Below are 48,896 nucleotides of genomic sequence, written 5' to 3' on the forward strand. Positions count from 1 at the left end.
TGGCTGAGGTTTTGGCGCTGCGGCGACCATTGAATCCATCAGTGCATCGATATCGTCTGGGTCGGTTAACTCAGCATGACTATCAGCTACTGTATCTTCTTCTGGCTGAGGTTTTGGCGCTGCGGCGGCCATTGAATCCATCAGTGCATCAATATCGTCTGGGTCAGTTAACTCAGCATGACTATCAGCTACTGTATCTTCTTCTGGCTGAGGTTTTGGCGCTGCGGCGGCCATTGAATCCATCAGTGCATCGATATCGTCTGGGTCGGTTAACTCAGCCGAAGCTCCTTCATCAGGCTCCGGCGCTGCTAAGGCCATTGAATCCATCAGCGCATCAATATCATCTGGGTCGGTTAACTCTGTTGTAGCTTCTTCATGTAGAGATTCAATGCCCTCTAAAGTACTATCTTCGTCTTCGTCGCCAATATCATTTAATAAATCATTCAGTAAATCTTGATCTAATTCGCCGCCTTCTAGAACTTCTCCAGGCTGCTCTTCTTTACTTTCACTCTTATTGTTGCTCTGGCTTGTATCAGCTTGAACTTCGTCATCTTCGTCATCAAGGCCTGAAAGTAAAGAGTCTAAGTCACTTTGATCTAACTCGCCCCCCTCTAACTCATCACTATCAAGTGATATGTCTTCTAAATCATCGAGATCATCAAGTCCGTCCAAGTCGTCTAGATCATCATCTAAATGGATCACGTCATCGTCATCATCTAATGAACCTAATTCATCATCAGCGTCGTCGGCAAATAATGAATCATCTAAATTAAGCTCGTCTTCACCTAAGTCCATAGACAACTCATCATCTAACGATAACTCATCATCTAGCGATAACTCATCATCAAGTGAAAGCTCATTATCTAAAGCACCAAGAGATTGTTCTACTGCTGGTTTTGCTTTTTCTTCTACGACGGCTTTTGATTTTTTAGGCTTAGTCGCGGTTTTAGTTTCGCCACCTTTTTTACGACGCAAGAACCAAAAGACAAGACTCAATGCAAAGGCTGCTGGTAATGTTGACATTAATATCTGAAACCAAAGCTGTGATGTTACGCCTTCGCTTTCAAGTTCTGCTTTTTGCTTTTCTAGTAATAACTCTTGCTCTCTGGCTTCTGCTTTTTGCAATAATGCTTGTTGCAGCGCTATAACATCATTAAGTTGAAGCTTTATTTCTTTGCCTTTTGCGACTTCATTTTGCATAACATCGAGTTGTTCATTGAAATTACTTAAGCGAGAATTTAAGTTTTCATTTTCTTTGAGTATTGCTTGTAAGCCATCAATTGAATCTAAGACGTCATTTTGAATTGTTTCTAAACGGACGGTTTGCTTAGAATTTATTTCTTCAAGCTGCGCATTAATTTCTTTTTTAGTTGCATCTAAATCTTTCTTTTTAATAGCGAGTTCAGCAGGAGGAACAATTTTTTTCTTAACGGTTTTAGCTACTTTCTTTTGCCATGTTTTATCGTCGGTTGTTGATTTACTTTTTGCCGCAAGAGGATTTATGGCACGCATTTCATCAACAGACGGCAATTTTAAGTACTGGCCATTGTTAAGATGGTTTAAGTTATTTTCTTTAAATGCTTGCGGGTTTTTTTGATATAACGCCTGCATCACTTGATAAACAGACAAAGTAGGGTCTGGACGAACTTTTAAAGCAATATTCCATAGGGTATCTTTTGAGGTAATAGGCCCGTATTGATCGTACGGAAACATATCCGTCGCCTTGGGGCCTCGAATACGAATACCGCCTTCTTCAAAGGCGAACAAAGAAACACTATACGTGGTAATGCTTATAAATATTACCTGCCACAGGCACAGGCGTAATAATCGATGCATCAAGTTTTCCTAATTATTTTTATTTACTGCCAATTGTTTGGCACTTCAAGCCTAGAGAAAGTAAAGCAAATTTTATTCCAACCCTACAGCTGCTATTTATATCATAGCAAGTTAATACAAATTTTTTTAGTAATAATGGAACAAAAAAACTCGTCGTTAACTATAACGACGAGTTTTGATTTTTCTTTAATAAATCTTAAGGTTAACTCAAATTTAACGCTAACTCATTTATGAAAGAGATGTTATGAAAGGTAGTCTTTAACCAATAGTTCAGCAATTTGTACACTATTTGTTGCCGCACCTTTACGTACATTGTCAGCAACAACCCACATATTGATCCCACAACTATGACTAATATCTTCACGAATACGACCAACATAAGTGGCATCTTTTCCGCTTGCATCGCCTATCTGTGTTGGAAAGTCTTCATCATTACGACAAACAACAATACCTTCAGCTTGCTCAAGTAAATCCTTAACTTCTTCTGCTGAAATCGGTGATCCCGTTTCAATATGCAAAGCTTCACCGTGACCAAAGAATACTGGCACACGAACCGCTGTTGGATTAACAAGAACGTTTTCATCGCCTAGGATTTTTTTCGTTTCCCAAACCATTTTCATTTCTTCTTTGGTATAACCATTATCCATAAAAACATCAATTTGCGGGATAACATTAAAAGCGATTTGACGAGGAAAATGTTTAGTCTCAACAGGTTTTCCACTTAACAAATCGGCCGTTTGCTTAGCTAATTCGTCCATTGCTGCTTTACCACCACCAGAAACTGATTGGTAAGTAGAGACATTAATACGGTTAATACCCACAGCGTCATAAATAGGCTTTAGCGCGACCATCATTTGAATAGTTGAACAATTAGGGTTAGCAATAATATTACGGTTTCTGTAATCAGCTAATGCACTTGGGTTAACTTCAGGAACGATTAGCGGAATATCTGCGTCGTATCTAAACTCAGAGGTATTATCTATAACGATACACCCTGCTTCACCAGCAATAGGAGCAAACTTAGCTGAAATTGAGCCACCCGCCGAGAAAAAGCCAATTTGCGCTTGACTAAAATCAAAATGGTCAGCATCTAGCACTTCAATACTTTGGCCATTAAAGTCAATAAATTCACCGGCTGAACGAGCACTCGCCAGCGGGTATAATTTATTAATTGGAAAATCACGTTCTTCTAATATTTCAATGATGGTTTTACCCACCAAACCTGTAGCGCCTAATACGCAGACATCAAATTTCTGTGCCATGTCACTCTCTCTTTGCTTTGAAGATTAGTACTTTATATACATTAAATAAATTACTTTTTAAGAAAACCAAGACGATGTGGCACATCACTCTTGGCTTGATTTGTCATGCTTACTTTAACCGCAGAAAACTCCCTGCGAGCCGGATAAGTTTTGCGAATGTGGTCAAAGCCATGACTTAAAATTGTTTCTCTGAAAATTCCGTCATCACGGCGTACATCGTAAACCATTTTCACGAGCTGGTTTAGTAGTATTTGCTCGAACGGTTGATTAATTTCAACTTCGGTTATTGATGACGGTGGTAAAAAGTCACTTAAGTGCTTTTCTATCGGTATGTTCAGTTGTTGACATAATGCCTGATAGAGCATTTCTGTACCACGTGCTTTTCCTTCTAAGCTATAACCGGCAATGTGCGCCGAAGATATTTCAGTGTAGGTAATAAGTTCATGCAATATATTGGGCTCATTTTCCCAAACATCTAAAACAACTTTCAAACCATGCCCTTGCTTTTTTAGCGCCAGTAACGCTTTATTATCGATAACTTCACCGCGACAGGCATTAATAAGAATTTGCTTTTCGTGCAATTGCTTTAAGCGTTTTTCATTGAGTAAGTGAAAAGTTGGCTGTGCGCCGCTTTCAACGATGGGAACATGCAATGAAATGACATCACACGCTAAAACATCATCGAGTGATGAATAATAGCGTTGGTCTTTAGTATTATTTTTTTGCTTTGCGGCGAGGAGTGGATCGCAAATTAAATACTTAATCCCCAGTGCCGATAATTTTTCACTTAAACGAGTGCCCGTATTACCACCACCAACAATACCTACGGTTAACGAGAACAAATCAATTAAGTAACGTTCAGCTAAGACAACCAAAGCACTGATCACATATTCAGCAACAGAAATAGCGTTACAGCCTGGGGCTGCCGTAAAGGTAATGCCCCGTTTACTTAAATAGGTTTGATCAATGTGGTCAACACCAATTGTTGCCGTACCAACAAACTGACAAGTTGAATTGCTGGCTAATAGCGCTTGGTTAACTTTAGTGATCGAGCGCACGAATAAAACATCAGCACTTTTCACCTGTTGAGCGGTTAACTCACGACCAACAAAGGCGTGTAATTGACCTAAGTCGCCAAAAAACTCTTGAGCAAAGGGCATGTTTTCATCGTAAAAAATATTCATGGTTAAGAGACTTAAGGCAATGATTGAACTAATGAGCGCTATTATATCTTAAATGTAAAAAAGCCACTATAAAGTGGCTTTTAAATAACAAATTAATACTAAATCATTTATTGGTAACGGAGCAAAAAACGTGGTTCATCACATTCAATGCGTATTCCTAATACCTTTAAGCATTAAATGATAAGGTATCGGTGTTTGTCATTATTTATATTTTTTCATCACTAAAGTCGCATTAGTGCCACCAAAGCCAAAGCTGTTAGACATAATCAAGTTAAGTTCAACATCACGCTTTTCAGTAACAATATCTAAGCCTTGCGCTTTTTCATCTAAATTATCAACATTGATAGACGGAGCAACAAAACTGTTTTCCATCATCAGTAATGAATAAATAGCTTCATGAACACCCGCCGCGCCGAGTGCGTGACCCGTCATTGCTTTGGTTGCGCTAATTGCTGGTGAATCTTCACCAAACAATTCTTGAATTGCGCCAAGCTCTTTAACATCGCCAACAGGTGTAGAAGTACCGTGAGTATTTAAATAATCAACTTTACCTTCAACTCCTTGCATAGCTTGTTGCATACAACGTACTGCGCCTTCACCACTTGGAGCGACCATATCGTAACCGTCAGAAGTTGCGCCATAGCCAACAATTTCAGCATAGATATGTGCACCACGAGCCAAAGCGTGCTCAAGTTCTTCAACAACAACCATACCGCCGCCGCCTGAAATAACAAAACCGTCACGGTCCGCGTCATAAGTACGTGAAGCAAGCTCTGGCGTATCATTACGACCCGCAGATAATGCGCCCATACCGTCAAACATCATCGCTAAAGACCAATGAACTTCTTCACCACCGCCAGCAAAAACAATATCTTGCTTGCCCAGTTGAATAAGCTCCATAGCATTACCAATACAATGTGCACTCGTTGCACATGCAGAGCTGATTGAATAGTTGACACCTTTAATTTTAAAAGGTGTTGCTAAACAAGCTGAAACGGTACTGCCCATAGTTTTAGGTACAGCATAAGGACCAACACGGCGAATACCGCGATTACGGAGCGTATCCGTGGTAATAACAATATTTTCTGAAGACGCACCACCTGAGCCAGCAACAATACCGGTACGAACATTTGATACTTGTTCTTCAGTTAGTTTGGCATCATTAATGGCTTGTTCCATAGCGATGTAAGCATAACCTGCTGCATCACCCATAAAACGAAATGCTTTACGGTCAATATGATCTTTAGGCTCAATCGTGGGCTTACCCCAAACATGACTTTTTAAACCAGCTTCTGCAAAGCTTTCAGATTTACTAATACCTGAACGGCCTGCTTTAAGAGATGATAAAACTTCTTCCGCATTGTTACCGATACTCGATACAATGCCTAATCCGGTGATCACTACACGTTTCATTTGAATAACCATTTAAAAATTGAAAAATCAGGCATATCATACAGAAATTTGCCCACAAACTGGTCTGCTCAGTGTACACGTGTACACTGGTTTTTACAATTTTATGACAGACACATTTAATTCACGTTAAAATACTATCTTTAGCGCTTGAAAACCAATGGATTTAATAAAAACTTGTGATTAAACAACAAAAAAATTTAAATACGCCGCTTGAAAGAAAAGGCTATCAAATTAGGCCCATTATTAAGCAACCTGAAAGTGTCGCCATTATTGGTGGTGGCATTGCTGCTGCCTGTGTTGCTTATGCATTGACTCAAAAAAATATAAAAGTGACACTTTATTGTAAAGATAAAGAGATTGCTCAAGGCGCTTCAAGTAATCATGTTGGTGCATTGTTTCCCTTAATTCATCAACAAGTTGATGAGATTAGCTTGTTTTATCAACAGGCATTTTGGCACGCACTAAAATGTTATAAAAACTTACACAGCAGAGGTTTTGCTTTTAGCCATGATTGGTGTGGCCTACTTGAAATTTCCTATAAAACGGCTTTAGAAAAAAGACAAAACATTTTCGAGCAAACCAGCCCTTGGCCAAAAGAATTAATTACCAGTGTAAATGCAGAGCAAGCATCGCTATTAGCCGGTATTAAACTTGAACATGGTGGGTTGTTTATGCCTAGCGCGGGCTGGATAGCGCCCGGTGAATTAGTTCAACAGCTATTTAGTGCCGCGCAGCAAACTCAGCAGTTGTCGATAAAAAATCAAGTAAACATTACTGCACTTAACCAGCAAGACGACAAAAGTTGGCAGCTAACGACGAGCAAAGGCATAATAAATGAAAAAGTCGTTGTTTTTTGTGGTGGTGCTGAATCGATTAAACTCAATATTATTGATGAATTACCACTGAGTTCGGTGCGTGGTCAAATAACAAATATGGCAACGAACGAGCAGATTAAAAACCTATCTACAGTTATTTGCCACAAAGGTTATCTAACCCCTGCACACCAGCAACAGCATTGCATCGGCGCGACATTTGAAAAGGATAGTTTCGATATTGTGGCAACAAATGCTGGCGATCAATATAATTTAACCATGTTAGAAAAGTGCCTACCTAAATTAATATCATGGCGCGAACAAGACGTTACCTCTAGTAAAGCTCGTTTGCGCTGTATGACACCGGATCACTTACCCGTTGTCGGCGCTATGCCTGATATAGCAAAGCATAAAAGTAGCTATGCCCATTTAGCAAAAGATAAAAATTGGCGTTATCATCAACCTGCACCTGTGATTAAAAATCTATACCTACTTACCGGCTTGGGTGCTAGGGGATTATGTACGGCGCCGCTATTAGCCGATATTTTAACTGCTGATTTAACAGGTGGCGAATATCCTGTTGGTAAACAAGAACTTTTTAACTTATCACCCAACAGGTTTGTGATTCGCGATATTATTCGTCGTAAATATTTATAGTATTTAATATCGGCTGTTATTGCTAAACCGATACAAATGATTGTTTAAGATCTAGCCAATAGTCTTGTACTATTTTTCTATCTTGCGGGCTTAATTCGGTACGGGCTGCTTGCAGTTTTTCATCGATACTTACCGCAAGACCTTGAGAGAGTACTTGCGACTCATCACCAAATTCAATAACAGATAAACTAATAAAGCCACGTAAGTAGCTACTGGCAAATAATTGGTCATCACTGTTATCTTGATCAAATAAATTATCTAAATATAGATAAAGAGCAGCAATATTTTCAAATGATTTTTTTTCTTCAATGGGCATAATTCTACTTACTGTTAAGTTTTAAAAAATTTACGATTAGTTGTAAACATAGATTGAAAACGCATTATTGTGGACTTGCTACCGGATATAATACTTGATCATTGTAACCTGTTATTACCGGTAAATACCCTGAAAGCTCAATATCTAAATCACTATCACCGGTATCAGCAATTAAGGGTCTTGATGCTAATGCTGTTAATTTCGCTTTTGTCGCTATAATTAAAATATTATCCTTGCCGATGGCGCGGATCACTCGCGGACTGAGCTGTTGATTACCTCGACCAAATATATGACCTTGCCCACCAATTAAGGTGATCACCAATTTAATTGTTTTTTTATCTGCTTTCGCCAAGCTTATCGCTTGCCATAATTGCGACTCAGTAACATCACTGGCGATTAAACTTTGTTGTTCAACCAGGTCAACGCCCAGTAAGGTATTGTCCAGTGCCAACTCTTCCATTAAAAAAGCGGTGGTTGAACCTGAACCAATAACAAAGAGCTCATCATCCATTTCATTAATAACATGGGCAGCAATATCTTGCAGTACCAGCTCATCAAGCTCTTTACCACCAGACTTTACCGCTTGAACATAACGTAATTCGGCGGGAATTTGCATTTCGCCATAGCGTTTTGCTTTGACAATACCTTCTCGAAATAACGATTCATCGATATCCATCACATCAGCTTCGGTAAGGGTAACTAACTGATTGGTCAGCATCATCTCAACTACCCGCCCCGCAGCCTTTGGCGTAACAGCATAAACACCCGAGTGAATTTTACAGCCCGCAGGAATACCTAAAACAGGAAATTTATCACCAACAATTTTACAGACATTGCGAGCAGTACCATCACCACCAGCAAATAATAATATATCTACGTGCTCAGCCAACAAGGCCTTAACTGTATTTTCAGTGTCTTCAGCCGTAGTATGCTCGGCGTTATTTGTTTGAAAAACAACTTGGGTTTTAAAACCAAGTGCCTGAGCGGTTATCTCACCCATAAGATCGTTAGCACAATAAACGATAATGTTATCTCGATAAGGTGCAAGTATTGACAGTGCTAAACTTGCTCGCAGGTTTGCTTTTGCAGTAGCTCCAAGCGCTAGGGCTTGCTCTGCAATGCCATCACCGTCGCTGCCTTTCAAAGCAACACTGCCGCCAATGCCAGCAATAGGATTTATAATAAAACCAAGTTTAAACATGAGTAACAGTCTCTGGGTGATTAAATTTTTCGTTAATCGGGAATTGGTTAATATTCAAAGGTAGCGATACTTTGTAAAAATCAGCCAGTGCATTAATAAAGTCTTGAGCGCGAACAGGAAAACCCTGATGTAAATATTGCTGCACTTGCTGAAAAACGTTTTCTTTGAAAGCAATAGTATCGGGTGTCGCGCCATTTAGGTTGTCAGCTGAAACATTAAACTTTTTACCTGCCGCAACACAAAAAGCCCACTCAATCGCTTGTGGCTTAATTTCAACTTGTTCAAATGTTTTTTGTTGCTCGGCATCTCTGCCATCGGGCATATACCAATAACCAAAATCTTCTAATAAGCGTCGCGCTTTTCCAGCCAGACACCAATGTGATATTTCATGTAGAGCACTGGCATAAAAACCATGGGCAAAAATAATTTGATGATACTCACAGGCTTCATTTGCTGGGGCGTATAAAGGTTCGTCGCCACCTTTTATCAACTTTGTATTAAAAGTATTAAAAAAGCATTGGTCAAAAATATCAATTAAATCTTTAAAGTCGTGTCGCATAATGCTAAAGCTATGAAATATTCTGCCGCTATTCTAACGAAAAATGACGATAGTTACATCGTCATTTTATGATTTATTAATGATAAAAAAACTAACGTAACGGATTAACGATTAGACTTATTTATAAATACCTTATCCCAACATCTCATTTACCTTAGACATAACAGGTCCATAGCACTTTGCTCAAACTGGACGGAATAGTGTTAAATAAGAATTTGTCGAAAAATTAAACATCATCTTCGATATTATCTATGCCTTTGGTACGTTCAATACTTTCGAGCTTATGATGGATGGCGGCTTTAATCATCATATAACCACTGATAGGCGCGGTAAGGAGTAAAAATAGCGAGATAAGTATTTCTTTTACGCTAACCCCTGCTTGCGTGGTACTAAAAAAGACCATAGCAGCAGTTAACAGCGATGCCATGCCAAGTGTTGTTGCTTTTGTTGGACCATGTAAGCGCATAAAAAAATCTGGCATTTTCACTAAGCCAATAGACCCTACGAGTACAAAAGATCCGCCAATTAACAATAATATTGAAATAATCCATTCAGTCATAATCTAGCCCTTACTCTATAATATCGCCGCGCAGTAGATACTTACATACTGCAACCGTACTGACAAAACCTAGCATAGCGATTAATAACGCCGCTTCAAAATACAAACTAGTCCCCATACTCATCCCGTACAGAATGATCAATGCGATAGTGTTGATATACATAGTATCGAGTGCAAGTATCCTATCAGGCACAGAAGGACCAATTAATAAGCGCCATAAATTTAACAATAACGACACGCCTATCATCGCAAAAACAATTAAAATAACAGTTTCTAGCATTCAAACATCTCCTTAAGAGGCGCTTCATAACGTTGCTTAATGGTATTTATTAGCGCCTGCTCATCTTTAAGGTCTAACACGTGTATCAGTAAAAATTGTTGTTCTGGCTTGTTACCCTCAGTCAAATTTTCACTCCAAGGGTACACTTCAGCACTCACTGTTCCCGGTGTTAATGACACGGTACTGGCCAAAATAGTGATGGGTAAACTATGCGTTAAATCTAGCGGCACTTTGACGAAGCCCGGTGTTAATTTTTTAGTTGGACCTAAGATTAAAATCGCCACCTGAACATTCGCAGTAATAATGTCATATAACACTAATAAAAGGTGTCGAAATGCCAAACCAGGCTTAATAATGAGAGGTTGCTTAGTTCTAAATGGGCTAGTCACCAACGGAATTACTATTGCTAAGATAACCGCTAAAACGAGATGTCCCGGTGATACACTATTATTTAACAGTAACCACACCAAGAATAGTAATAGGCTCAATAAAGGCGCGGGTAACCATCTAAATCGTGTTTCTAATTGCATTACTGCCCTCTCGAAAGAATAAGGTTAATATTATGATTGAAGTCATGTAACTGATTAGCCGCACCAATGGCGTACTCACTTAATGGCCCAGCAAAAACGCTCATTAATGGCGCAGCACTGACCAGAATAATTAAAGCAACTAACTGCGCAGGATGGACGAGCTCTTGGGTTTTTTCTTCTGTAACCTTAGCATGATGATGCCAAAATACTGTACTGCCTGCTTTAGACACTCCCACCAATATTGCAAGACTTGCCAATAAATATAATGGCCAAAAGACAAAAGTGTATTCGGCATTTAAAGTAGCTTTAAGCAGCCAGACTTTACCAATAAAACCTGATAAAGGTGGCATACCTATCACAGCGATAGCGGCAATCAAAAAGCAAGTACCAAGCAGTCTTGGTTGAGCAACAGCGGGACCTGCAGAAATCTTATCTGCGATATCACCACGTTGACGGCCAATTAAATCTGCTAAAAGAAACAGCGCCGCGGTCACCAAGGTTGAATGAACCAAATAATAAATGGCCGCCGCACTGGCTTCAACAGTCTGCACGGCAACTAAGGCAACCAAAGTTCCCACCGACACGATCACCAAATTAGCGATTAATTTTCTTAAATCTTTACTGGCTAAAACACCAACTGCGCCCATAGCAATAGTGGCGAGTGCTAACCACCACAACCAACTTTGCGCCATGTGAGTCAATTCACCCGCTTCATCGCCAAAAATTAGCGTATAAACACGCATCATTGAGTAAACGCCAACTTTGGTCATAATAGCAAATAACGCCGCCACAACAGGCATCGCTGTCGCGTAGGTATTGGGTAACCATAAATGCAGTGGTAGCAAAGCGCCTTTTAAAGCAAAGACCACAAGTAACAGCATGCCACCTATTTTGGCAAGGAAGACATCATCACCTTGTAAGAGTGCGACTTTTTGCGCCATATCAGCCATATTCAGTGTACCTAATACACCATATAGAATGCCTAAAGCAATCAAGAAAATCGCTGAGCCCACCAGGTTAAGAATCACATAATGTAAAGCTGCACGGGTATTTTTTTTATCCCCGCCATGCATTAACAAGGAATAAGAGGCGATAAGTAATACTTCGAAAAAGACAAAGAGATTAAAAACATCACCCGTTAAAAATGCGCCATTTACCCCTAAAATTAAAAAGTGTACTAATGGGTGGAAGAAGTCCCCTTTTTCATCATCGCCAGCACTTGCATATAAAACACAGACAACACCTAGCAAGGTGGTTAAACAAACTAATAATGTCGAAAGCGGATCTGCAACGAGCACAATGCCAAAAGGTGCACTCCAATCGCCGATAGCATAAACCTGAGTACCGTCGGCTTGAACCTTAAGAAGTAAAGCCAATGAAGCGGCAAAAGCAAAAATACTGAGAACTACCGAGGCAACTCTTCGGTTACTTTTATTTGTGCCAAGGGGCGGCATTAATAACAGTACACCTGCCAACATCGGCAATAAAATCGGTAAAAAGCTCAAATGCTGGATCATACTTTGACCTTTTTATTGTTGTCGCTATTTTTATCAGCAAGCTGGCCGTCTACATGGTCAGTTCCTAAATCTGTTCGCCCTCGAATAGCTAAGATAACCACAAAAGCGGTCATCGCAAAACCAATAACAATTGCGGTTAACACTAAAGCTTGTGGCAGTGGATCAGCATATTCAGTACTGTAGCCAAGTACCGCCGCATTATTAATGCTAAGGCGACCAGAAGAAAACAGGAATAAATTAACCGCATAGGAAAACATCGTTAGCCCTAATACAATAGGAAAAGTTCTAGAACGTAAGATTAAAAAGACGCCACAAGACACTAAAAGTCCAACGCAGGACGCATAAAGTAATTCCATTAAGTATTCACCTCTTCTTTTGGCTCATTAGCTAATTGACCAAGACTTGCCAAAATCATTAATGTTGCCCCCACGACTGTAATATAAACACCGACATCAAAGACCAAAGCACTGGCGAGTTCTATTTCACCAATAAAAGGAATATCAAAATATTCAAACCAAGTCGTCATGAAAGGTCGACCAAAAAACCAACTGCCGACACCGGTAAATAACGCAATGGCGATACCAGAGGCAATAATCTTACGGTAATTGATGGTTAGGCGCGCAACAATCCAACTTGAACCATGTGCTATGTACTGCAAGATAAAGGCGACCGCTGTTACTAAACCAGCAATAAAACCGCCTCCCGGAAGGTTATGCCCACGCAAGAAAATATAAAACGAAACCATTAATGCCAAAGGCAATAATGACTGAGAGATACTGGCTAATAAAATAGGGTAACGCTCTTTCGCCCATGGACGCCCTTCGCTATCACTAGCAGGAATAACTAGTGGTAGGTTGACTAACAGCTTATAAATACCCAAGGCTGCAATGCCTAAAACACAAATTTCACCTAAAGTATCAAAACCACGAAAATCGACCAAAATAACATTTACAACGTTAGTACCACCGCCACCTGTTTTAGCATTTGCTAAGAAAAACGCTGAAATAGATTCAAGTGGGCGAGTGATTAATGCATAGCAAATACTTGCAACAACAATCCCCAGACCTGCTGAAATCGCTATATCGCGCACTACACGCACAGAGCTAGATTCTTTGGGTGAGTGTTGTGGTAAAAAAAACAATGCCAGCATCAATAAAATAATGGTGACGACTTCAACCGTTAATTGAGTCAGGGCTAAATCTGGCGCTGAGAAACGGGTAAACACCACACTCACCATTAAGCCCACGACCGAGAGCATCAACAATGACACGACTCTTGCGCGATACCAAATAACGGTACTTATAGTACCAACCATTAATAATGCCGCCCCCATCGCGTTATGAACGTCAATTGGCGTTAATTGTTTTTGCCCACCTAACTGGTTCATTTCAAATAATGGCCAACCGGCAAATAATAAGACAAAGACAAACATCAACATTAAATAGCGTTGTAAAGAGCCATTTTCGCTGTCACTTATTTTACGCTGACACCACTTTGTTATCCGATAAATGCTCTCATCAAAGGTTTTCTTAGCATTCAAACTAGGCAGCGACGCTTGAAATTGAAACAGGTAACGGCGCTGTGTATACAATAACAAACCACCAATTACCGCTATGGCGCTCATTAAAAGGGGGAGATTAAAGCCGTGCCATAGCGCAACTTCAAACTCGGGTACATAGCCACCAAGTACAGCAAAAGACGCCGCTTTTAGAACATCATCAACAATAAAATTGGGGAATATGCCAACAACTAAGCATAGAGCCACCAGTATTTCGATAGGTACTCGCATATAACGAGGCGGTTCACTGGGTTGCTTGGGTAAGTCTATGGGGTCGCCATTAAAGAATACGTCGTGAATAAAGCGAGCTGAATATGCTACTGCTAAAGCGCCTGCAATCGTGGCAAGTACGGGAATAAGCCAAGACATAGACCCAAGTAATTGTTGATGTAGTGTTTCAGCAAAAAACATTTCTTTCGACAAGAAACCGTTTAGCAGTGGCACTCCTGCCATTGCTGCTGCTGCAACCATCGCCAACGTCGCCGTATAGGGCATAAATCGCCACATACCATTGAGTTTTCGCATATCTCGCGTACCGGTTTCGTGATCAATAATACCTGTTGCCATAAACAAAGAAGCTTTAAATATGGCATGATTGATAATATGAAAAATAGCAGCGACTGCGGCAAGCTTAGTGTCTAGACCAAATAATAAGGTGATCAAACCTAAATGACTGATGGTCGAATAGGCTAATAAACCTTTTAAATCGTGTTTAAATAACGCCACATATGCGCCAAACAATAAGGTTGATAATCCGGTTAAACTCACCAGAATAAACCAGATATCGGTGCCCGCTAAAGCCGGATAAAAACGGGCTAATAAAAATATCCCCGCCTTTACCATAGTGGCTGAATGAAGATAAGCACTTACCGGTGTTGGCGCTGCCATGGCATGTGGTAACCAAAAATGAAAAGGGAATTGTGCTGACTTAGTAAAAGCACCAAGTAAGACTAGAATTAAAGTGATTTCATACCAAGCATGCCCTTGAATAATTTCTTTGCTGGCTAAAATTACATCTAAATCATAACTGCCAACAATATTACCCAATAAAAGCAAGCCAGCAAGAAGTGCTAAACCGCCACCACCGGTTACAGTTAAGGCCATAATTGCGCCTTTACGGGCGTCGGGTTTATGCCACCAATAGCTAATTAACAAAAATGAGCTAATGCTGGTAAGTTCCCAAAAGAACCACAGCTGAATAATATTATTTGACATAACGATACCAAGCATCGCGGTCATAAATAACATTAAATAGGCATAGAGTTTAGGCATAGAGTCATTACTACTGAGGTAATAACGGGCATAAAAGATAACTAATATACCAATACCTAAGATCATAAAAACAAACAGCAAGGCTAAACCATCTAACCGAAAGGCGATGTTTATACCCAGTAAAGGTATCCAGGAAATCGTTTCTCGGATGACCTCGCCAGAGAACACAGCGGGCGCTAGGCTAATCGTCATTAATAATGCGATGACCGGCATAAGTAACGTCAATCCAGTCGATTGATTACGTGTTAATTTACCCGTTGTTGAAGAAATAATACTGCCAAGTAAGGATAGCAAGGGTATCCAAAGCAAAGTCATAGAGTAAACCTTTTGAATTTTATAATAAGAAGTAATGACAGAGGAATATAGACATAATATGTCGTCAAACTAAATTTAACAATACTATCTCCAGAGAAAAGTGTAATTGAGAATAATTAAAAAGCACTTAACGTTTAATTGAATGAAATTTTAGCGACGAATATTCGGAAAACATTGTTTTTCTCGACGATTGTTTGATTATCAACCACAATACATTGGTTAATAAGAGAATACTCGGTATAGTAGTAATTTACTATATAAAGAGCAGACTTACCATAATGAAAAAATTAGATGATATAGATTTACGCATTTTAACCATTTTATATCGCGATGCTGATATCACTAATAAAGAGTTAGCCTCACAAATAGGCGTTGCACCTTCTACCTGTTTAGAGCGTGTAAAGCGCATGAAACATAAAAAAATAATTACCGGCGCTTGCATTGAGATTGATTTCAAAAGTTTAGGTGGCAATATAGAAGCTATTGCCGCTATTCGCCTGCAACCTTATTCTGAAGATATTGTTAACAACCTTCGCGATGATTTACTTAAACTACCTGAAATAGTTAGTTTATATCATATGGGAGGTAGCTATGATTACTTTATTCATATGTCAGTCAAAGACAGCGAACATTTACGACAGTTTGTTTTTAATGCCATTACCTCAAGAGATGAAGTAACAACCGTAGAAACCTCTCTTATTTTTGAACACAGTCGCAGCGGCGTATTACCCAACTTTGATGATGATGACCAATAAGTCTGAAAATTAGGCGATAATATTTTTGTTTGTATTAACGCAAGAAGCCCCACTTAAAAGAAGGCTTCTATTTATAATGATTATTTTTCAAAGTCTTTGCTTTCAAAATAAAGTGGGCTTATCGTGCCGCAATTAAGGAATTTATACAGCAGTTCAGTTTCTTTTGGCACCGCTGATGAAGTACGAAAACCTGGCAAACACCCTGCTTCTAAGTCAATATTAACTATGTGTGCAAAGCTGGGCGCTTTTTGAATTTTATGAATATAAATTTTATAATTCTTTTTCAAATCGACAACGTCATAATTTTGCTGAACACTTGAGTCCTTAATATCGTCAAGTTCACGAACGTATAGTTTTTTAGCAAAGGTCAACGCCATATTTTCATAAACCAACATTCCCCCTCGCGCATAATGGCCCGCATATATATCAGCCATAATCACCATTTCCTCACCACGCATCAAACGTTGTAAATTAAAAGGTTGCGCTTTTATCGTCGTTAATTGTCCATCACGCACGGTTTGCAATAACGCTAAATCTTTATTCTCAATTTTATATAATAACTGCACGTTACTGGGTCGATCATATGTTGTCATCACCGAAGCATATATGGCTGAGCGCTGAACAAAGAGCACCATGTTATGCTCGCCCATAAATGAGGGGTCTATTGGCGGTAATTCTTTAACCTCTTCATTAGCAAAGCTGGTTGAATTTAATATAATTAATAGTAAGGCAAGTAAAGATCTTTTCATTAAAAGTCACTCGGTAAAATGTGTTTGAAGTAATACCAAAACGAGTGATTGGTACAACGAGAAAAGATGATTATAAACCATCTTTAAAAAAAGGCTAAATGAATTAACATTCAACCACTAGCTCAACATATGCCTTATCTAAATGGCGTGCGTTAAATATAACGTTTCTAATGATGTTGCTTTTCAGCCTTTGAACTGTTTTTTTTAACGACCCGACGTTGTTTGTTATGCTTATCACTTGAGCGGTTATTTTTATGCCTAGAGGAAGTGTCCGCAGCTTTATAAGTATGCTGACTGGCACTTTTTTTATCGACTCTAGTCGTGACCTTTTTTAGCTTTTCTTTATTTACCGGTTTAGTTGCGCGGTAAACCTTTTCGGCTTTAATTTTTTTAGACTGATCATAAGACCTATAGTTTTTTGATACAGGCTTTGAAAAAGCTTTTGTCGCCTTGTGAGTTACCGGGTTTGCTCGGCGAACGCTTTCATTGGGTTTATGCTTTATTACTGATACAGCTCGCTTAGCATTTTGTTGCAGCTTATTTTGTATAACATAGTGATTTCTCTTGCTAGATTCAGTTACCCTTACTCGCTTGTCATTATACTTGGCGCGAGTATGCTTGTTTCGATAAGCCACGCCTTTTCTGTGAACTGGCTGATGTCTCCAACGTTTAGCATAACCACCATTAGCAATGAGGTGGCGAGGGCGCTGCTCGTAATAGCGATGTGGAGAGCGATGAGTATTCACGACAACCACTTGACGATTGTGCCAATGAAAAGCACTGAAAAAATAATCAAACGATATATGAACACCAGCATGCCAATAAAAAGGATTATAGCGACTTACATAGCCACTACGCTGAGGCTGCCAGTAAACAGGAGGGTAAGATGACCAATGCCAAGCACCATAAACCATGCGTGTATCATAATATGGTACATAAACAATCTCCTTTTCTCTTGCTTCAATAACAATATTATTATCTTGGTAGCTAACCTCCATGTTGTCCATTTTCCCCAGATTCCCGGCAAGTTGAGCTTTTTTTCTCAGCTGTTGAATATTTTCTAATACTCTCGACTCGTCTTGTAAAAAAGCATCACCGAGTTGCTGAGTCCACGTTAAATTTTCACTGAGTCGGCTAAGGATCCGTTCAAAAGGCACTAACGCCTTAACACTTGCATCCCAATTAAAATCTTGGACCGCTTGAGCCGCTTGCTCGGTATTTAAGCTTGCGTTGTTCGTTAGCCAACGATGCGCTTCGATTATTTCAATTGGATAGGTAGCAGCAATTAAGATATGGGTTAATAAACTGTCTGGGTAAAGTGCAATAGGTGCTAGCATTTGCGCTAATTCGGCTTCACTAAATAGCTGTTGCTCTTGTTGCTGAAGAGCTGACTGTGAAGGCTGGTACTCAGCAAACAAGTTAAAGCTAACCAAGGCAGCAAAGCTGAATAAAAGAGTAACTTTTTTCATCGTTATAATCCTTATGACTAATTCTAGAACACAAAGATAACAACACTAAACTGAACGTAACCTGAACAGTTTTTTTGCGCTTTGTTAACAAAGCCTGACAATAAATTTAGAAGGTAAGCGTAAAAGCTGCACCAGTAAGTACGGTTGAGTAACTAATGGTTAATTGGCCTTGATAGCTACTGACTAAGTCATTAACAATCGCTAAACCAATACCATGGCCCGCTTGGTAGGTGTCTGCTCTGCCTCCACGCGATAGAATGATCTCGCGTTGAGACGCTGCGATACCCGCGCCATCATCGGCAATTTCAATGGTTAATGTTTTTGCAGAGCTAATAACGCTAATGGCAATCTTATGTTTAGCGGCTTTACAGGCGTTATCGAGAATATTTCCTAAAATCTCCATTAAATCTGCTTCATCACCTTTAAATAGGGCGCTTGTATCAACAGTGACAGCAAATGCTAGATTCTTATCATGATATATTTTAGCTAAGGTGGCTATTAGCTTGTCAACAACCGGCTTAATTTGCACACCTAAATGCCATGAAGACTGCCCGGCGCTTTGTGCTCTTTTAAGTTGATGTTCAATAATGTTATTAATTAATGTTAATTGTTCACTGGCACTTGCTGAAATATCCTGTTGACTTTGAATAACAGCTAGTGGATTTTTAAGGCTATGTGCTAAATCTGATAAGGCATTTCGATAGCGTTTTCGTTGATTCTCTTCTAGCGCCAGTAAGGCATTTAATTGTTGAGTCACTGGTTGTAATTCAAGAGGGTAGTTGGCGTCTAAGGCTTTCTTTTGCCCTTTTTCTATATGCTCAAGCTCTTGAGATAATACGGTTAACGGTTTTAAGGTCCATAACAACCAAACAATTTGTACAAAAACAAAGACGACCATTAATGCTAGTAACCATGCCCATAATGTTTTTTCAAAGTCATTAAGGGCGTTTAATAAGGCTCGTTGGTCTTTTATAAGATGCAGTGTTATCGCAAAGTCTTGACCGTTATCAGAAAAACTAGCACTAAAGCTATAAAGCAGATGACGACTGTCCGCTAGGCTTATCTTTGAAATTAGTGTTTGCCCCACATCAGGCGATGGCAATACCGCCGGTAGAGACAAGGTCAGTAAAGACTGTGATTGCCAAAGCACTTTGCTTTTTACCGCGCTTATTTGCGTTTCTTTTGACCGTTTGGTTATTAAGGCATATAAGCCTGATCGATTGATATTAAATTGATTTTCTAACAAGAGATCCGGCATTAGCAACTGATTATTTTCAACTTCCGCCACGGTAAAAATCGAATAGCTATAGGCTTTTAATTCGTTTTTCATCGCTACATTTAATTGCCGTTCAAAAGCATTAGATAAGGTTAAGCCAATAATAGGCAGCATCACTACCGTCATCACTAACGTACTTAATAATAATCGAATTTTTAAAGAGTTCATTCGCTAGCTATATCCATGCGACCTCATTAATCTAACCGTTTTAATTTATAGCCATGGCCACGCAAGGTTTCGATAAAACCATATTCATTATCTGGGTCGAGCTTTTTTCTTAAACGCCTGATAAATACTTCAATAACATTTGAGTCAAGATCGAAGTCTTGGTCGTAAATATGTTCAGTGAGTGTCGCCTTTGAAGTCACTTCATCAAGGTGAAGCATCATATACTCAAGTAACTTATATTCTGAACTACTTAACTTTATTGCCTTGTTATCGACTTCAACCTGCAAACTTTTAGTATTAAGACTTAATGGGCCATTCTTTATTAACGGACTTGCTTGTCCTGCAGAACGTCTGATCAGTGCATTTAAACGGGCGAGTAATTCTTCGGCTTGAAAAGGTTTAGTTAAATAATCGTCTGCTCCTGCATCTAAACCAGCCACTTTATCCTGCCAACTATCTCTTGCGGTTAACACCAAAATGGGAAAGTCGATATTTTTCTCACGCAGTGTTCTGATCACACTGATACCGTCTAATATAGGTAAACCAACATCTATAATGGCAGCGTCGTATGGATATTCTTGCCCTTGAAATAAACCTGTTTCACCGTCGCTCGCGACGTCAACTAAATAATTAGCCGCAGTTAAATGAGCATACAAATTCTTTTGTAGTAAAAGATCGTCTTCAATAAATAACAAACGCATGATGACTACCCTCCACTGATTTTGCCTGTTTTAGCATCAACATAAACAGAAATGATATGACCATCAGTTTTAAATAACTTAACTTGATAACCCGACTTTTTACTCTCAACTTTTAACACTTTGCCGCCAAACCGACTTTTAACTAACTTTTTTGCATCTTTACTACTTTTCACTTTCAAGTCTTGCTGGCTTTGCTTGTTATTTTTTATCGTACTGCTTAATGGCGCACCTCCTCCTTGAGCGATAGCATCAATAGAGAGCGTAACAATAAAAAGAAAAACTATTGGTAAAACAAATTTCATGGTTATCCCAAAGACAAAGTTAAAAGTGTGGCTAGCTATATTTACCTATAGCTTATTTAAAATCATAAACCTTAGCAACTGAATATCAGCTGAACATTTTTAAAAAAGCGTATATCAAGGTTATCACCTTGAGTTATTTATTTTAACCACTAAAAATCACCAGAGATTTAATCAGCTTGGCTGATAAAGTGTTCAGCTTACATTCATCTTAACTGCGCTTTAATAGCAACACTAAACAAAGCCGGTAGGATATATTATGTTGATAAAGAATAATGCAGCGCAATCAGTTCGCACGAGTACACTTAAAAAAATAATGTTTTTGATGACCTTTAGTATATTGCCTTTAACTCATGTCACTGCCAGCGAGTTAAAGGTTGAACCCTATAGTGTTTCTCAAGGGGCACTTAAAAAGAATATCACTGAACAACAACGAAAAATAATGATTGGGGCTAATAAACTTGCCGAGTTACCCGATCAACTCAGCGGAAAAGCGAATACTCACATTAGAGGAACTACACTTAATAAAACAGAGAGCACAGCACAAGCAAAAAGCAGTATAACCACGCAAAAAGTAAGTAACCACTATGACCAAGACTTCGAAATTTATAGTGCGACCAGTTTTTTGCAAGACGATTATGACAGAGATGGCTATTACCAGACCTTTAGTGTGACTTTTGATGCAGACGTATATAGCTATAGCGAAAATCACCTTGCTGAAGTGTATGCTTTACTCTATCTCAGTAAAAATGGTGGCGCTTGGCAGCACTATTTCACTACAGATAATTTTCTTATAGAAGGCGACACTGATGCCGATGAATATGAAGTAATTTCTACATTTATGTCAGGCTATGACAGTGATCACTACGATGTGTTAATCGATTTATATCAAGTAGGTTATGAGGGTATTGTCGCCAGTTTCAGTGCAGATGACAGTAATGCGTTATACGCACTGCCTTTAGAGAGTGCTGAATATGACCAGGCTTACGTTGAAGTAATCGAAGTAGTAGAAGTCATCGAGGTTAGACAAACTCATGGCGGTAGCCTGTATTGGTTAGTATTGATATTACTCAGCAGTCTACTTGTACGAGTAAAACGCCATTAATTAACCAGAGAAACAAAAAAGCCACAAACAAGTTTGTGGCTTTTTAATATCTACATTTTAGCAAGCTTTTAGCTCATCAAATGGGAGTACTTTAGCTTTTCAAGTCATCAAAAAACTTTTTAACGCCATCAAAGAAACCTGTCTCTTTAGGGCTATGCTTTATAGTACTTTTACCCATTTTCTCATCTAACTGACGCAATAAATCTGCTTGGTCACCAGACAAGTTCACCGGTGTTTCAAGCACAACTTTACACATTAAGTCGCCAATTGAGTGACTACGTACTGATTTAACACCCTTACCACGTAAACGGAACATTTTACCCGTTTGTGTTTCTTTAGGTATTTTCAGTTTAACTTTACCTTCAAGTGTCGGTACTTCTATTTCGCCACCCAATGCTGCTGTGGTAAAGCTAATAGGCACTTCACAATAAAGGTTGTTTTCATCACGGACAAATATTTTATGGTCACGAACATTTGCTTGTACATATAAATCACCGGCAGGTGCACCATGTTCACCAGCTTCACCTTCGCCTGACAAGCGAATTCTGTCACCGGTATCTACACCTGGCGGTATTTTCACTGAAAGTGTTTTAGTTTTTTCAACTCGGCCTTGGCCGCGACATGAGGTACAAGGGCTAGCAATAACCTTACCTTTACCACTACATGTTGGACAAGTCTGTTGAACAGCAAACAAACCTTGACGCATTTGTACCTGACCATGACCATGACAAGTTGTACAAGATTTTGCACTGGTGCCTTTTTTAGCGCCAGAGCCGTCACAAGGCTCACAACTAACAAAAGTGGGTACTTTAATTTCTAAAGTTTTACCCCGTACAGCATCTTCAAGACTTAACTCTAAGTTGTAGCGAAGATCTGAACCTCGTTGTTGACGTTGCTGACGACCACCGCCGCGGCCACCACCAAAAATATCACCAAAAATATCACCAAAATCCTGACCGAAGCCTCCGCCGCCATGTCCACCACCACCATGACCACCTTGTTCAAAGGCAGCATGACCATATTGGTCAAACGCAGCACGCTTTTGGTCGTCATTTAGAATTTCATAAGCTTCTTTAACTTCTTTAAATAGCTCTTCTTTGTCTTTATCACCGGCATTACGGTCAGGATGAAGCTTCATCGCTAAACGTTTGTAGGCTTTTTTGATATCACGCTCAGACGCATCTTTTGATACTTCTAGCACTTCATAATAATCGCGTTTTGACATAGTGGCTTCTTTTAACTGGTGTTTAAAATTTTTAGATATTAATTTAGTAAAATGACATTATAAATAGTTAGCTATTTTCAATGGCATTTTATAACGATTTTTAACGTAAGAAGCGCTGGTGTTTAAACCAGCGCTTTTATTTATTTCGTTAATTACAGACTATTTGTCTTCTTTAACTTCTTCAAACTCAGCGTCAACAACATCGTCATCAGCTGGCGCAGCGCCGTCTGATTCAGCAGCGCCTTCTTGAGCGCCTGCTTTCGCTTGAGCAATTTCCATTAACTTAGCTGATGCTTCGATAACGGCTTGAGATTTAGCTTCAATCGCTTCTTTATCGTCGCCTTTAATCTCAGTTTCAAGTTCGGTTAATGCTGTTTCAATTTTTTCTTTATCTTCGCTTGGTAAGTCATCGCCCGCTTCTACAATTTGCTTGCGAGTGGTATGAACTAGACCGTCAGCTTGGTTACGTGCTTTCACTAATTCTTCGAACTTAGCATCTTCATCAGCGTTAGCTTCTGCGTCACGTACCATTTGTTCTACTTCTTCATCAGATAAACCCGAAGAGGCTTTAATGGTGATTTTCTGTTCTTTACCTGTGTTCTTATCTTTAGCTGTTACGTGTAAAATACCATCAGCATCAATATCGAAAGTTACTTCAATCTGTGGTGTTCCACGTGGTGCTGCATCGATACCTTCAAGGTTAAATTGACCTAAAGATTTGTTTGCAGACGCTTGCTTACGCTCACCTTGAACAACATGAACCGTTACCGCAGCTTGATTATCGTCAGCTGTAGAAAAAGTTTGTGACTGTTTAGTTGGGATAGTGGTGTTTTTATCGATAACTTTCGTCATCACGCCGCCCATTGTTTCGATACCTAATGATAATGGCGTAACGTCTAATAAAAGTACGTCAGTTACATCACCAGAAAGAACACCTGCCTGTATTGCTGCACCAGCGGCAACGGCTTCATCAGGGTTAACATCTTTACGAGGTTCTTTACCGAAAAATTCTGTTACTGCTTTTTGTACCATTGGCATGCGTGACTGACCGCCCACTAAGATAACATCGTTGATGTCACTTACTGATAAGTCTGCATCTTTAAGCGCTTGTGCTAACGGTATTAACGTTGCTTTAACCATGTCTTCAACTAAAGACTCTAATTTAGCACGCGTTACTTTAATGTTCATATGCTTAGGGCCGCTGCCGTCAGCTGTGATGTAAGGTAAGTTAACATCTGTTTGTTGTGCTGAAGAAAGCTCACATTTTGCTTTTTCTGCTGCTTCTTTCAAACGCTGCATTGCAAGAGGATCAGTCGTTAAATCCATACCTTGGTCTTTCTTAAATTCAGCGACAAGATAGTTGATTAAACGGTTATCAAAATCTTCACCACCTAAGTGAGTATCACCGTTAGTCGCTAATACTTCAAACGTGTGCTCGCCTTCAACTTCATCAATTTCAATAATTGAGATATCAAAAGTACCACCACCTAAGTCGTAAACAGCAATAACTTTATCGCCCTCTTGCTTGTCCATGCCGTAAGCAAGAGCAGCAGCAGTTGGCTCATTGATAATACGTTTAACTTCAAGACCAGCAATACGACCCGCATCTTTAGTTGCTTGACGTTGTGAATCGTTAAAGTAAGCAGGCACTGTGATCACTGCTTCTGTTACTGCTTCACCTAAAAAGTCTTCCGCAGTTTTTTTCATTTTCTTTAAAACTTCAGCTGAAACTTGTGGTGGCGCAACGTTCTTATCACGTGTGGTAACCCAAGCATCACCATTGTCAGCTTTAACAATACCAAATGGCATGATTTTAAGATCACGCTGAACTTCTTCGTCTTCAAAGCGACGACCAATTAAACGCTTAATGGCGTATAATGTATTTTTTGGGTTTGTAACAGATTGGCGTTTAGCAGGTTGACCTACTAACGTTTCGCCATCTTCTGTGTATGCAATAATTGAAGGAGTTGTACGATCGCCTTCTGCATTTTCAATTACACGTGCTTTGCCGCCATCTAGTACAGCAACACAAGAGTTTGTTGTCCCTAGGTCAATACCGATTATTTTGCCCATCTTGAGGATCTCCGAATACTAATTAAAATAAAGCTTATTAAAGTAAGATTTTTTAATAAACCTGTTGATGAAACAAATAGTGGGGGCAGTAAAATCCTTTTCAACTAATTTTCAACAAAAAAAGTAAATTTATTTCATTATTTAGCTATTTGTGAAGATTTTTTTGTTGTTTCTCACCGATAGCGATAAAACGCCTTAATAAAATTTATTTGCCCGCTAAAAACAAAAAAGCGGTAAGAAGTTTTATAGAAACTTCTTACCGCTTTTTTTAATGATATTTGTTATGCGCTGGTATCAACTACCGGAGCAGATTTAGAAACCATTACCATCGCTGGACGAATTAAGCGGCCATTGAGTTCATAACCTTTTTGCATCACAGCAATAACGGTATTTGGCGCAACGCCTGGAACTTCTTGCATAGACATCGCTTGATGCAATTCAGGATTAAAAGGTTGGTCTTGTGGATCAACACCTTTAACACCAAATTTTTCTAATGAAGCAATTAAACCTTGTAGGGTTAATTCAAGACCTTCAATAATGCCGGTATTGCTTTCATCTTCTTTATCAACATTCTGTAGAGCACGTTCTAAATTGTCTACTGACACTAACATTTCAGCGGCAAATTTTTCTAAAGCAAATTTACGTGCTTTATCGACATCCTGTGCGCTACGGCGACGAATATTATCAACTTCTGCTTTAGCACGAACCACAGAATCTTTTTGATCTGCTATAGTGGTTTGCGCGGAAGAAAGACTTAACTCAAGTTCGTTAATTTTTTCTTGCTCGGCGCTAATTACTTCATGGGCATGAACATGTTGAACTTCGACTTGCTCTTCAGCTTGATCGATAATTTCTTGCGCCATAATTTCTTCGGGTGTTAAAGCTTCTGTTGATGCTTCAGCTGTATTTTTGTTTTCTGTTGACTCATTAGTCATGAAAGCTCCAAAATTAACTAATAATATATTTAACAATATAAAGGTTATATAAATCTGATAACGGTAATTATGGGGACTTCTTGCGATGATTCAAGCTTAAATACCAATTTAATTAAGTTTGTTGCCACGCAGAGCTTGTTAGCGTTTTGACAACAAATATAATTTTTTTTCTACAGTCATTTTATATTAACGCAATTATCTGTGGTTATCGAATCGCTGATAAACGCCGAAAGAGTTAGTTTCAAAGACTTGCAGCCTAGGTTATTCATTTCAACAATGCAATAGCCATTCTCTTCAATTGATGCCTTGCCCCTAAGACTTTTAAATCTCGCTGAGTGGAAAAATTTAATAAAAGGCTATGAAGTAAATGATTTATAAAAAGTCAACTTTACAAGCCACGAAAATACAGCGAAACTATTATTAACCCTAAGATACAAACAACTTACTGCGTAGACATGAGCAAAATTTATAACACCATAGGTTTAATAGGCAAACCAAACCACGAAGGAGCCAGCGCAACAATAACAGCGCTCTATCAATTTCTTACCGAGCAAGGCTATCAGGTATTAATTGAAAGCTCGGTTGCCCCTTCAATCGATATCGATAAACTAACAATTAGCACCTTAGTAGAAATTGGTGAACAAGCCGATCTTGCTATTGTCGTTGGCGGTGATGGTTACATGTTAGGTGCCGCTCGCGTTTTAGCCTGTTACGACATTGGTGTCATTGGTGTCAACAGAGGGAATCTAGGCTTTCTTACTGATTTATCGCCAGATGAATTAATAGAACCACTTGAGAAAATTTTGCGAGGCGAGTCGCGCGCTGAACAACGTTTTATTATTGAAGCAGAAGTTTATCGCCATGGAAAATTAAAAAGCTCGAACAGTGCAGTCAATGAAGCAGTGCTACACGCTGGAAAAGTAGCCAGTATGATTGAATTTGAAGTTTACATTGATGGCAGCTTTATGTTCAGCCAACGCTCTGATGGTTTAATCGTGTCAACACCTACTGGCTCAACAGCCTATTCAATGTCTGCCGGCGGCCCCATTTTGACACCCAATTTAAATGCCTTATCTTTAGTGCCAATGTTTCCACACACCTTAACCAGTAGACCTATAGTCGTCGACGGCAATAGTGAAATAAAATTACTACTCGCCAATGAAAATTATGAAAACTTACAAATAAGTTGTGATGGCCATGTCATTTTAGCGGTATTACCCGGCGATGAAGTTATCATCAGAAAAAGTGAATATACGTTGCGATTAGTCCATCCATTAGACCATGACTATTTTAATGTGCTGCGTAGTAAATTAAGTTGGGGCAATAAGCTTTATTAATTTTTAATAAATTCAAGCTGTTGAATTTTTATTCGATTAACACTTGCACAAAACCATTTTACTGTATAAATTAACAGTTATATATTTATACAGTGAATTGGCTTCCCATGCTTTTACATCTTAACATTCAAAACTTCGCCATTGTGCGCTCCCTAGATATAGATTGGCGCAAAGGTATGACAACCATCACCGGAGAAACTGGTGCGGGTAAATCGATAGCTATTGATGCTTTAGGCTTATGTTTAGGTGACAGAGCGTTAACGAATGTTGTAAGACCCAACACTAAAAAAGCAGAGTTAGCCGCGACCTTTGATATAAATAAAAATATTTCTGCACAAAAATGGCTGAAAAACAATGGCCTATCTTTAACAGACGAACACGATGCTGAGCTAGATTGTGAGTGTATTTTACGCCGAGTGATATCAGCTGAAGGACGTTCAAAAGCCTACATTAACGGTAGCCAAGTTCCGCTTGCCCAACTTAAAGACATAGCACAATTTTTAATAAGTATTCATGGCCAACACGATCACCAACTCATTGTTAAGCCGGCTCAACAGCGTAAAATACTTGATGAATATGCCGATCATCAACACTTATTAGACGACGTTCAATATTACTATCAGCAATGGCGAAATCTCAAAACAGAATTAAAAAAATTACAAGAAAGCAAAGAACAACGCGAAGCTAAATCGCAGTTATTACAATATCAAGTTACTGAGTTAGACGAATTCTCACTTCAAACCGGTGAGTTTCAAATTCTAGAGAGTGATTACAAACGTCATAGTAACGGTCAGTCGTTATTAACGGGCACCTTAAAGGCTTTACAAGTTTTATCTGAAAACGAAAATCATAATATTTCAGACAGCCTGAGAAATAACTGCGAACAATTGAATGATTTAGTTCACATGGATCCTAATTTAGCAAACATTGCTAACACCTTAAGCGAAGCACTTATTCTTGTTGAAGATGCCAATGATGAACTAAAGCATTACTACGATAAACTTGAGCTCGACCCAGAAGCTTATCAAATGATTGAAGACCGCTACTCGCTCGCTATTCAACTTGCTAAAAAACACCAAGTGGCACCCGAGCACTTGCCAACGTTACACTTAGAGATAAAGCAAGCCTTACATCTAATCAATTCAGACGGTTCAAGACTAGACACAGCATACGTAGATATTGAAAAAGCTAAAACACATTATCAACAATCTGCTCAGACGTTATCAACTTCAAGAATAAAGTCGGCTAAAAAACTCAGTAAGAAAATATCGCTGAGTATGAAAGAGCTCAATATGAACAATGGCATTTTTGACGTGTCGGTACAGCAAGTTGACGTTGAAGCTTTATCACCATTTGGCCTTGATGAAATAAATTTTCTTATTAGCCTTAACCCAGGGCAAAAATTAGAAGCAATGAACAAAGTTGCCTCTGGCGGCGAATTATCACGTATTAGTTTAGCCATGCAGGTTATTTTGGCTGACAAGGTGATCACACCGACCTTAATATTTGATGAAGTTGATGTGGGTATTAGTGGCCCAACAGCCGCAATGGTCGGTAGCAAGCTACAAGAATTAGCACAAAACACCCAAGTTATCTGCGTAACACATTTACCACAGGTTGCTTGCAAGGGACATCAACAGTTATTTGTCAGTAAATTAACCGATGGCGAATTTACAGAAACAAAAGTAACGGAACTAAGTGCTAATGGCAGAGTCCAAGAAATTGCTCGCTTATTAGCGGGAAATAAAATAACAGATAACAGCTTGGCTAATGCTCAAGAGTTACTTGCCGGTTAATAAATTAATTTTAGCGTTAAGTAAATAAACTGAGTTAAGGTACAAAGGTGCAAAATAAATTAAAAATAGTTTTGTATCTGTCAGCGGCCTTAGTTATCATCCCCACTTGAACTTATTAGGATAAATGAAAAAACATGTTATTTCGCATTTTAGCCATTACTATTGCCCTATCTCTTTCTGCCTGCTCAAGCTGGGTCTATCGTTTTGACATTCCTCAGGGAAACTTTTTAGAACAAAAAGATATCGACAAGCTTCAAATTGGCATGACTAAAGAACAAGTAAAGTTTGTACTTGGTAGCCCTGTTGTTAACGATGCATTTGGCAATGATACATTGCACTATGTTTACTTATTAAAATCAGGTCGAAGTGAAGAGTTTAACGTTAAGAAAAAATTTATCCTCTATTTTGATAATGAAGTATTAGCCAGCGCAGAAGGTGACTTTGTCTTAGCTGACAACTTTTACGTTCCTATGGTTAACTAGTTCCAGTCATATCACGAATAGTTACCCATATCGTTATACATTACCATTCATAGCATTTTGAACATAAAAAACGGCCTTAATAGCCGTTTTTTTTACTTTAAATATAGCGATGATTTTTTTAGCTGGCCTTATTTCGACGCGGATCGACACGACCACCGGTTACTTTATCGGCACGCCCTTCATCTTTTGCTTTTTCAGCTCGGCGCTTTCTCACCTCTTTAGGGTCAGCAATTAAAGGTCGATATATTTCAATACGATCTAAATCTCGTAAAGTATCCGTTAACTTAGCCGCTCGATTCCAAATACCGACATTATTTATAGTTAAGTCTATTTCTTCAAAAACAGATAAAATGCCTGAGGCAATAATACCTTGTTCTAACAAAGTCCCCTCATCGACTAAAAGCGTTAATAGCTCTTGTCTATCGGGTAGTCCATACACAACTTCTATTTGTATTTTACGTTGAGCAAGTTCTTGCTCTGTCTCTATGCTATCAACCATTAGAATGATAAACCTCTTTAGCTCTTTGTGTAAAAGCTTGCACCATATTATTTGTTAAACTTGTAAAAACACGGCCAAATGCCAAATCGAAAACTTTACTCGAAAACTCATACTCTAAATGCAAACTAATCTTACAAGCTTCTTCAGATAGTTCAGTAAGTTGCCAGTAACCCGTTAACTTTTTAAAGGGACCATCAACTAAATCGAGTTGTACTTTATTATCACCAATCAAGGTATTCTTGGTGGTAAACCATTTTTTTAGCACCCCCTTCGAAACCATCAAAGCAGCAGTAACTTCATTACCTTGCTGAGAGATTATCTTACTGTCACCACAATTTGGGATAAATTGGGGATAAGCAACAATATCATTAATTAATTGATACATTTGGTCAACGCTATACATCACTAAAGCGCTACGACTAATTACGGGCATTTATTTTCCTCGACTTTAAAGGGTAATGATAACAAAGCCGTGAGCAAAAGGCATTAAACAGAAAAATTGAAATTAATCATTCAAATATCAATAATTCTCCGTATAATGTTTGCGATTGCTATTTTTGATGGCAAACAAAATGGAAATATAATGGCACAGAAAAAAAAATCAAACAGCAATACTATTGCGTTAAACAAAAAAGCTCGTCATAACTATTCTTTAACTGATAAGTTTGAAGGTGGGATGAGCCTGCAGGGTTGGGAAATTAAAAGTATCCGTAGCGGAAAAGTTAATATTTCTGATTGTTACGTACACGTAAAAAACGGTGAAGCTTATTTACTGGGCGCTGAAATAATGCCGCTCAATGCTGCTTCTAGTCACGTAGTATGCGAACCTAATCGTGACCGCAAGTTACTGTTGAATCGACGCGAATTAGAGAAAATAACCGCGGCTGTAGAGCGAGATGGTTATTCATTAATTGCCACGGCGATGTATTGGAAAGCAAATTGGGTCAAACTCGAATTTTATTTGGGTAAAGGTAAAAAAGACCATGATAAGCGTTCTGATATTAAAGACAGAGAATGGGCTGTTGATAAAGGCCGATTAATGAAAAATAAGAATTTAGATCGATAACAAGTTAACAATTAACACGTTGTTTATTTAAAAAAAGCGCTGTACAATGCGCTTTATAGACTGAGTAAGTTTATAATTAAGATGTTAAAACTTTGGGGCGGATCTAGGATTCGACAAGATTCATGAAACCCGAGGTGCATGCCCAGGGGCGGTTTGCCTGGTAAAAAGCCGCAAAACTATAATTGCAAACGACGATACGTTCGCACTAGCCGCTTAGGCTAGCCATCGCCTCAAAAATTCTCCTATTGTTTAGAGGATCGATGGTCACCCCAAATAGGATAGCGAGGGAAGCACGCTTAAGGCTGAACCGCGAAATAGTATTAAGCTCACCATGACGAAGCCTGTCGGTTGGCGTCTAATTGGTTAAACAAATAATCGACTAAGCATGTAGTACCAAGGATGTAGGCTTTTTGGACGGGGGTTCGATTCCCCCCCGCTCCACCAAATAAAGACCTTTTTAATCCATTAGTTATACCTAGTAACTTTTAGATTTGGCGATAAACAAACCACCGTTTATGATAAAAAACCGCTTAATTGCGGTTTTTTTATGTCTAAAATCATCTCCCACCTTAACTTTGAGTGTTGAAATCAATGAACTAGGATCATAGACTTTATTATCGGTCATTACTTTTAGATGTTGATAACCAGACGTTCTCATTGAGATTAATGAAGAATATCAATAACCGTGATTCTATAAATGATCTTACTCAGAACATCTAAAAACAAACAGCTAACCATATAAAAAGCAGCCCTTATTTGAGCTGGTTTTTATATATTAAAGCGCTTATAGAGTCTCTTTGGCTTTGTTCGCCGCCCAGACACCAGGTTCTGTTTTGCCTTGTATTTCGACATCATCAAGTAAAAAGGTCGGCTTACCGTTTTCTTTGAGTTTTTCGCGAAAGTCTTTAGTTAAATTCAATACGGTTGGGGTCAGTAAAATAATAGCGTAGATATTTACCAGCGTCATTAACCCTAATGCCATATCGGCTAATCCCCAAACTTCTTTCAACGAAGCCGTTGCCCCCCAAAATACCATAAATAGATAAATGCTAGTGTAAAAGAGTCGCCCTACTTTGTTGTCTAGTTTGAATAAGTGTAAATTACTCTCTGCATAAGCATAATTCGCAACCACCGAGGTGAAAGCAAATAAGGTAATAGCGGCGGCAACAAAATAGTTTCCACCACTACCAAAATGACTTGTCATCGCATCTTGTGTCATTCGAATACCTTCCATTTCGCCACTGATATTAATATCTGACAACAAAATAACTACTGCTGTGCAACTACAAAGCACCATGGTATCTAAGAAAACCCCTAGCATTTGTACATACCCCTGAGCAACAGGGTGATTAGGAACAGGTGAAGCGCCAGCGGCTGCATGTGGCACACTACCTGCTCCGGCTTCATTTGAATATAAGCCTCGTTGAATGCCATTCTTAATTGCCGCACCTAAAGCGCCGGCACCCGCCTCATTTAAGCCAAAAGCTGAGTAAAATATATCAACAAACATTGAAGGTAAGAGTTGAATATTCATTAAGGTAATAACGACTGCTGTCCCGACAAAGGCTAATCCCATAAAAGGAACAATAAGTTCGGCAAATCGGGCAATACTGCGCATGCCACCTACAACTATACTGCCGGCGAGTACCGCAATAACTACGCCTGAATATTCACGAGGGATGGTAAAAGTATTGTTTAATGCATCTGCGATGGTGTTGGCTTGCATTGCACTAAAAGTAAGACCATAGCCTAAAAAAAGACAAAGCGAAAAAAGAATAGCAAGCCAAGGTTTATTCAGTCCTGCCCGAATATAATAAGCTGGGCCACCCCGGAATTCTTTATGTTCATCTCGCACTTTATATAGCTGGCCAAGAACACTTTCAGCAAAGCCGGTCGCCATACCCAATAATGCAATGACCCACATCCAAAATACCGCGCCACTACCACCCAGCGAAATAGCCATGGCAACACCCGCTAAATTACCTGTACCAACTCGCGCCGAAAGCCCAGTACACAAGGCTTGAAAAGAACTAATACCTGACTTATCAGATTGCGTACTGCCTTTCATCACCGTAAACATATATTTGAATTGCAGTATTTGTATCCAGCGAAGTTTGAACGAAAACCAAAATCCGGCAAAAAGTAACAAGTAAATTAATATTTGACCTTGGCCCCAAAGGATATTATTGATAGCGCTTACAATCTCATTAACCATTTACTTTCCTTGTTTACTCTTTAATTTTCAGTATAGTACGATACTTTTTTAAATTATATGCTTAATTTTTTGACTGATGCGCTAATCAATGAATTACCTTTTTGACAAGTGAACCCCTGCCAACATACAACGTACTGAGCCGCCAGCCATTTCAATGGCTGAGACATTCAGCGGAACTAATTTTACCGTTTCTTCTAGCAAGGTTATTTGCTCAGGGGTTAATGCGTTATAGGCCGTTAACGAAAGCGCAAGTATTCGCCCTGAAGCCCCTTGTAACTCGAGAGCATTGCCGCAAAATTGACTAATTTGCTGCTCGGTTAAATAAATAATCTTTTTGCCTGCATTTTCAAAACGCTTAATAATTTCATCTCGGCGTTTAGGGTTTGTCATCATTTCAAAGCCTGCCATGACAAAGTCACTACCAATACACATTAAGACATTGGTATGGTAAACACGAATGCCCTTTTTGTCCTTGGCATCAAAAACCATAGGCTCAAAATTAAAGTGAGAGCAAAAACGTTCAAGGACATGTGAATCTGTTCTTTTTGAACTGGCAGCATAAGCAATGCGTTCAATATGGTCTAGCACCATAGCGCCAGTACCCTCTAAGTAAATATCATCATATTCCAAGCCAGAGTAATCAAAAACGACTTGTACACGATACTGCTGTTTAAGCATGGCGATAATATCGGTACGGCGTTCCTTGCGACGATTTTTTGCATACATAGGGTAAATAGCGATTTGGCCACCACTATGTGTTGAAAACCAATTGTTAGGAAACACTGAATCAGGTGTTTCAAGCCCCTCATCTTCAAAAATATGTACAACGACCCCTTCCGCAGCAAGTGTGCTTGCTGCGCTAGTTACTTGGTTAAAAGCGAGGGCTTTAATCTGCTCTTTGTTTACTGGCTCTGTTGACTGAAAGCTGTTGTCTTTTTTTGTTTGTTCGTTCGGACAAAAATGATGTGGGCGGATCATCACGACCGCATTTGGCGCTTGTGGAAATAATGGCATAATTTCTCTCTGCTGCTCTGTATTTTTTAAGCTTTATTGTAATAACGATTAGTCTCTTGGCTAATAAAGCAGAACGCTATACAAAGCGGTTATTTAACTGAACCCTATGTTATCTGCTGAAGGTGTAAATCAAAATGGCAATATGTTGCAATTATTGAGTAAATATTTATCATATTGTTTAGTTTTATTGTCAAAATGATAATTTGGAGCCGAGTATGACCTATGACAAGAACCTGAAGAAGCGGGTATTTCTTTACGATGCTATTGATAAAGAGCTCATCGCTATTTTACGCCTGGATGCTAGAGCCTCTATTTCTAAGCTGGCAAAATTACTCCAGGTCTCGCGTGGCACAGTACAAAATAGAATGGACAGACTGATAAATTCTGGCGCTATTTTGGGATTTACGATTCGGGCTCATGATGAGTTAGAAACCGAAGTCGTTAAAGCAATCATGATGATAGAAGTTGTCGGCAGATCAACCACACAAGTAATTAATAAACTGCGTGGTATTGCCCAGCTTGATAAGATTCACACAACTAACGGTACTTGGGATTTAGTGGCCGAGGTTAAAACATCAAATTTACTGGAGTTTGACCACGTGCTACGTGATGTTAGAACGATAGAAGGTGTCCTTAACAGTGAGACCAGCATTCTTTTAAGCTCTGTTTAACCATTTTTAACACATCTCAGTTATATACCGGTAAGACCACCCAAACGCCCTCTTTGCTAAAGCTGATGGCTTTAATTGGTGCTTATAAGATAACTTTCGCTTTTATCTCTGATAAAACACAATCTAGCGTTAATAACGATAGTATTTTTCAAGCAGTTTATAGATAATATCTCACTTTTAAAGAAATGCTCAATGTGGCATTTAAAGCTGAGCTTTTCCTATGCATGAAATTAGTGGTCGATGGCAACTGGGGTTATTTTTATCTCTTACTACGGCAATATTATGGGGCGTATTACCGATTGCGCTCAAAGAGCTATTGCAATATATGGATGTAAATACCATTACTTGGTTTCGTTTTCTTATTGCGGCCGTATTTTTGGGCGGATACTTAGTCATCACCAAACGCCTACCTTCATTATCATCACTTAAGAACAATAAAATAATGGTGTTAATGCTACTTACCGTCTTTGGTTTATTAGCAAACTACATTCTCTATATGATGGGCTTGGCCTTAACATCACCAGAAAGCACACAGGTCATGATTCAAATAGCGCCGATGTTATTACTTATTGGTGGTGTTTGTGTTTTTAAGGAATCGTTTAATACCAAACAAAAAGTGGGCTTGTTAACCTTCATCTTAGGACTGGTATTATTTTTTAATCAGCGATTTGAACAATTATTTAGTTTTCAGGGTAACTATGCTCTTGGCCTTTTCTTTATTATTCTTGCGGCAATTCTTTGGGCTATTTATGCCTTAGCACAAAAGCAACTGTTGAAAAGTTTTGCTTCTGAAGAAATTATGATACTGATTTATTTAGCGGGAACCTTGGCATTTTTACCCTCATCGGCCCCGTCTTTAGTGTTTGAATTAGATACCATAGGTTGGTTACTGTTGATTTTTTGTGGCGCAAATACCCTGTTGGCTTATGGCGCTTTTGCAGAAGCTCTTGAACATTGGGAAGCGTCTCGTGTTAGTGCAACATTAGCCATAACGCCATTATTAACCTTGATTTTTATGCAGATCATTAATTATATTTCTCCAGGAGCGATTACAAACGAACCACTCAATACTACCAGTATTATCGGTGCAGTGATCTTAGTTATTGGCTCTGGTGTTACGGCGTTAAGTAAAAATAAAAACAAACTTGTATTAACTTAATGGCCTAAAAACCGGCAACCAAGCCTAATGTTTTAAGCCGTTAATTATAAATTTTTATCTGGCAAGCTATATATTAATCATTATCTTATGACGCTTGCTCACAACATAAAATTGCCCAATAAAGGGCAATTTTAAATTCACAATCGGCTAATAATCAACTTAAACTAACGTACCTTTTATCGTGTCAACTACACACTATAACCACAGGGTTTTCAGGATTATTGTCAGTGTGCCCTTCGACAATAAAGCAGCAACATTGCGACAAAAACCATGCAACTATCTATTTTTATTTTATTTACTGACCCGGTTTATTTTCAGCCCAGACAACCGTACCTTCATAAGCAGTCTGGAAGAAAAACAGCCTATCTTCAGAGTAAGTGACGTCTATTTCCGCTAAGCTGGAGATGTAACCTATTTTTTTATCCCTAATAGTAATATCTGAGATTTCAGTTAGGCTATGGTCACTAACCATGTGATAAATAGTTTCTTCAAATCCTCCGCCAATAATCCAAGAGAAAAGTAACTTATTATCTAAGTTTTGAATATTAAAATAGGTTTTATCTCCTGCTTCACCAATGCTAGAGCCTTCAGAGGTAATTTGCTCTGCGACTGTTATGGCTTCGGTAGATAAATTTACGTTTTCTAGTAAACCATCATGGCTAATTATTCTAGCTTTAATTGCTTGGTCGCTCGCTCCCTCACATGTACTACAATATCCTCCTTGTACCCAAGAGAAGACAAAACCATTATCTATCGATATTAACTGTTGGAATCGTGCAGTCGCCACATCGTTTTTATCTATGGTTGAAGGTGCAATACTCCTGACAACGTCAATATCATTGACAAATTTTCCGTAGGTAACGATTGGGTAATTATCATTACTTGACTCTTTAGTTGACCAAGTAACTAAAACTTGATTGTTACTGATAGCAGCTTTAACCGTTTGATCAATAAGGCCATCTACATATTGATGAATAGCAAACGTCTTTGATGTGACACCATCAGTATCAATATAGCGGCCCATGATATGATCGCTGCCATACCTTGACCTCCAACGCCAAGTAACTAAATATTTATCACCATCAAAAAGAATGTTTATTTCTTTGTGGTTATTGCCAAGTGAAAACCCTCGTTCTAAGAAGAAGTCTATGTTTTCACTATTAAATGATATCGGAATACGAACATTATCTAAAACGACTCCCGTTTTTGACACTCTTTTAGCCACAAGGTGTCGATCATTATAATCAGCGCCATATACTACGAGATATGAACCCTGACTATATTGAGCAGTAGCATTTAAACAACCTAAAGATTTATCATCAATTAAAAATTGTTCGCTAAACGTTATCTCCTGCGACATTATTTTGCCATAGAGCTGATATTCATTAGAATTCTGTGCTGATGGTTCGCAAATTAATAATAAAAAATCATCATCTGCCTTTGTTACATTTATATCTGTAGTCTCATGCGTTAATAAACTGAGATGGGAAGTACTAGCAATATATCGAGAAACTTCAATATACCGATCAAACTCTTTAGCTTCTGAAAAAAAGAAAATGGAATAGTAAACGGAGTTAACTTCCACATAGCTTTGCATAAACTTTAAAGCGATATCATCAATATCTGCGGTAAATATAACCTCTGTTCCCTCAAAGCTCGAAAAGTTAATTGGCCTAGAAGCGACTTCGCTAATATTTGAAAGACCTTGCCTACTTTGAATGAAATTGTCTGTTTTTACTATGGTAAGAACTTTAGGGGAAGTACCTTCTGAATAAAAAGTAGTAAGTACAGGGGGAACAATTTCAATATTTTGTTCTTGATACCAGCTAATAGGAATTTCTAAAGTAATTCCTCCCCTAAAAAGAGAATTAGACTTCTCTGCTATTTCATTTTTATATTTGATACTTTTGTAATCAAGGGGAACAACGGCGACATTGGTGTCAGTTCCGTTACTTTTAGTACTATCACTACTAGAACTTCCTCCGCATCCTTGAGTAAATAAAACAAATAGAATAATCGTTATTAACTTTTTCACATATATTCCTTTATCAATATATTTTTTGATAATTTAAATGCCGCAATAATAAAAAATATATTCTGTGGCTTAACCACTTTAAGTGGCGATAAATAATTAGCTAAAAGGGTGTTAAACGAAAGATAAAAGTGTAATTTATCTTTGTTCATTCGTAGGTTATCTTGAAATTTTATCACCCTTTACAAAAAAAGTAATATAACCACTCGTAACAATATTAACAAAAAGTTAACGTTAAATCTTTAAAAGGTCGATTTTACTATAAAAAGAAAGGTTTATCACGTCAACTGGCTTGATAAAGTAGGAGGTATTATCGTAATTCTAGTTTAATGTATGAATAATATTGACCTTACTATTTGAACTAACCCTGTTGATATAGACAGAGGATTAACAAGCTTTTTCATCCGCGAATACCAAGAGTAAGCAATCAAGCGCGTGATATTTTCTGAATAAAACATAGCCCATTAGCTAAAAAACTCAGCAAGCTCTGTGACGACTTTGCAGAGTAGTTTTTCAGCAATTTTAGTGTTAATATTTTTCTATCTATAAATCAAGGAAGATTAACACCATAGTGATCATCAGTAATATACTCAGGTCTTTAACCGCATTACTTTGCTTTGTCGCGCTATCAGCAAGCTCACAAGAGGTTACTTCTCAGCCACACATTGAAATCGTCACCGAGCACCTGCCCCCTTTTCAAATAGATACACCTAATAAGGTATTAGGATTCGCCACAGAAATAGTATCTTCGGCGCTGTCGAGTACACCGTACACATTTAATATCAGTGTCTATCCCTGGGCGAGATCACTTAATATGGCTTTGAATAAAGCAAACACCTGTATTTATTCTATTGCCCGAACCCCTGCACGTGAACAGCAATTTATTTGGGTAAATACCATCGCCGAGCGTAATGTTTCTTTTATCGGTTTAACGGCACGAAAGCTAAGTATTACTTCATTAGACGATGCAAAAAAATATATGATTGCTGTGATCCGTGATGATGTTACCCACCAACTTTTAGTGAAAAAAGGCTTTATAGAAGGTCTCAATTTATTTGTTGTCAATAATACTCATTCATTATTAATGCTGTTAGCTAAACGTAAAAGCATCGATTTAATTTTAGCGGATGGATATACTATTAAGTATCGTGCTCAATTTAATAATTTAAACCCTAATCTATTTGAAAATGTTTACCAACTAAATACCAAGCCGTTAGACTACTATTTTGCCTGTAATATAAAAACACCCCCCTATATTATTGAACAGTTACGCCATTCAATTAATCAACTGAAGATAACAGGAAAAATTGATAAAATAATCAGTGAGTGGCAATATCCTGTTATAAGAGTAAATTAACTATAAAGGATTTATTGATGCGTTTAGTCTTATTAATTTTAAAAAAATCAGCAGCTAGCTATTAATATATGTTATTTTTCTTATCCATTTTATTGCGAAAGACTTTTACAGAATGACACTGTGGTTAAAGGATGATTTAGCGTCCAGAAAAGTAGTTTTACAGCGAGCGGTACTATTCGCCACGGTTACCCTATTCGTTTTATTTGTATTCCAGCCTTTTGGCACCAATAACCATACTATTCCCTTTAAATTTTTACGACTTTCGGGTTATAGCTTAGTCACTTTTTGCGCGCTATTACTCTCTGGTGCATTAGAAATAGCCTCAATTCGTCTGAAGGTTAGTAACAAATTACGTTTGATGATTATACCTTGTTTTTATATTGGTATAGTCTCAGCCTTTAATCACAGCTACTTTGTCGTGGCTATTCTGGGCTCTTGGCATTGGCAAAATCAATTACTGTTTATTTTATATACTTTTGCTATTGGTTTGTTTCCAATTTTTTTTATATATCTTGTTAATCGCCATGCACAAAAAATCACGTTGCCAAAACAAGTTATTAAAACTGACAATATAACAAATCAACAAGATGAAAATGTAGTTAATAGCGAGCACAGATCAACTCAGCCACTGACCTTAACTGGCGATAATAAAGGCGATAAGTTGCAAATTGCTTTATCACAGCTGTTATTTATCAAGTCGGCTGACAATTACTGTGAGTTTGCCATTATTAAAGATAACAACGTTAGCCATCAATTGTTACGCAGTTCACTAACCAGTATCTTAAAACAACTCCCTGTCGACTCACCGGTAACGCGCTGTCATCGCTCTTATGCCGTAAACCTTGCCTTAGTGTCACTTAGCACCGGCAATGCTGGTGGTTTGAAATTAGTGATGAAGCCCCTTGACCTTACGGTCCCCGTATCCCGTTCTTATGTAGAAACAATAAAGCAAGCCTTGTCATTAGTCCCAAAAGCTTGTTAGTCACCCCAATATATTGTTAACAGTACCTTTTTTATCAGCTTAACCCTAATTTATGGATATTCAATTGAGTGTTGGTCATGCTTAATTTGAAATTAAAACTTTAGTTAAGCAGGTACATATGAATAACAAAATTAAAACACTGGTAATGATCACCACCTTTATATTCTGTCGCTATATATTGAAATACTTTTGGGGAGATACTTGGAGTGAAGCTTTACTGGCATTAGATAATCAATCTCACCTTTTATTGACACCCGCGCGCTACCTCTTTATATACAGCCCCTTAGTGTTAGTCGCAAACTTACTATTTAAGGACGTTGCTTTAACTGAAATTTTAGGATTAAAAATAGCAGGATTTCAACATTACTTTTTAGCGGCTGTTGCCTGTTGCTTGCCAATGAGCATTGGTTACGCATATTTAAGTAGCGAGTTGAACCTTGCCCTATCAGGAATAATGGTTGGCTCGGTATACGCAGGTCTGTTCGAAGAAATTCTTTTCAGAGCGGTATTATTTGGGGTTTTATTTCGATATTGCCATTTAGGATTTATACCCGCCGCTTTATTGAGTTCAGTTATCTTTGGTTTTGGGCATATATATCAAGGGCATGACCTAATGTCAGCCTTTGCTGCTTTCGCCATAACCTCGGTAGCCGGTACTTGGTTTGCATGGTTGTTTTGTGAATCTGGCTATCGAATTTGGTTTCCTTTATGGATGCATATTTTCATGAATGCAGCTTACGGCATATTTGGCATGTCAGGTGGTGCAGCGGGAGACTTACCGGGCAATATATTCAAAGCAAGCTCAATTATTTTAAGTTTATTTTACATTCACCTGCTTGTTCGCCGTGGTAAAAAGCGCGAAATAACCCTTTTAAACTTGTGGAAAAATCAATCGACCACAAGTACAAAAGCGACATTAACCACTGAAAGTATTTAAAGGGAATTAGCTATGCTCGAATTATTTTTAGTTATGATGACACTGACATCACCAGTATTAATTATTATCTTGGTTCGCCATTATTTTCGTTATAAATCAGCGGTCAATCAACAGTTATTAGCGTTGCAAAAAGAAAATAATAATCATACCGCCAGAACAACACAAAAGAAATTAGCTATACTGATTGAAAGAGTGATCGTACTGGAAGAAATCGTCACCGATAGCAACACCAAGCTGCGCCAAGAGATAAAACAATTGTAATAACGTTATTGCTATCTCTTACATATGACCTTGGTGATTAAGTCGCTAACTCGACCTGAGCAGTGGTATCGGTGTTGTTCGTTATTTTATCAAATGAACAACGCCTAATACTTATATTCATGGGCTTTTAAAACATCTAATGAAACCACTGTTAGTGCTTTTTGGTTGGTTGCCTCAAGCACAATAGGTGGAGCCACATTTGCCGCAATTGCATGATACCAACGAACAGCGCATAAGCACCATTTGTCACCAGCTTTTAAACCAGGAAAACCATACTGAGAATTAGGGCTGATCAGATCATTACCTTGTGCTTTTGAGAACTGTAGAAAATCGTCAGTCATGATTGCGCAGACACTGTGGTTACCGAAGTCAACTTCGGGCACAAAACAAAACCCTTTTCGGGTATAGCCCGTATGACTACAACATAACTCTAAATCTGTACCTAATACATTCAATTGATTGTCCATAAAGGTGCCTTGTGTTAATTAACGTAAATAAGATGGAATACCTACCATGTTAGACAAAAGTAAGCTTAATCCTGTGAAAAACAATAACATTAAACACACGCCAGCTGGTAATTTTAGTCCGGCAGAAGTCGCTAAATTTAATAAGTTTGCTGAGAGTTGGTGGGATCCAAACGGTCGATACAAAACGGCACTAGAATTCAATCGAGTACGCGTAGCCTATTTTATTGCACAAATCTGCGCTTTCTATGGTCGCGATCCTAATCATATAGCACCACTGCAAGGCTTAAAAATTTTAGATGTTGGCTGCGGCGCAGGCCTGGTTTGCGAACCTTTAGCAAAAGCCGGAGCTACGGTGGTCGGCATAGACGTTAGTGAGATAAGTATCGAAGTAGCAAAACGTCATGCGGTGAAATCTCAACTCGATATTGAGTATCGCCACGAACATGCGCAACAGACCAGTATAAGCGATAAAAATCGCTACGATGTGGTGATTAATGCTGAAGTGATAGAGCATGTCCCCAACCAAAAAGACTTAGTTAAACAATGCAGTCAATTATGCAAGGTGGATGGCTGTGTGGTTATGGCAACACTCAATCGCACCATTAAATCCTACCTGGTTGGCATTCTTGGCGCCGAATATATTATGCGTTATTTACCTATAGGCACACACAGTTGGCGTGCCTTTGTAACACCACTTGAATTAAACACTATGGCGACGCTAGCGCATATGCACTTGGTAACAGAAATTGGCATGACCTACAGTCTGCTCACTAAAAATTGGCGCACGACCTCTAGTTTAGAAGTCAATTATCTGCAACTATATAAACGTATAGCGGCCCATTAGCCTTTCGATGATACTGGCTATAAAAAACCTATAAAGCAGCCGCTTTAATTATTGTTATTTAGGCTATTATCGGGCTGTAAATTAACAACAGCTTATTTAATTAGCAGATAATTACCTAATAATAAGTATAAGCGTGTCTAGCCATTCCCCTGTTAAGCAATGCTAGGTCAATGGGGTAATAGCGACTAATTACAGAAAAATATCCGCTTGAGCAGATACCTCGTACTTTATTTACTGAACAATCGTAATCTTACCTTGCAATAGCACTCGTTTTATTATTAATACAATACTACTAGGCAAACACTGCGCAATAGAGCAAATATAAATATTTTAATTTTCCGTCAATCAACATTGGTCAGCAAGCTGATATGAATAATATAGGTAAGCAAACAGCCGTTGCGCTATTATTATTTGTATTCTCATGGGCAAGTTATGCTCAGCAATTGAGATTCGTTACAGAAAATTTACCCCCCTTTCATTTTATGGGCGCAGATAACAAACCTGCAGGAGCTTTGGTTGAAGTTATTGAAGCTTTAATGATTAAAACTCAGCTTTCTGCTCAAATCGAGTTTATACCTTTTGCACGTAGTTATGATTTAGCCTTAAATAATAAAGATATTTTTATGCTCTCTTTAATGAAGAGTACTGACCGCAAAGATCTTTTCCAGTGGGTTGGTCAAATATTTAAGAGCAAAGCTTTTTTGGTGGGTCTTCGCAGCCGCTCTGATATCAATATTAGTAATATTGAAGAGGCAAAGTCGTTTGTCGTTGGTACAATTCGCGGCTATCATTCAGAGCAACATTTAAAAAGCGCAGGCTTTCTAGAGCAAAAAAACTTACATTTATCCGTTAGTTATAAACATATGTGGAGCATGCTCTTTGAACAACGAATAGACTTTATTTTAACAAACTTTGTTGCTGTAGATAGAGAAATGAAGAGTATTGGCTTTAATAAAGAAGACATTAAACCTTTTATTGAACTACATGATTTTCCTGGCGATCTTTTTATCGCGACTGGACTTAAAACAGCAGATAAAACAGTGACTATTTTATCTGCTGCATTACAACAAATTAAAGCCGATGGCACCTATAAAAACATTATGGATAAGTGGGGGTTATAATTTAGCGGTTGACGTGCTAATTGTTAGATTAGCACGTAGCAAATAAATACGGGTTCATTTTTCAAAGCCGATACTTAATGTTTTCTGATGACTAAAATAATCATAAAATTCAAATTTCTATTTTTAATACATTGTTGTTCGAGATGTTGTTAGAAGAAAATAAAGGCCATAAGGCATGATGAAAAAAATACGGAAATTAATTATCTCCTTTATTCAAATAGCTTCCGTGTTGATGGTAAATGCGGTAATGGCGGCAAACAGCGAAAAAAATCATTATGAAGCAGCACTGCAAGCTTATAACCAAGGAGAGATTGAAGCAGCTTATATTCATTTAAAAAATGCTTTGCAGCAAAGTGAACGTAATTTACCGGCTAAATTATTACTCGCCAAGGTTTTAATAGATAAAAATTCTTACCCCGCTGCCGAGCAAGAACTCAATGATCTACTTACTCAAGGTGTTGATAATAATTTAATTGTTTTCCCACTTGGAGAGAGTATTTTAAATCAAGGTAAATTTGATCAAGCCTTAACGTTTGCCAGTAAGATGATGCTTAAAAAAGAAGGAGAGTTAGCGTATAGCCAGATAAAAGCACGTGCTTATATTAGTCTAAATGACTTGGAAAACGCCAAAATAACCTACCAAAGTATCCTCTTTGAATATGGCAATAATATTGACGCGTTATTAGGGTTAGCAACGGTTTATATTTATCAAAAAAAGAATATCAAAGCTAAGGTGCTGCTTACTAAAGCGGATAAAATTGCGCCTAATAACGAAATACTCTGGCAATTAAAAGGGCATCTTGCTCGTAGTGATGGTCAATTTAATGATGCGATTAACTACTTAACTAAAGCGAATGAACTGAATCCAAAAAACATTGAAACGTTGCGAATTTTAATTGGTTGTTATGTCGATATTCAAAACTTTAGCATGGCTAATCAGCTTGCTGATAAAGTACTTGAGATCGCAGAAAATGACCCTCAAACAACATTTATGAAAGCCCTCATTTTAAAAGAGCTTAACCAGGGAGAGTTGTCAAAAAAAGTGCTTGTTGAACTCAGTAATCAATTATCAAAGCTTGATGAGTCATATCTCCTTTCTCAACCGCAATTATTATTGCTTGATGCGATGAGCAGTTATGCTCAAGAAAATTGGATACAAGCTGAAAGTAAATTCAAAAGATATCTAAGTCAAAGCTCTTCTCAAACTGAAATGAGTGAGATCATGCTATTGGCTGATGTTTATCAGCAACAGCAAGAACCAAAACATGCCTTATTATTACTCGAAAAAAATGAAAAAAACCTGATTTTCAATAAACAGTATGCCTTGATATTAGCTGGCTTATATCTAAAGTTTGACCAAAATTATAAAGCCGACTTTGTCTTATCAAAACTGCGCGTTGATTACCCTAAAGATGAAGCGGTGTTAATTCTCTCAGCCAATGTACTAGAAGGCTCTGGCCGTATTGAACAAGCGCTTGCTTTATTAGAAGATGCACAAATTAAAGGAGGTGAAAGTTATCAATACGCGTTATCACTGTTGTCATTAAGGGTAGGTTCTTTCCAAAAAAGCCTAAATTATATTAAACCATTAACCGATATTTACCCAGAAAATGTCAGTTATCATTTGATAACCGCGCAAATATTGATTGAATTGCAACAATTTAGTACCGCCCAAAAAATTATAGAAAGGTTGTATTTAAAGCAGCCCAAAAATAGTGAGATCAGTACCAGTTATGCATTGTTACAGCTTAATCTTGGCAAATTTGACTTAGCAAAAAAAATATTAACTGATGTTCTAAAGAAAAATGAAAATAATAACCAAAGTGCATTATTACTTGCCAAAGTTGAATATCGTCTTGGTAATAAAGAAGCGGCTATTGCCGGGTTTGAGCGACAAGCTAAAATACCATCAGTTAAAACAGTTGCATTGACTGAGTTAACGAATATTTATATTACTGAACAAAAATGGCAAGACGCACTTTTAGTTATTGACCAAATGTTGAGGGAGAACAGATTAAATATTCAAGCGCTATTTAAGAAAGCCGAAGTCTTATTATCATTAGAGCAACCGAAAAAGTCTAAAGGTAAATTAGATATATTGGCGGGATTAGTGGATGAAAACGTACCACTATTAATGAAGCTAAGTCGACTACAACTAGAGGTAGAAGACTTCGCCGGCGCAGAATATAGTCGGGAAAAAGCCTTTAAATTTTCTCCTAACTCGTTGCCAATTGTTATTGAACTTATTAAAATTAAAATTCAGTTAAGTAAAATTGACGAAGCCATTGAGTTACTTGCACAAGCTCAACAAAGAACGTCTCAAGACAATGTTGAACTGACTATTTTACAAGGTGATATTTTTAATGCCGGTAATAATAAACTTCAAGCTTTTAATTCATATTTAAAAGCGGTTAAGCAAGAACACAGTAATTTGACGGCCTTAAGCAAGCTATATCAAATCAGTAAAATAGTGCCTTTGTCAGAAAAGTTCATTGCTGAACTAAAAAAACTTACCACTGAATATCCTCAATTGTTATTGCATCGTCATTTATTAGCGGATCATTTGCTCGAAAACAAGCACTTTGAAAAAGCGAAAAATCAATATCAAATACTGCTAAAAAATAATATACCTCCAACAAAAAGAGCGTTAGCACTGAATAATTTAGCGACTATTTATATTAGAGATAAGAATTTTCCTATGGCAATAGAAACAGCTAAGCAAGCTTTGAACCTTGACCCTAGAATGCCTTCCATTATAGACACTATTGGCTGGGCCTTGGTTTTATCTGAAGAGTTAGATTTGGGGCTATCTTACTTAAGACAGGCATTTAGCTTATCTTCTACTAGCCCAGATATTCAATATCATATCGCCTATGCCCTAGCGAAGTTACAACGTGTCAATGAGGCGAAAAAAGTATTAATTAAATTAATCGCTTTGCCCAATGATTTTGAAGAACATCAATTGGCTCAACAATTATTTGATAAATTAGAAAAAAAATAAACAAAACTTACAATAACTTAACAAATAATATTAATTACATTTACAATTAAGCGTGTATTTATTGTACAAAAAACCTGCTACCACCTATTATATATTGTGTAAATTATACAACTTATGGATTAAGTTTTTCGTCTAAAATTTTAAGATATACGACATGGAGTCTACTATGCAACGCCTCACTCACCTCTTCTTTATCTTAATGATAACCTTAGTTTCTAGTGCAAACGCAAGTTTTCACCCGCTGTTAGATTCAGACCTCAATGATCTGTCAGTCTATGCTAACGGTACGATAACAATGGCTGATGGTGTCATTGCTCACGGTAATATGCAGGCACTTACCACAATAACATTAGCGACCAATGGCTACGTTGGTGGCAATATTGAGGCTGGCACCACCGCAACCCTAAGCGATAATGTTTATGTCGATGGCTACATTGAAGCGACCACCACCGCAACGCTAGGCGCAAATGTAAGCGTTATAGGTAAGGTTCATACCGGTACGACAGCAACTTTCGCTGCTGATTTGTATGTTGAGGGTAATATTGAAGCAGGAAGCACAATAACGCTAGAGGCGGATGCCGAGGTTAAGGGCGATGTTGTAGCAAAAACCACAGTAACTATTGCTGCGGGCTCACATATTTATCAAGATGTTGATGCTGGAACTATCGCAACAATTGCTGCTAACGTTGCCATTGATGGGACCCTTACGAGCAACTCATCAAAAGATCCACCTCCAGCTCCTGTCGTTACCAGTAAGGAAAGTCAAATTACCACAGTGCAAGCCGAGCTAAAAGCATTGGTAACCGATGAAGAACTAGATTTTACCACTTTTGGCGTAAACGATGAGTCGCTCGTAGCCGGTGTCTATAATTCGATTAATTACCTCACTATTGCAGCAGGAAAAACCCTGACGTTGGATGGCAATGGTATGGATGGTTCTTGGGTTTTCAACATCGCCAATAATCTAAGCTTTGGCATTGACTCCAAGGTAGTATTGTTAAACGTCACTGATAACAGCAGTATTCTTTGGAATGTATTGGGTGAAACCACAGCCGGCTTAACATCACTAGGGGCGGGCGCAGAAGTGAGGGGACATATTCTATCTAGGGGTGCCATTGATGGTGGGGCTATTTCTTTAGTAGCAGGTATAGGAGACAGTTGTGGTGGCGTTTTTTCAGCAAGCAGTACCATCACATTTGCCGCAAGTAGTATCATTGGACATCAAGGCTGTGGACCGATTGACGTACCGGAGCCCACCACTATTTGGTTATTAGGCTTAGGTTTACTTATTATCGCTAAGAGAAAGCAAGTTTAAATGACCGTTGTAGTGGCGTTTTTCAGCAAGCAGTACCCTCACATTTGCTCCAACAATTAGTATCATTGGACATCAAGGCTGTGGACCGATTGACGTACCGGAGCCCACCACTATTTGGTTATTAGGCTTAGGTTTACTTATTATCGCTAAGAGAAAGCAAGTTTAAATGACCGTTGTAGTGGCGTTTTTCAGCAAGCAGTACCCTCACATTTGCTCCAACAATTAGTATCATTGGACATCAAGGCTGTGGACCGATTGACGTACCGGAGCCCACCACTATTTGGTTATTAGGCTTAGGTTTACTTATTATCGCT

General features: G+C 38.3%; 46 protein-coding genes and 1 other RNA gene. 20 read left to right on the forward strand and 27 right to left on the reverse strand.

Going from position 1 to position 48,896, the window contains the following annotated elements; translation table 11 throughout:
- From ESZ26_RS16440 to fabB, 4 genes are all read right to left on the reverse strand, one after another.
- On the reverse strand, positions 1 to 1,836 hold a 1,836-nt coding region (locus ESZ26_RS16440; protein WP_280526093.1), incomplete at its 3' end, for a FimV/HubP family polar landmark protein.
- Positions 1,837 to 2,078: 242 nt separating this feature from the next.
- Positions 2,079 to 3,098, reverse strand: coding sequence for an aspartate-semialdehyde dehydrogenase (locus ESZ26_RS16445; RefSeq protein WP_070374286.1), 1,020 nt, complete (start codon positions 3,096 to 3,098; stop codon positions 2,079 to 2,081).
- A 50-nt stretch (positions 3,099 to 3,148) separates the two neighbouring features.
- A complete protein-coding gene (locus tag ESZ26_RS16450) occupies positions 3,149 to 4,282 on the reverse strand; it encodes a 4-phosphoerythronate dehydrogenase (protein WP_146800539.1) in 1,134 nt (377 codons plus the stop codon).
- 201 nt (positions 4,283 to 4,483) lie between these two features.
- A complete protein-coding gene (gene fabB / locus ESZ26_RS16455; protein ID WP_146800540.1) occupies positions 4,484 to 5,695 on the reverse strand; it encodes a beta-ketoacyl-ACP synthase I in 1,212 nt (403 codons plus the stop codon).
- 176 nt (positions 5,696 to 5,871) lie between these two features.
- On the opposite strand from fabB, the gene mnmC1 reads away from it, so the two are divergent.
- On the forward strand, positions 5,872 to 7,164 hold the full coding sequence (gene mnmC1, locus ESZ26_RS16460; protein WP_146800541.1) for an FAD-dependent 5-carboxymethylaminomethyl-2-thiouridine(34) oxidoreductase MnmC1: 1,293 nt from the start codon (positions 5,872 to 5,874) through the stop codon (positions 7,162 to 7,164).
- Between the two features lie 22 nt (positions 7,165 to 7,186).
- On the opposite strand, the gene ESZ26_RS16465 is transcribed toward mnmC1, so the two are convergent.
- The 9 genes from ESZ26_RS16465 to ESZ26_RS16505 all read right to left on the reverse strand — a co-directional run bounded on the left by ESZ26_RS16465 (position 7,187) and on the right by ESZ26_RS16505 (position 15,271).
- Positions 7,187 to 7,480, reverse strand: a complete 294-nt coding sequence (locus ESZ26_RS16465; RefSeq protein ID WP_146800542.1) for a YfcL family protein — start codon at positions 7,478 to 7,480, stop codon at positions 7,187 to 7,189.
- 64 nt (positions 7,481 to 7,544) lie between these two features.
- Complete coding sequence (locus tag ESZ26_RS16470) at positions 7,545 to 8,681, reverse strand: ATP-NAD kinase family protein (RefSeq protein ID WP_146800543.1); 1,137 nt, start codon at positions 8,679 to 8,681, stop codon at positions 7,545 to 7,547.
- Positions 8,674 to 9,240, reverse strand: a complete 567-nt coding sequence (locus ESZ26_RS16475; protein WP_170246403.1) for an elongation factor P hydroxylase — start codon at positions 9,238 to 9,240, stop codon at positions 8,674 to 8,676. The genes ESZ26_RS16470 and ESZ26_RS16475 overlap by 8 nt, the downstream gene beginning before the upstream one ends.
- 226 nt (positions 9,241 to 9,466) lie before the next feature.
- Positions 9,467 to 9,799 (reverse strand): Na+/H+ antiporter subunit G, encoded by a 333-nt coding sequence (locus ESZ26_RS16480; protein ID WP_146800545.1) that lies wholly within the window; start codon positions 9,797 to 9,799, stop codon positions 9,467 to 9,469.
- Positions 9,800 to 9,809: 10 nt separating this feature from the next.
- Complete coding sequence (locus ESZ26_RS16485; protein WP_146800546.1) at positions 9,810 to 10,079, reverse strand: K+/H+ antiporter subunit F; 270 nt, start codon at positions 10,077 to 10,079, stop codon at positions 9,810 to 9,812.
- Complete coding sequence (locus ESZ26_RS16490; RefSeq protein ID WP_146800547.1) at positions 10,073 to 10,609, reverse strand: Na+/H+ antiporter subunit E; 537 nt, start codon at positions 10,607 to 10,609, stop codon at positions 10,073 to 10,075. Before ESZ26_RS16490 ends, ESZ26_RS16485 begins: the two co-directional genes overlap by 7 nt.
- Positions 10,609 to 12,126, reverse strand: a complete 1,518-nt coding sequence (locus tag ESZ26_RS16495; RefSeq protein ID WP_146800548.1) for a monovalent cation/H+ antiporter subunit D — start codon at positions 12,124 to 12,126, stop codon at positions 10,609 to 10,611. Before ESZ26_RS16495 ends, ESZ26_RS16490 begins: the two co-directional genes overlap by 1 nt.
- Complete coding sequence (locus ESZ26_RS16500) at positions 12,123 to 12,482, reverse strand: Na+/H+ antiporter subunit C (RefSeq protein ID WP_146800549.1); 360 nt, start codon at positions 12,480 to 12,482, stop codon at positions 12,123 to 12,125. The genes ESZ26_RS16495 and ESZ26_RS16500 overlap by 4 nt, the downstream gene beginning before the upstream one ends.
- Positions 12,482 to 15,271 (reverse strand): monovalent cation/H+ antiporter subunit A, encoded by a 2,790-nt coding sequence (locus ESZ26_RS16505; protein ID WP_146800550.1) that lies wholly within the window; start codon positions 15,269 to 15,271, stop codon positions 12,482 to 12,484. The genes ESZ26_RS16500 and ESZ26_RS16505 overlap by 1 nt, the downstream gene beginning before the upstream one ends.
- A 278-nt stretch (positions 15,272 to 15,549) precedes the next feature.
- On the opposite strand from ESZ26_RS16505, the gene ESZ26_RS16510 reads away from it, so the two are divergent.
- Positions 15,550 to 16,026, forward strand: coding sequence for an Lrp/AsnC family transcriptional regulator (locus tag ESZ26_RS16510; protein WP_146800551.1), 477 nt, complete (start codon positions 15,550 to 15,552; stop codon positions 16,024 to 16,026).
- A gap of 80 nt (positions 16,027 to 16,106) precedes the next feature.
- Here ESZ26_RS16510 and ESZ26_RS16515 read toward each other — a convergent pair whose 3' ends face one another.
- The 5 genes from ESZ26_RS16515 to ESZ26_RS16535 form a co-directional block, all read right to left on the reverse strand.
- Positions 16,107 to 16,775, reverse strand: a complete 669-nt coding sequence (locus tag ESZ26_RS16515; RefSeq protein ID WP_146800552.1) for a hypothetical protein — start codon at positions 16,773 to 16,775, stop codon at positions 16,107 to 16,109.
- A gap of 167 nt (positions 16,776 to 16,942) precedes the next feature.
- A complete protein-coding gene (locus tag ESZ26_RS16520) occupies positions 16,943 to 18,244 on the reverse strand; it encodes a DUF3300 domain-containing protein (protein ID WP_146800553.1) in 1,302 nt (433 codons plus the stop codon).
- A gap of 106 nt (positions 18,245 to 18,350) precedes the next feature.
- Positions 18,351 to 19,688: an ATP-binding protein gene (locus ESZ26_RS16525; RefSeq protein ID WP_146800554.1), complete on the reverse strand. Its 1,338-nt coding sequence runs from the start codon at positions 19,686 to 19,688 to the stop codon at positions 18,351 to 18,353.
- Between the two features lie 26 nt (positions 19,689 to 19,714).
- Positions 19,715 to 20,389 carry a response regulator transcription factor gene (locus ESZ26_RS16530; RefSeq protein WP_146800555.1) on the reverse strand — a complete coding sequence of 225 codons (675 nt, stop codon included), beginning with the start codon at positions 20,387 to 20,389 and terminating at the stop codon, positions 19,715 to 19,717.
- Between the two features lie 5 nt (positions 20,390 to 20,394).
- Positions 20,395 to 20,691, reverse strand: coding sequence for a PepSY domain-containing protein (locus ESZ26_RS16535; RefSeq protein WP_146800556.1), 297 nt, complete (start codon positions 20,689 to 20,691; stop codon positions 20,395 to 20,397).
- A gap of 256 nt (positions 20,692 to 20,947) precedes the next feature.
- Between ESZ26_RS16535 and ESZ26_RS16540 the strand changes: the two genes are divergently transcribed.
- Positions 20,948 to 21,793 (forward strand): choice-of-anchor H family protein, encoded by an 846-nt coding sequence (locus ESZ26_RS16540; protein ID WP_146800557.1) that lies wholly within the window; start codon positions 20,948 to 20,950, stop codon positions 21,791 to 21,793.
- A gap of 91 nt (positions 21,794 to 21,884) precedes the next feature.
- On the opposite strand, the gene dnaJ is transcribed toward ESZ26_RS16540, so the two are convergent.
- The 3 genes from dnaJ to grpE all read right to left on the reverse strand — a co-directional run bounded on the left by dnaJ (position 21,885) and on the right by grpE (position 26,026).
- Entirely contained in the window at positions 21,885 to 23,018 is a 1,134-nt protein-coding gene (dnaJ, locus tag ESZ26_RS16545) for a molecular chaperone DnaJ (RefSeq protein ID WP_146800558.1), read from the reverse strand.
- A gap of 159 nt (positions 23,019 to 23,177) precedes the next feature.
- Positions 23,178 to 25,091, reverse strand: a complete 1,914-nt coding sequence (gene dnaK / locus ESZ26_RS16550) for a molecular chaperone DnaK (RefSeq protein WP_146800559.1) — start codon at positions 25,089 to 25,091, stop codon at positions 23,178 to 23,180.
- Positions 25,092 to 25,372: 281 nt separating this feature from the next.
- Complete coding sequence (gene grpE, locus ESZ26_RS16555; RefSeq protein ID WP_146800560.1) at positions 25,373 to 26,026, reverse strand: nucleotide exchange factor GrpE; 654 nt, start codon at positions 26,024 to 26,026, stop codon at positions 25,373 to 25,375.
- Between the two features lie 455 nt (positions 26,027 to 26,481).
- Here grpE and nadK point away from each other — a divergent pair, with 455 nt between their 5' ends.
- From nadK to ESZ26_RS16570, 3 genes are all read left to right on the forward strand, one after another.
- Positions 26,482 to 27,363 (forward strand): NAD(+) kinase, encoded by an 882-nt coding sequence (nadK, locus tag ESZ26_RS16560; protein WP_146800561.1) that lies wholly within the window; start codon positions 26,482 to 26,484, stop codon positions 27,361 to 27,363.
- A 107-nt stretch (positions 27,364 to 27,470) separates the two neighbouring features.
- Positions 27,471 to 29,159, forward strand: a complete 1,689-nt coding sequence (gene recN, locus ESZ26_RS16565) for a DNA repair protein RecN (RefSeq protein ID WP_146800562.1) — start codon at positions 27,471 to 27,473, stop codon at positions 29,157 to 29,159.
- Positions 29,160 to 29,293: 134 nt separating this feature from the next.
- Positions 29,294 to 29,641 carry an outer membrane protein assembly factor BamE gene (locus ESZ26_RS16570; RefSeq protein ID WP_146800563.1) on the forward strand — a complete coding sequence of 116 codons (348 nt, stop codon included), beginning with the start codon at positions 29,294 to 29,296 and terminating at the stop codon, positions 29,639 to 29,641.
- Positions 29,642 to 29,759: 118 nt separating this feature from the next.
- Here the strand turns inward: ESZ26_RS16570 and ESZ26_RS16575 are convergent, their stop codons facing one another.
- Positions 29,760 to 30,140 (reverse strand): RnfH family protein, encoded by a 381-nt coding sequence (locus ESZ26_RS16575; RefSeq protein WP_146800564.1) that lies wholly within the window; start codon positions 30,138 to 30,140, stop codon positions 29,760 to 29,762.
- Positions 30,133 to 30,573: an SRPBCC family protein gene (locus ESZ26_RS16580; RefSeq protein WP_146800565.1), complete on the reverse strand. Its 441-nt coding sequence runs from the start codon at positions 30,571 to 30,573 to the stop codon at positions 30,133 to 30,135. Before ESZ26_RS16580 ends, ESZ26_RS16575 begins: the two co-directional genes overlap by 8 nt.
- 150 nt (positions 30,574 to 30,723) lie before the next feature.
- On the opposite strand from ESZ26_RS16580, the gene smpB reads away from it, so the two are divergent.
- Positions 30,724 to 31,206 carry an SsrA-binding protein SmpB gene (gene smpB, locus ESZ26_RS16585; protein ID WP_070377008.1) on the forward strand — a complete coding sequence of 161 codons (483 nt, stop codon included), beginning with the start codon at positions 30,724 to 30,726 and terminating at the stop codon, positions 31,204 to 31,206.
- 94 nt (positions 31,207 to 31,300) lie between these two features.
- Positions 31,301 to 31,650, forward strand: a transfer-messenger RNA (tmRNA) gene (ssrA, locus tag ESZ26_RS16590).
- Between the two features lie 340 nt (positions 31,651 to 31,990).
- On the opposite strand, the gene ESZ26_RS16595 is transcribed toward ssrA, so the two are convergent.
- Positions 31,991 to 33,421, reverse strand: a complete 1,431-nt coding sequence (locus ESZ26_RS16595) for an alanine/glycine:cation symporter family protein (protein WP_146800566.1) — start codon at positions 33,419 to 33,421, stop codon at positions 31,991 to 31,993.
- A gap of 93 nt (positions 33,422 to 33,514) precedes the next feature.
- Positions 33,515 to 34,435, reverse strand: coding sequence for a citrulline utilization hydrolase CtlX (gene ctlX, locus ESZ26_RS16600; RefSeq protein WP_146800567.1), 921 nt, complete (start codon positions 34,433 to 34,435; stop codon positions 33,515 to 33,517).
- A 215-nt stretch (positions 34,436 to 34,650) separates the two neighbouring features.
- On the opposite strand from ctlX, the gene ESZ26_RS16605 reads away from it, so the two are divergent.
- Both ESZ26_RS16605 and ESZ26_RS16610 read left to right on the forward strand, forming a co-directional pair.
- Positions 34,651 to 35,106, forward strand: coding sequence for an Lrp/AsnC family transcriptional regulator (locus tag ESZ26_RS16605; RefSeq protein ID WP_146800568.1), 456 nt, complete (start codon positions 34,651 to 34,653; stop codon positions 35,104 to 35,106).
- A gap of 220 nt (positions 35,107 to 35,326) precedes the next feature.
- Entirely contained in the window at positions 35,327 to 36,265 is a 939-nt protein-coding gene (locus tag ESZ26_RS16610) for a DMT family transporter (RefSeq protein WP_146800569.1), read from the forward strand.
- A gap of 295 nt (positions 36,266 to 36,560) precedes the next feature.
- Here ESZ26_RS16610 and ESZ26_RS16615 read toward each other — a convergent pair whose 3' ends face one another.
- Positions 36,561 to 38,300, reverse strand: a complete 1,740-nt coding sequence (locus ESZ26_RS16615) for a hypothetical protein (RefSeq protein WP_146800570.1) — start codon at positions 38,298 to 38,300, stop codon at positions 36,561 to 36,563.
- 568 nt (positions 38,301 to 38,868) lie between these two features.
- On the opposite strand from ESZ26_RS16615, the gene ESZ26_RS16620 reads away from it, so the two are divergent.
- From ESZ26_RS16620 to ESZ26_RS16635, 4 genes are all read left to right on the forward strand, one after another.
- Positions 38,869 to 39,654 (forward strand): substrate-binding periplasmic protein, encoded by a 786-nt coding sequence (locus ESZ26_RS16620; RefSeq protein WP_170246404.1) that lies wholly within the window; start codon positions 38,869 to 38,871, stop codon positions 39,652 to 39,654.
- Between the two features lie 112 nt (positions 39,655 to 39,766).
- On the forward strand, positions 39,767 to 40,636 hold the full coding sequence (locus tag ESZ26_RS16625; RefSeq protein ID WP_146800572.1) for a LytTR family DNA-binding domain-containing protein: 870 nt from the start codon (positions 39,767 to 39,769) through the stop codon (positions 40,634 to 40,636).
- 118 nt (positions 40,637 to 40,754) lie between these two features.
- Entirely contained in the window at positions 40,755 to 41,573 is an 819-nt protein-coding gene (locus ESZ26_RS16630) for a CPBP family intramembrane glutamic endopeptidase (protein WP_146800573.1), read from the forward strand.
- Positions 41,574 to 41,585: 12 nt separating this feature from the next.
- Complete coding sequence (locus ESZ26_RS16635; RefSeq protein ID WP_146800574.1) at positions 41,586 to 41,834, forward strand: hypothetical protein; 249 nt, start codon at positions 41,586 to 41,588, stop codon at positions 41,832 to 41,834.
- A 104-nt stretch (positions 41,835 to 41,938) separates the two neighbouring features.
- Here ESZ26_RS16635 and ESZ26_RS16640 read toward each other — a convergent pair whose 3' ends face one another.
- On the reverse strand, positions 41,939 to 42,301 hold the full coding sequence (locus ESZ26_RS16640; protein ID WP_146800575.1) for a DUF2237 family protein: 363 nt from the start codon (positions 42,299 to 42,301) through the stop codon (positions 41,939 to 41,941).
- A gap of 46 nt (positions 42,302 to 42,347) precedes the next feature.
- Here ESZ26_RS16640 and ubiG point away from each other — a divergent pair, with 46 nt between their 5' ends.
- From ubiG to ESZ26_RS19655, 6 genes are all read left to right on the forward strand, one after another.
- Complete coding sequence (ubiG, locus tag ESZ26_RS16645) at positions 42,348 to 43,145, forward strand: bifunctional 2-polyprenyl-6-hydroxyphenol methylase/3-demethylubiquinol 3-O-methyltransferase UbiG (protein WP_146800576.1); 798 nt, start codon at positions 42,348 to 42,350, stop codon at positions 43,143 to 43,145.
- Between the two features lie 368 nt (positions 43,146 to 43,513).
- Positions 43,514 to 44,266, forward strand: coding sequence for a substrate-binding periplasmic protein (locus tag ESZ26_RS16650; protein WP_146800577.1), 753 nt, complete (start codon positions 43,514 to 43,516; stop codon positions 44,264 to 44,266).
- A 175-nt stretch (positions 44,267 to 44,441) separates the two neighbouring features.
- Positions 44,442 to 47,267, forward strand: a complete 2,826-nt coding sequence (gene prsT / locus ESZ26_RS16655; RefSeq protein ID WP_146800578.1) for an XrtA/PEP-CTERM system TPR-repeat protein PrsT — start codon at positions 44,442 to 44,444, stop codon at positions 47,265 to 47,267.
- Between the two features lie 166 nt (positions 47,268 to 47,433).
- Entirely contained in the window at positions 47,434 to 48,582 is a 1,149-nt protein-coding gene (locus ESZ26_RS16660; protein WP_170246405.1) for an ice-binding family protein, read from the forward strand.
- 88 nt (positions 48,583 to 48,670) lie between these two features.
- The gene (locus ESZ26_RS19650; protein WP_223271737.1) at positions 48,671 to 48,748 is read left to right on the forward strand and encodes a PEP-CTERM sorting domain-containing protein; all 78 of its coding nucleotides are present in this window, start codon (positions 48,671 to 48,673) and stop codon (positions 48,746 to 48,748) included.
- A gap of 88 nt (positions 48,749 to 48,836) precedes the next feature.
- Positions 48,837 to 48,896 (forward strand): PEP-CTERM sorting domain-containing protein (locus tag ESZ26_RS19655; protein WP_425321258.1); only part of this gene is annotated, 60 nt, incomplete at its 3' end.

Origin of the sequence: Colwellia hornerae, assembly GCF_007954355.1 — a bacterium.
GTDB lineage: Bacteria > Pseudomonadota > Gammaproteobacteria > Enterobacterales > Alteromonadaceae > Colwellia_A > Colwellia_A hornerae.

What these genes read in the sequence shown, in the direction of transcription:
- ESZ26_RS16445 (WP_070374286.1), bottom strand. Translation starts at nt 3,098, where the DNA reads ATGGCACAGAAATTTGATGTCTGCGTATTAGGCGCTACAGGTTTGGTG.
- ESZ26_RS16450 (WP_146800539.1), bottom strand. Translation starts at nt 4,282, where the DNA reads ATGAATATTTTTTACGATGAAAACATGCCCTTTGCTCAAGAGTTTTTT.
- fabB (WP_146800540.1), bottom strand. Translation starts at nt 5,695, where the DNA reads ATGAAACGTGTAGTGATCACCGGATTAGGCATTGTATCGAGTATCGGT.
- ESZ26_RS16465 (WP_146800542.1), bottom strand. Translation starts at nt 7,480, where the DNA reads ATGCCCATTGAAGAAAAAAAATCATTTGAAAATATTGCTGCTCTTTAT.
- ESZ26_RS16470 (WP_146800543.1), bottom strand. Translation starts at nt 8,681, where the DNA reads ATGTTTAAACTTGGTTTTATTATAAATCCTATTGCTGGCATTGGCGGC.
- ESZ26_RS16475 (WP_170246403.1), bottom strand. Translation starts at nt 9,240, where the DNA reads ATGCGACACGACTTTAAAGATTTAATTGATATTTTTGACCAATGCTTT.
- ESZ26_RS16480 (WP_146800545.1), bottom strand. Translation starts at nt 9,799, where the DNA reads ATGACTGAATGGATTATTTCAATATTATTGTTAATTGGCGGATCTTTT.
- ESZ26_RS16485 (WP_146800546.1), bottom strand. Translation starts at nt 10,079, where the DNA reads ATGCTAGAAACTGTTATTTTAATTGTTTTTGCGATGATAGGCGTGTCG.
- ESZ26_RS16490 (WP_146800547.1), bottom strand. Translation starts at nt 10,609, where the DNA reads ATGCAATTAGAAACACGATTTAGATGGTTACCCGCGCCTTTATTGAGC.
- ESZ26_RS16495 (WP_146800548.1), bottom strand. Translation starts at nt 12,126, where the DNA reads ATGATCCAGCATTTGAGCTTTTTACCGATTTTATTGCCGATGTTGGCA.
- ESZ26_RS16500 (WP_146800549.1), bottom strand. Translation starts at nt 12,482, where the DNA reads ATGGAATTACTTTATGCGTCCTGCGTTGGACTTTTAGTGTCTTGTGGC.
- ESZ26_RS16505 (WP_146800550.1), bottom strand. Translation starts at nt 15,271, where the DNA reads ATGACTTTGCTTTGGATACCCTTGCTATCCTTACTTGGCAGTATTATT.
- ESZ26_RS16510 (WP_146800551.1), top strand. Translation starts at nt 15,550, where the DNA reads ATGAAAAAATTAGATGATATAGATTTACGCATTTTAACCATTTTATAT.
- ESZ26_RS16515 (WP_146800552.1), bottom strand. Translation starts at nt 16,775, where the DNA reads ATGAAAAGATCTTTACTTGCCTTACTATTAATTATATTAAATTCAACC.
- ESZ26_RS16520 (WP_146800553.1), bottom strand. Translation starts at nt 18,244, where the DNA reads ATGAAAAAAGTTACTCTTTTATTCAGCTTTGCTGCCTTGGTTAGCTTT.
- ESZ26_RS16525 (WP_146800554.1), bottom strand. Translation starts at nt 19,688, where the DNA reads ATGAACTCTTTAAAAATTCGATTATTATTAAGTACGTTAGTGATGACG.
- ESZ26_RS16530 (WP_146800555.1), bottom strand. Translation starts at nt 20,389, where the DNA reads ATGCGTTTGTTATTTATTGAAGACGATCTTTTACTACAAAAGAATTTG.
- ESZ26_RS16535 (WP_146800556.1), bottom strand. Translation starts at nt 20,691, where the DNA reads ATGAAATTTGTTTTACCAATAGTTTTTCTTTTTATTGTTACGCTCTCT.
- ESZ26_RS16540 (WP_146800557.1), top strand. Translation starts at nt 20,948, where the DNA reads ATGTTGATAAAGAATAATGCAGCGCAATCAGTTCGCACGAGTACACTT.
- dnaJ (WP_146800558.1), bottom strand. Translation starts at nt 23,018, where the DNA reads ATGTCAAAACGCGATTATTATGAAGTGCTAGAAGTATCAAAAGATGCG.
- dnaK (WP_146800559.1), bottom strand. Translation starts at nt 25,091, where the DNA reads ATGGGCAAAATAATCGGTATTGACCTAGGGACAACAAACTCTTGTGTT.
- grpE (WP_146800560.1), bottom strand. Translation starts at nt 26,026, where the DNA reads ATGACTAATGAGTCAACAGAAAACAAAAATACAGCTGAAGCATCAACA.
- nadK (WP_146800561.1), top strand. Translation starts at nt 26,482, where the DNA reads ATGAGCAAAATTTATAACACCATAGGTTTAATAGGCAAACCAAACCAC.
- recN (WP_146800562.1), top strand. Translation starts at nt 27,471, where the DNA reads ATGCTTTTACATCTTAACATTCAAAACTTCGCCATTGTGCGCTCCCTA.
- ESZ26_RS16570 (WP_146800563.1), top strand. Translation starts at nt 29,294, where the DNA reads ATGTTATTTCGCATTTTAGCCATTACTATTGCCCTATCTCTTTCTGCC.
- ESZ26_RS16575 (WP_146800564.1), bottom strand. Translation starts at nt 30,140, where the DNA reads ATGGTTGATAGCATAGAGACAGAGCAAGAACTTGCTCAACGTAAAATA.
- ESZ26_RS16580 (WP_146800565.1), bottom strand. Translation starts at nt 30,573, where the DNA reads ATGCCCGTAATTAGTCGTAGCGCTTTAGTGATGTATAGCGTTGACCAA.
- smpB (WP_070377008.1), top strand. Translation starts at nt 30,724, where the DNA reads ATGGCACAGAAAAAAAAATCAAACAGCAATACTATTGCGTTAAACAAA.
- ESZ26_RS16595 (WP_146800566.1), bottom strand. Translation starts at nt 33,421, where the DNA reads ATGGTTAATGAGATTGTAAGCGCTATCAATAATATCCTTTGGGGCCAA.
- ctlX (WP_146800567.1), bottom strand. Translation starts at nt 34,435, where the DNA reads ATGCCATTATTTCCACAAGCGCCAAATGCGGTCGTGATGATCCGCCCA.
- ESZ26_RS16605 (WP_146800568.1), top strand. Translation starts at nt 34,651, where the DNA reads ATGACCTATGACAAGAACCTGAAGAAGCGGGTATTTCTTTACGATGCT.
- ESZ26_RS16610 (WP_146800569.1), top strand. Translation starts at nt 35,327, where the DNA reads ATGCATGAAATTAGTGGTCGATGGCAACTGGGGTTATTTTTATCTCTT.
- ESZ26_RS16625 (WP_146800572.1), top strand. Translation starts at nt 39,767, where the DNA reads ATGACACTGTGGTTAAAGGATGATTTAGCGTCCAGAAAAGTAGTTTTA.
- ESZ26_RS16630 (WP_146800573.1), top strand. Translation starts at nt 40,755, where the DNA reads ATGAATAACAAAATTAAAACACTGGTAATGATCACCACCTTTATATTC.
- ESZ26_RS16635 (WP_146800574.1), top strand. Translation starts at nt 41,586, where the DNA reads ATGCTCGAATTATTTTTAGTTATGATGACACTGACATCACCAGTATTA.
- ESZ26_RS16640 (WP_146800575.1), bottom strand. Translation starts at nt 42,301, where the DNA reads ATGGACAATCAATTGAATGTATTAGGTACAGATTTAGAGTTATGTTGT.
- ubiG (WP_146800576.1), top strand. Translation starts at nt 42,348, where the DNA reads ATGTTAGACAAAAGTAAGCTTAATCCTGTGAAAAACAATAACATTAAA.
- ESZ26_RS16650 (WP_146800577.1), top strand. Translation starts at nt 43,514, where the DNA reads ATGAATAATATAGGTAAGCAAACAGCCGTTGCGCTATTATTATTTGTA.
- prsT (WP_146800578.1), top strand. Translation starts at nt 44,442, where the DNA reads ATGATGAAAAAAATACGGAAATTAATTATCTCCTTTATTCAAATAGCT.
- ESZ26_RS16660 (WP_170246405.1), top strand. Translation starts at nt 47,434, where the DNA reads ATGCAACGCCTCACTCACCTCTTCTTTATCTTAATGATAACCTTAGTT.